Below are 55069 nucleotides of genomic sequence, written 5' to 3'. Positions count from 1 at the left end.
TGCTCGGCCACGGTCTGCGTCGCGTAGGCAAGGAAGCCCATGCTGTCGTGGTACTCGACCACGTTGACGATGCGGCCGCGCTCGATGCTCTCGCCGTAGTCGGAGGCGACGTCGTAGACCATCATCGCCACGTGGCTCAGCATGAAGCGGGCATTCGCCAGGCGCTGCGGGTCGACCGCCCGCTTGGCCCGGGCGAGCTTCGGGGCGAGCGCGGTCCAGGCCTCGCCGAAGCGTCCATCGGTGCCGGTATTGCCGCCCTCGGCCCAGGCCTCCATGACCTCCAGCTCGCGCTCGAAACCCGGCGCGCGGCGGGCAGCCAGGCGCGGCTCCAACCAGGTGTAGAGCTCGCGGATCGGGTGGCCGAAATGCGGGACCGCGAGCCGCGCCTGCCCGGCTTCCAGCAGCTTGCGGCCGATGATCAGGTGCCCTTCCAGCAGGCCCAGCTTCTCGAGGAAGTCGGCATCCGCCGCCTCGGGCGTCGAGGCGTCGCGCTGCGGCACCTCGGCGACGCGGCGCAGGCCGCCGCGGCAGATTGGGATGTCGAGGTCGAGCGGCGGGATGGCCGGTGCCGCCATGGCGCGCAGCGCGGCGCTGGCGGCGAGGCCGGCAGGCAGGGCAAGGAGCAAGCGTCGGTTCATGGGGGGCACCGCAGTTGCGAGTTACTCGCAGTTGCGTATCGCAGTCCCGCCTCTGCCGCAACGGTCGCCCATAGACGGATTACAGGGCTGACACCGGCGGCACGCGCCAGTGGACGCGTCTGCAGCCTGCCCAAGCCCCCGCCGGCTGCTGACCACCGGGATTGCAGTCGTCCGGCCGGAACAGCGACATGCAGGATGAAGCCGAATTCATCCGGCAACCAGCCGACCCAGCCTCAGACGAAGGCTGGCTTTTCCGGACTGCCCAGCAGGAAGCGCCCCACCGTCTCAAGGTGCCAGGGCGTCGCCTGCAGGTGCTGGGAAACGCTCATCGCATCGCGGAAGCGCCGCTCGAACTCGTTCGCCTCGAGGATCGCGGTGGTGCCGCCGGCGCGGTAGCAGGCGACGGAGACGTCGGTCGCCTGGCGCATGACGGTGGTGGTGGCGAGACGCAGCGCGATGCGCGTCTCCATCGCCAGCGTGCCCTGCGCCACCGCCTCGGCCCAGGCCTCCCGCACCGTGCCGAGCAGGTACATCCGGCAGCTCACGCAGCGTCGCCTCAAGCTGGGCGATCTCCGACTGCACGCAGTGGTTCTCGGCCATCGGCTGCGCCCCGGCGCGGGCGGTCTTGCCGCGGGCCAGCGCGACGTAGCGGTTCAGCAGCCCGCGGGCGACGCCGAGGGCCGTCGCCGAGAAGCCGGTGGCGTAGCAGAGATGCGAGGTGACGGCGGTGACCGGCCGGTGGTCGGTCCGCCGCTCGAAGCGGTCGCGCACGCAGGCATGGCTATCGGGGATGAACAGATCCTCGACCTCATACACGTCACTGCCGGTGCCGCGCAGGCCGAGCGGATTCCATTCCGGCGTGACCCGCGCCTGGTCGCGCGGGAAGAGCACCGTCACGTCCTCCGGCTTGCCCTCCGGCGAAAGGCGCGGCGTGCCGTCCGGATGGACCGCCGGCATATGCGCGCCCAGCAGCGTGCAGTGCCGGTTGCCGCTGGCGAAGTCCCAGACGCCGGTGACGCGGTAGCCGCCCTCGACGATCACCGCCTTGGCGCGGTTGTGCCGGGCGCCCCAGGCCAGCGCGGCGCGACGGTCGCCGAAGAGGGACTCGACCACCTCCGGCGCCATATAGGCCGAAGCGGTCATGGCCGAGACATTGCCCTGGCAGACGCCCCAGGCGGCGCTGGCATCGCCGATGGCGATCGCCTCGCAGATCTCGGCGAAGTCGGGCAGGGAGATGTCGCCGCCGCCGATCGAGCGCGGCAGCAGCAGCCTGAGGAAGCCGTTGTCGAGCAGCGCCGCGACCACTTCCGGCACCAGCTCCTTGCCCCGCTCGATGGCCGGGCCGGCGGCTTCCAGCAGCGGGATCAGGGCACGGGCGCGGGCGACCGGATCGGCGCCGGACATGGCGACCTGACGTTCCAGCTGCACGGCACCGAGTTCGGCTGCGGCCATGATACGGACCTTCCCTGGGTTTTGCCGGACGCTAGGCACGACGCCCGGCCGCGGTCAAGGCAGTCGACCGACCAAGGCGGCCTGGAGAGCGGCTTCGGCATCGGCCGGCAGCAGCAACCGTTCCGCCACCAGCCGCCCGGCGGCCTCCCGCACCGCCGCCACCCGGGCCTCGGGGGTCGGCCAGCGCGCTTCGAGGGAAGGACGAGGGTCGCCGGCGGCGCGGCGTTCGGCCTCGGTCGCGGCCAAGGGCAGGACGCTGCCCTGCAGCGGGCAGAGCAGCCCGGCGCCGAAGCGCTCCGGCCGCGGATTCCAGGCGGTCCAGGTGGCGCGCGGCGCGGCCAGCGCCGGCTGGCGGATGCCCGCCACCGCCATGCCGTCCGCATCGGCCAGCGGGGCGAAGACCGGGTAGCGGCCGATCTCCCGCGGCGGCAGCACGGCATGATCCAGCACCCCGACCGGGACGTGCATCCCCGTGAAGGGCAGGCCGGGGATCTCCGGCACCGTGCGGGCGGGCGGGACCAGGGTGCCGGCGGCCCGGGTCGGGGTGCGGCTGGCCGGCGGCGCGGTGCCGTCGCGCACCCAGGCCTCCAGCGCCAGCAGCAGGGCGCGTTCCGGCGGCCCGGCATGGGTCGGGTTCACCGGCATGGCGCAGATGTCGAGCCGCCGGACCTTGTCGCCCGGCATGGCGAAATGCGGCGCGCCGGTGATCATGTAGGCGCGCACTCCGCCGGGCAGGTCGAGGTGGTGGCCATCCGCCGGGTCGGTGACGAGCAGGGAGGCATGCGCGCCCCACCACTCGTATTCCGTGTCGGTCTGCATCACCCGCGGGCAGGTGCCGGACAGCGCGCAGCGCTTCAGCAGCCCGTCGCGGGCGCCGGTGAAGGGATCGCGGGTCTCCTGATAGGTGAAGGGGAAAGCATCGGCCGGCCAGGCCGGGTCCTGCAGGTGCCGCGGCGCCTTGTCCGGCCGGGCGAAGCGGGTGTTCATGAAGAGGCGGCGGCTGCCGGCGACATGCGGCATCAGCCCGTCGAAGACCGCGCGGCCGGCGGTATCCTCGTTGAAGCCGAGATAGAGGAAGTCGCGCAGGAAGCGGCCGCTCTGCGAGACGCCGAAGCCGAGGCTGCGCCGCAGCCGGCCGGCCAGCGGGTTCTCCGGGCCTGCCTCGTGCCGCAGGAAGGATGCCACGTCGCGCATCGCGGCGAAGCCGAGCGCCAGCACCGCCGGGTCCTTCGCCATATAGACCAGCTCGTAGAAGGCCGAGGGCCGAAGCCGGCAGGGCGGGTGATCTCGATGCCCGCCGGAGTGAAGCGGAAGCCCATGTCGGCCGGCGACTGGCGGGGGCCGTCCCAGCCCTCCCGCACCGTCAGCCGGGCGTTCGCCTGGTCGGCGGCGGCCCAGTGCAGCGGCATCACCGCCGGGCTGCGGGCATGGTCGAAGACCTGCTCCTCCCGCACCTCCCCGTTACGCCGGCCAGCCGCGGCACCGTGATGCCGAGTTGGCCATCGGCCGGCCTGAAGTCGCCCTGCCAGCCGACCCAGGCCAGGCTGAAGCCGCGCTCGTAGAGGAAGCCGTTGCCGGGATCGCCCTTCCGCTCGTCGTCCGGGGCGTCGTTGAACAGCGGCAGGGCCAGCTTGCGGCCGCGGTTCGGCACCTCGACCAGCAGGGTGCCGTTGCCGCGCGAGGCCTCGGCGGGGCGGAGGATGACGACATCCGCCGTCGCCTCCACCCGCCCCTGCGCGTTGCGCGGCGCCAGTGCGATGTCGGCGATAACCGCGTTGCGCGTGTCGGCCGGATCGACCGCGATGGTCGCCCGGCCGGTGATGCGCTCATAGCGGCCGGCGCTGCCGGATTCGCGGCCGCCGAAGGCCGGCTCGGGCGGGCCGGTCAGCTCGAAGCGGGTGACCTGCGCCTGCGCTGCCAGCGGCAGGTAAAGCGCCAGGACGAGAAGGCGCCGCATGCTCAGCGCCGCAGCCGGGCGAGGGTATCGGCCTCGGCAGCCGCCGTGATCGCCGTCGCGTCCTCCGGCAGCAGCAGGCGTTCCGCCACCAGCCGGGTCGCCGCCGCCCTCACCGCCGCGACATAGGCCGCCGGGGTGGCGTAGCGTTCCTCGAGCGAAGGCCGCGGGTCATTGGCCGCGAGGCGCTCGGCCTTGGTCGCGGCGAAGGGCAGCACCGCGCCGGTATTGTAGCAGAGCGCGCCCGCGGCAAAGCCGGCGGCGCGGGGGTTCCAGCCGGTATAGGTCGCCTTCGGCGCCTCGATCACCGGGCCGCGGACGCCGCCGATTGCATTGCCGTCGGCATCGACCCGGGGCAGCAGCACCGTGTACTCGCCCTTTACCACCGGCGGGACGACGCTGTTGTCCACCAGCTGGGCCGGGCCGAAGGTGCCGCGATAGCCGAGCGCCGGGATCGCCGGGTAGAGGCCCGCGGCCGGCAACAGGGTGCCGGCGCTGCGCATCGGGTAGCGGCTGGCGGGCGGCTCGACGCCCTCGCGCTGCCAAGCCTCCAGCGCCGCCAGCAGGGCCCGCATCGGCGCGCCGGCCTGCAGCGGGTTCACCGGCAGGGCGCAACGGTCGATCCGCTCCGCCACTGCCTGCGCCGCGGCATGGTGCGGGTGGCCGGTCATCATATAGGCGCGGACCTCGGGCGGCAGGTCGAGGTGGTTGCCCTGGGTATCGGTGACGAGCAGCGAGGCGCGGGCGCCCCAGAACTCGTATTCGCTGTCGGTCTGCATGATGCGCGGGCAGGTGTTAGTGGCGCGGCAGCGCTGCAGCAGCCCGTCCCGCTTGCCGGTCAGGTGATCCTCGGTGGTCGCATAGGTGAAGGGGAACTGGTCGGCGGGGTAGTGCCGGTCGCCATGCGGGGTCGGGTTGCGGCCGGGCTGGGCGAAGCGGGCATTGGTGAAGCTGCGCCGCGTGCCCGGGATATGCGCCAGCATCGCGCCATAGACCTGGCGGCCCCGCTCATCCTCGTTGAACCCCAGGTACAGGTAGTCCCGCACGAAGCGGCCGGACTGGGAGACGCCGGCCAGCACCGCCTGGTCTACCGTACCGCGCTGCCCGGCGGCGAGCGGGTTGGCCGGCCCCTTCTCCCAGCGCAGGAAGGCGCCGATATCGCGGAAGGCGGCGAAGGCCATGCCCTGCACCACCGGGTCCTTCGCGGTGTAGATCAGCTCGTAAAGCGCCCCGGCATCGAAGCCGGCGGGGCGGGTGATCTCGACGTGCTGCGGGTCGAGGAAGCGGAAGGACAGGCCCGGCGGGGTCTGCCGCGCGTCGCCGGCCTGGGCGCGGATGGTCAGCGTCGCGCCCTCGGTCGCCGCGGCCGGATAGGTCAGCGGCACGGTCACCGGGCTGCGGGTATGGTCGAAGAGGAACTCCTCGCGCGACGGGCCGGTCACGTTCGGCACCACCGGCGCCGCCAGCCGCATCCCCTGCCCCGGCGCGATATCGGCCTGCCAGCCGATCCAGGCGAGGGTATAGCCCTGCCGCATCAGGTGGCCGTTGCCCGGATCGGTCCCGCCCGAGAGCAGGTTCGCCCCCGGCGCGTCGTTCATCAGCTGGCCGATGATCTCCCGGCCGCGGTTCGGCACTTCCAGCAGCAGCGTGCCGTTGCCGCGGGCGGACTCGGCCGGGCGGAGGATGACGATATCCGCGGTCGCCTCGACCTTGCCTTGCGCATTGCGCGGGGCGAGCGCCAGGTCGGCGATGATCGCGTTGCGCGCATCGGCGGGGTCGAGGGCGATGGTGGCCTTCGCCACGATCCGCTCGTAGCGGCCGGCCGGGCCGAATTCCTGGCCGCCGAAGGCCGGAGCAGCGGCACCCTGCAATTCGAAACGGGTCACCTCGGCCTGGGCCGGGGCGGCGGCGAGCAACCCGGCGGCCAACAGGCCCGCGGTGCGGTAGCGCATGCGTGATTCCTCCTATTGCCCGCCAGCCCTAGCCCAGCCCGGCCGTTACGCCAGCCGGGCCCGTGGGGCAGATTCGTACCGGCGGGCGTTTCCCCCGGGGGCCGCTGCTCTAGGGTGCGGCAGCGGAGGAAAGCCGATGACCACCCCGATCAGCCTGGAGGCGATGGCCGCGAGCGTGCCCGATGGCGCCCTCATCGCCCTGCCGCCCGACAACTCCCTGCCCTCGGTCGCCCTGGCCAAGGCCCTGGTGCGCCGCGGCGCCCGCAAGCTTCGGCTGCTCGGCGTGCCGGTCGCCGGCTTCGCCGCCGACATGCTGATCGGCGCCGGCTGCGTCGCCGAGATCGAGACCAGCGCCGTCTCGCTCGGCGAGGCCGGCTTCGCCCCGCGCTTCTCGGCCGCGGTCCGGGCCGGAACCCTGGTGGTGCGGGACTGCACCTGCCCGGCCGTCCACACCATGCTGCAGGCGGCGGAGAAGGGCGTGCCCTTCATGCCGCTGCGCGGGCTGATCGGCAGCGACATCCTGGCGCACCGGCCGGACTGGAAGGTGATCCCGAACCCCTATGCCGAGCAGGGCGAGGACCCGATCGTCCTGCTGCCCGCGATCTCGCCCGATGTCGCCATCTTCCACGCCGCCATGGCGGATGCTGAGGGCAATGTCTGGCTCGGCCGCCGGCGCGAATGCGCCACCATCGCGCATGCCTCGAAGCGGGCGCTGGTGACGGTGGAGCGCGTGGTCGAGGGCAACTTCCTGGAGGATGAGCGCCTGGCCCCCGGCACCATCAACGCGACCTACGTGACCGAGATCGCCATCGCCGAGCGCGGCGCGCATCCGGTGGCGCTGCTCGACGAATACGGCACCGATGCCGCCTATGTCGCGGAGTATGCGCGCATGGCGAAGACCGAGGCGGGCTTCGCCGCCTGGCTCGAACGCGAGGTCCTCGGCCCTCGGGCGGCGGCCGCGGAATGAGCGCGATCCGCCCCGAGGAACGCCTTGCCGCCGCGCTCGCCCGGCTGATTCTCGACCCGGCTGCGCCGCCGGCCCGGCATATCGCGGTCGGCGCCGCGTCCCCCCTGCCAGCCGCGGCCTGCTGGCTGGTGAAGAAGCAGGGCCATCCGGTCCGCCTCTCGCTGCTGCACAAGCGCAGCGGCAATCCTTTCACCGAGGGCACGCGGGAAGCTCTTCGACCTGACGGGACAGGGGCGGATCGACCTCTTCTTCCTCGGCGGCGGGCAGATCGACGGGCAGGCCAACCTCAACCTGGTCGGCACCGGCGAATGGCCGGGCCGCGACGTGCGGTTTCCCGGCTCCTTCGGCTCGGCCTTCATGTACATGATGTCGCACCGGACCATCCTGTTCCGCGAGGAGCATTCGCCCCGCGTGCTGGTGGACAAAGTGGACAACATCTCCGCCAACGGCGTGAACGCGCCCGGCGTCTTCCGCCGCGGCCATGCCCAGGCGCTGGTGACGGGGAAATGCGTCTTCGCCTTCCACCCCGACCGTGCCCGCTTCTCCCTGCTCACCCTGCATCCCGGCGAGACGGTCGAGAGCATCCGCGCCGCAACCGGCTTCGATTTCGACGTGCCGGGTGACGTGCCGCCGACCCCGGACCCGACGCCGGCGGAGCTCGCGCTGCTGCGCGGCCCGGTCTGCGACGAGATGCTGGAAACCTACCCGGGATTCTGCGCCCGCGTGTTCGACAGGAAATTTGCTGCATGAGCGACGCCCCCACTGCTACCGAGGGCAAGGGCCTCGCCCGCTCCGCCGGCGCCCTCGCGGGGCTGCGCGTGATCGACCTGACCCGCGTGCTCGGCGGCCCCTATTGCACCATGGTGCTGTCCGACCACGGCGCCGAGGTGGTGAAGCTCGAGCCGCCTCAGGGCGACGAGGTGCGCGACTGGGGCCCGCCCTTCGACGAGGCTGGCGATGCAAGCTACTTCGTAGGCGTCAACCGCAACAAGCGCTCGGTCGGGCTCGATCTGTCGAAGCCGGCCGGCAAGGACGTGCTGCTGCGGCTGCTCGAGGGCGCCGACGTGCTGGTCGAGAATTTCAAGCCCGGCTCGATGGAGAAATGGGGCCTCGGCTACGAGCAGGTGCTGAAGGCGCGCTTCCCCGCCTGGTGCATTGCCGCGTCTCCGGCTTCGGCGCCACCGGCCCGCTCGGCGGCTTTCCCGGCTATGACGCCGTGCTACAGGCGATGGTCGGGCTGATGTCGATCAACGGCACCGAGACCTCCGGCCCGACCCGGCTCGGCAACCCGATCGTCGACATCGCCACCGGCCTGTTCAGCACCATCGCCATCCTGATGGCGCTGCAGGAGCGGGAGAAGAGCGGGCTCGGCCAGTATTGCGACATGACGCTGCATGATTGCGGCATGGCGCTGCTGCACCCGCATGCCGCCAACTTCTTCCTGAACGGCAAGCGGCCGAAGCCGACCGGCAACCCGCACCCGAACCTCGCGCCCTATTCCAAGTTCAGGACGAAGACCTGCGAGATCTTCGTCGCCGCCGGCAACGATCCCGCCTTCAGGAAATTCTGCGAGTTCCTCGGCTTCCCGGAGATGGCGAAGGACGAACGTTTCGCCACCAATGGCGCCCGCGTGGTCAATCGCGATGCGCTGACCGCGGTGCTGGAGACGCGCTTCGCCGAGGAGGACGGCCACGACCTGACCCGGCGCATGCTGGCGGCCGGCCTGCCGGCTGGTCCTGTCCTGCATGTGGACGAAGCGATGGCGGCGGAGCATACCGCGCATCGCGCCATGGTGACGAAGCTCGGCAGCTATCGCGGTCTCGGCACCCCCATCAAGCTGTCCCGCACACCGGGCGGCACGCGGGCAGCGCCCCCACGCTATGCCGAGCATACCGACGAGGTGCTGGCGGCACGGGGTTTTTCGGCGGAAGAACTGAAGGCGCTGCGGGCGAGTGGTGTCCTGGTGGAGCAACGACGCAAGTGAGTGACACCACGACCGAACGGCCGCCGACCATTCCGCTGCTGCGGCTGATCCCCGTCGAGATCCCGCGTCGCGGTCCGGATCCTGTTCCGCACTTGGCACGCAGCGCTGGCGACCGACCAGCGCTTCTCCTCGCTGCGGAAGGCGGCGGCCGAGGAGGTGGCGGAAGCGGCCGAGGCGGTGCGGGACGGCTTCGAATGGCGCGTGACGCTGCGCCCCGCGGGCTTGCCGGCCGGGCTCGACTTCAAGATTCGCCTGCACGACAAGTCGGCTTCCTATACGCCGCTCGACCGCAACAACCCGGCGGCCTTCGGCCGCGACCCGACCACCGGCGACACCTATGTGCTGCGCCAATGGTACGATACCAAGCGCATCGGCAGCCGGGCGCTGAACGCCGAGATCCTGGCCGCCTATGACGCGCCGCCGACCGCCGAACTGGTGCATGCGCCGTCGCAGCCCAATCCGGGCCGTGGGCGCCTTTATCTGATCGTCGCCAGGCTGACCGACGAGCCTGCCGCGATCGCTCAGCAGACCTTCGACGCACTGGCCGGCTTCCACCGGGTGGCCGCCACGGCCCGCGAGAACTTCATCTAACCTCTCCGCCGCCAGCCTGACGAGCGCCGCGGGGCCGGCCCGGCTTGCACACGCAGCCGTTTCTCGCACCGCGCCCACCGCCCCGTGCCGCATGGGTTTGGTGGCTTGCGCCGGGGGCGGCGGCCCGGTCTAATACCTCCCAGTCCAGGAACGAAAGCCGCCGGAGGCCCGTGAAGGGCCCATGACGTGGCTGAGGGAGGTTGCATGCTCCGCCCCCGCGGGCCGCTCGCGCGGCCCCTATCCCCATGCGTCCCCGCGCCCCGGCGCGGCGGTCCGGACTGAGCCGGCACCGCATGGCCCTGCTCGAAGTCCAGGACATCGTCATCCGCTTCGGCGGGGTGACGGCAGTCGCCGGCGTCTCCTTCGACGTGGAGGAACGGCAGATCTGCGGCTTGATCGGCCCGAGACGGCGCCGGCAAGACCACCACCTTCAACTGCATCAGCGGCATCTACCGACCGGATCCCGGAGCCGTGCGCTTCGCCGGCCGGGACATCACCGGCGAGCCGAAGCACCGCATGACCGGCTTCGGCATCGGCCGCACCTTCCAGAACCTGGCGCTGTTCCGCAGCATGACCGTGCGGGAGAACGTGCTCGCCGGGGCGCATTCCTCAGGACATACGGGCTTCATCGCCAGCGCCTTCGGCCTGCCGCAGGTGCGGCGCGAGGCGGCCGAGGCGGCGGGGCATGCGCGCGAGCTGCTGGCGCTGCTGAACCTGGAACGCGTCGCCGATGCGCCGGTCGCCGCCTTGCCCTTCGGCTGGCAGAAGCGCGTCGAGATGGCGCGCGCGCTGATCAGCCGGCCGAAGCTGCTGCTGCTGGACGAACCGGCCGGCGGCCTCAACCACGGCGAGGTCGACGAGCTGGCGGTGCTGCTCGGCGAGATCCGGCGGAATTTCGACCTCTCGATCCTGCTGGTCGAGCATCACATGAGCCTAGTCATGCGCGTCTCCGACAAGGTCGTCGCGCTCGACTTTGGCAAGAAGATCGCCGACGGCACGCCGCACGAGGTGCGCAGCGACCCCGAGGTTATCCGGGCCTATCTGGGTGGCGGGGACGCGCATGCCGACGCTGCTTGAGGTCAAGGGCCTGAAGGCCGGCTATGGCCATGCGCATGTGCTGCATGGCCTCGATTTCCGGGTGGACGAGGGCGGCGTCACCGCCCTGCTCGGCGCCAACGGGGCCGGCAAGACGACCACGCTGCGTGCCATCTGCGGCATGGTGCGCACCGAGGGCGACATCCAGTTCCAGGGCCAGCCGCTGAACGGCAAGGCAACCGAGGACATCGTCCGCCGCGGCATCGCGCATGTGCCGGACGGCCGCGGCACCTTCATGGAGCTGACGGTCGAGGAGAATTTCCGCCTCGGCGCCTATGTCCGGAGCGATGACAAGGTTCAGGCGGATTTCGACCGGCTCTGCGAGTGGTTCCCGCGCCTGAAGCAGCGCTGGAAGCAGCAGGCCGGCACGCTCTCGGGCGGCGAGCAGCAGATGCTGGCGATCGCCCGCGCGCTGCTGCTGCGGCCCAAGCTGCTGCTGCTGGACGAGCCGAGCTTCGGCCTCGCCCCGCTGATCGTGCAGGAGATCTTCGGCATCATGCGCCGCATCCGCGCCGAGAGCGGCGTCGGCATCCTGCTGGTCGAGCAGAACGCCAACTTGGCGCTGGAGCTCGCCGACCTCGCTTACCTGCTGGAAACCGGCAACATCGTCATGTCCGGCATCGCCGCCGAGATCCGGCAGGACGAGGCCATCCGTCGCTCGTACCTGGGGTACTGATCCAATGGACGGACTAGCGCACCAGATCGTCGCCGGCATCGCCACCGGGGGCATCTACGCCTCGGTCGCCCTGGCGATCGTCATGATCTACCAGGCGACTCACCACGTGAACTTCGCACAGGGCGAGATGGCGACGTTGTCGACCTTCATCGCCTGGTCCATGGTGCAGGCTGGCATGCCCTACTGGGTCGCTTTCTTCGGCACGGTGGTGGTGTCCTTCGGCATTGGCGTGGTGGTGGAACGGATCCTGATCCGCCCGGTTGCCAACGCGCCGATCCTGACCATGGTGGGCGTCTTCATCGGCCTGCTGCTGATCGTCGGCAACGCCACCGGCTGGATCTTCGGCTACACGACCAAGGTTTTCCCCACTCCCTTCACCAGCGACAAGCCGCTTTTCGGCGGTCTGGTTTCGGCGCATGAGCTGGGCAGCACAGTGGTGACGCTGACCGTGCTGACCCTCGTCTGGGCCTTCTTCCGCTTCACCAAGCTTGGCCTGGCGATGCGTGCCGCGGCCTACAACCCGCGCTCGGCGCGCCTCGTCGGCATCCGGGTCGGCTGGATGCTGGCGCTGGGCTGGGCCTCGCGGCGGCGATCGGCGCGGTGGCGGGGATGATGGTGGCGCCGGTCGTCTTCCTCGACCCCACCATGATGCTCGGCATCCTGCTCTATGCCTTCGCCGGCGCGCTGATGGGCGGCATCGACAACCCTGCCGGCGCGGTGCTCGGCGGCTTCTCGGTCGGCGTGCTGGAGAACCTGGCCGGCGCCTATGTGGTCGGCACCGAGCTCAAGCTGACGGTGGCGCTGGCCATCATCATCGGCGTGCTGGTCGTGCGTCCCTCCGGCCTGTTCGGCCGCGTCGTCTTCAGCCGGGTGTGAGGCCATCATGAGCGCGAGCAAGGGCCTGGAATCCGAGGTCGAACTCGGGGCGGTCGCCGCCCCGGCCGCCACCCCGCCTGGCAGCGGGCGCTGCTGGTCCTGCTGGGCCTGGTCGTCGCCATCGCGCCGATCTTCGTGCTGGAGAGCTTCCACCTCTTCCAGCTGACCATGGCGGTGATCATGGCACTGGCGGTGCTGGGGCTGAACATCGTCTCCGGCTACAACGGCCAGATCAGCCTCGGCCACGGCGCCTTCTTCGCGGTCGGCGCCTACATCACCGCGATCCTGATGTCGCATTGGGATTGGTCCTTCTGGGCGACGCTGCCCTTCTCCGCGGCGATCTGCGCCGCGATCGGCTTCGCCATCGGCTTCCCGGCGCTGCGGCTGGCCGGCCACTACCTGGCGCTGACCACCTTCTCGCTCGCGGTCGCCGTGCCGCAGATCCTCAAGCACAAATCGATCGAGGACTGGACCGGCGGTGTGCAGGGGCTGTTCCTGGTGAAGCCGGATGCGCCGGCGGGCATCGGGCTCTCGCCGGACCAGTGGATGTACGTGGTGACCGTCATCGTCGCCGGCGCCTGCTTCCTGCTGGTGTCCAACCTCATCCGCAGCCGCATCGGCCGCGCCCTGATGGCGACGCGCGACCACCCTACCGCCGCCGAGGCGATGGGCATGGATATCGCCTCGCTCAAGACCAAGGCCTTCGCGGTCAGCGCGATGATCACCGGGATTGCCGGCTCGCTCTCCGCCGTGGCGATCGAGACTCGTGGCGCCCGACAGCTTCGGCTTCGGCGTCTCCATCACGCTCTTCGTCGGGATGGTGGTGGGCGGCGTCGCCTCGATCCTGGGGTCGCTCTTTGGCGGATTGTTCGTGCTGTTCGTGCCGAACATCGCGGAAGCCATCAGCAAGGCAGCGCCGGGCGTGATCTACGGCGTCATCCTCATCCTCTTCCTCTTCCTGCTGCCGGACGGCTTCGCCGGGCTGGTGCGGCGCGTCGCCGGTCGGCTGCGCGGCCGCGGCTGACATTCGGAGTGACTGCATGACCACCACACGTCGCACTGTCCTCGGCGGGGCCGCCGCCGCGCTGGCTTTGCCCGGCATCGTCCGGGCGCAGGAGAGCCCCGGCGTCACTGCGACAGAGTTGCGTATCGGCACCACCTATGCGCTGTCCGGCCCCGCTTCCGCTTACTCGCTGATCCCGAAATGCCTGACCGCGATGTTCAAGCGGCTGAACGAGCAGGGCGGCATCACCGGGCGGCAGGTGAATTTCATCGTGCTCGATGACGCCTATAGCCCGCCGAAGACGCTGGAGCAGGCGCGCCGGCTGGTGGAGCAGGACAAGGTCGCCTTCCTCTTCAACAACCTCGGCACGCCGACCAACAGCGCCATCCACCGCTACATGAACGCGCGCAAGGTGCCGCACCTGTTCCTGGCCACTGGCGCCGACAAATGGGCCAATCCGAAGGAATATCCCTGGACCATCGGCTGGCAGCCCAGCTACCGGACCGAGGCGCAGATCTACGCCAAGTACATCCTCGAGCAGAAGCCCAACGCCAAGATCGGCCTGATCTACCAGAACGACGATTTCGGCAAGGATTACGTCAACGGCGTCAAGGACGTGCTCGGCGCCAAGTTCGACGCCATGGTCAAGCTGGTCTCGCACGAAGCCACGGACGCGACCATCGACAGCCAGATCGTCTCGCTGCAGGCGGCGGGCTGCGACGCGCTGGTCTGCGGCATCATCCCGCGCTTCGCCTCCCAGGCCATCCGCCGGGTCTTCGACCTGGGCTGGAAGCCGCTGATGTTCATGAGCAACGTCTCCGTCTCCGGCTCCGTCGTCATCGAGCCGGCGGGCAAGGAGAAGGCGATCGGCCTCATCACCTCCGACTACCGCAAGGACCAGTCCGACCCGTCCTGGGCCGATGATCCCGGCATGAAGGAATGGCGCGACTTCATGGCACGCTATATCCCGGACGGCGACATGGGCGACAACAACTACACCTATGCCTATGGCGTCGGCCTGACGCTGCTGCAGGCGCTGAAGCAGTGCGGCAACGACTTCTCGCGCGAGAACGTGCTGAAGCAGGCGACGAACATCGCGCCGCTCGAGCTGCCGACGCTGCTGCCCGGCGTGAAGGTCAGCACCAGCCCCACCAACTATCACCCGATCCGCCACATGCAGCTGCAGCGCTGGGACGGCAAGGGCTGGGTCCGCTTCGGCAACGTGATCGAGGGCGCCAACGTGTAGCGAGATGCGCGCTTCCGAAGGGAGTGGGGGACACGAGATGCTCGGCAGAAGGCATGTGTTGATCGCGGCGGGCGCACTGGTGGCGCCCGCAGTGGCGCGGGCGCAGGAGACGCCTGGCGTCACCGCGACGGAAATCCGCATCGGCAGTACCAATTCGTTGTCCGGCCCGCTCTCCTCCTATTCGGTGATCTCCCGCTGCACCGCGGCGATGTTCAAGCGGCAGAACGACGAAGGCGGCATCGCCGGCCGGAAGATCAGCTTCACCGTCTATGACGACGGCTTCCAGCCGCCGAAGACGCTGGAACAGGCCCGCCGGCTGATCGAGCAGGACAAGGTCGCCTTCCTGTTCAACACGCTGGGAACCGCGACCAACAGCGCCATCCAGCGCTACGTCAATGCCCGCAAGGTGCCGCACCTGTTCCTGGCGACCGGCGCCGACAAATGGGCCAACCCACAGGAATTCCCTGGACCATCGGCTGGCAGCCCAGCTACCGGGTCGAGGCGCAGATCTATGCCAAGCACATCCTGGAACAGAAACCGGATGCGAAGGTCGCGCTGCTCTACCAGAACGACGATTTCGGCAAGGACTTCATCAACGGCCTGAAGGATGTCCTCGGCGCCCGCTATGACTCTATGGTGCGCGGCGCCAGCTACGAGGCGACCGACCCGACCATCGACAGCCAGGTGGTCAGCCTGCAGCAGACCGGCGCCGAGGTCGCGGTGCTGGCGACCGCGCCGAAATTCGCCGCGATGGCGATCCGCAAGATCCACGACATCGGCTGGCGGCCGCTGAGCTTCGTCGCCAACATCGCCTCCTCCGCCGGCGCGGTGATGAACACCGCGGGGGCCGAGAAGGGCATCGGCGTCGTCACCTCCGACTTCCGCAAGGACCATACCGACCCCGCCTGGGCGGATGATCCCGGCATGAACGAATGGCGCGGCTTCATGCGGCAATATGTCCCGGACGGCGACCTGGCCGACAACAACTACACGCTCGCCTATGGCTTCGGCATGACCATGCTGCAGACGCTGAAGCAGTGCGGCAACGACTTCTCGCGCGAGAACGTCATGCGGCAGGCGACCAGCCTCGCGCCCTTCGAGGTGCCGACGCTGCTGCCCGGCATCATGGTCAGCACCACGCCGCGCAGCTACCGCCCAGTCCGCCAGATGCAGTTGCAGCGCTGGGACGGCCGGTCCTGGCTGCGCTTCGGCCGGGTGATCGAGGGCGCCGATGTCTAACGGGAGGAAGAGCATGCTCGGACGACGCGGACTGCTTGCGGCGGCACTGACCGCACCCGCCATCGCGCGGGCGGAGGACGCGCCCGGCGTCACCGCAACCGAGATCCGCATCGGCAACACCATGCCCTATAGCGGACCGAACAGCGCCTATGGCGTGATCGGCCGTACCGAGCAGGCCTTCATTCGCATGCTGAACGAGCAGGGCGGCTTCGCCGGGCGGAAGATCAACTTCATCACCTATGACGACGCCTTCAGTCCGCCGAAGACGGTCGAGCAGGTTCGCCGGCTGGTCGAGCAGGACAAGGTCGCCTTCCTGTTCAACACGCTCGGCACGCCGACCAACAACGCCATCCTGCGATACTGCAACCAACGCAAGGTGCCACAGCTTTTCGTCGCCACCGGCGCCGACAAATGGGGCAACTACCAGGATGCGCCCTGGACCATGGGCTGGCAGCCCAGCTACCGGACCGAGGCGCAGATCTACGCCAAGCACCTGCTGGCCGAAGGCCGCGACTTCAAACTGGCGATCGTCTTCCAGAACGACGATTTCGGGAAGGACTACATCGCCGGCATGCGCGACGTGCTCGGCGCCGCGCGCTTCGATGCAAGGGTGAAGACGGCGTCCTTCGAGATCACCGACCTCGACGCCGGACAGCCAGATCCTGTCGCTGCAGGCCACCGGCGCCGATGTGCTGATGATCGCGCTCGGCCCGAAGGCGGCGGCGCAGGCGATCCGCAAGGTGCACGACATCGGCTGGCAGGCGCAGCGCTACCTGACCAACGTCTCGCTCTCGGTCGCCGCGGTGATGCAGCCGGCGGGTGTGGAGAAGGGCGTGGGCATCATCACCTCTGGCTACCTGAAGGACCAGGGCGACGCCGCCTGGCGCGACGATCCCGGCATGAACGAGCTGCGCGCCTTCACCAAGCAATGGATGCCCGACGCCGACCTGAACGACGCCAATGTCGTATACGGCTACGCGCTCGGCCGCACCCTGCAGCAGCTGCTGACCCAGTGCGATGGCGATTTCTCACGTGAAAACGTGATGAAGCAGGCTGCCAATCTCAAGGATGTGGCGATCCCGGTGCTGCTGCCCGGCATCACCTTGAATACCGGCCCGCAGGACTACCGGCCGATCCAGAAGATGCAGCTCCAGCGTTGGGACGGCGCATCCTGGGTCCGGTTCGGCGGCCTGATCGAAGGCGCGGACGTCTGAACGACAGGGAGAGACGATGATGACACTGACCCGCCGCCATCTGCTTGCCACAGGCACCGCTTTCGTGGCGGCGCCCGCCATCGCGCGTGCCCAGGACCTGCCCGGCGTCACCGCCACCGAGATCCGCATCGGCAACACCATGCCCTATAGCGGCCCGGCCAGCGCCTATGGCAGCATCGGCCGCTCACACCAGCACTTCTTCAAAATGATCAACGACCAGGGCGGCATCGCCGGGCGCAAGATTAACTTCATCACCTACGACGACAATTACAGCCCGCCGAAGACGGTCGAGCAGGTTCGCCGACTGGTCGAGCAGGACAAGGTCGCATTCCTGTTCAACACGCTCGGCACGGCCACGAACAGCGCCATCGTTCGCTACGTAAATCAGCGCAAGGTGCCGCATCTTTTCCTGTCCACCGGCGCGGACAAGTGGGGCAACTACCAGGAGACCCCGTGGACCATGGGCTGGCAGCCAAGCTACCGGACCGAGGCCCAGATTTACACCAAGCACATGCTGGAGCAGAAGCCAGGCGCGAAGCTGGCGCTGCTCTACCAGAACGACGATTTCGGCAAGGACTACGTCGCCGGCGTCAAGGACGTGCTGGGCGCAAAATACGATAGCATCGTCCGCGCCGTCAGCCACGAGGCGACGGACCCGACCATCGACAGCCAGGTCGTCACCCTGCAGGGCAGCGGCGCCGACGTGCTGCTGACCGCAACCACACCGAAATTGCCGCCCAGACGATCAAGAAGGTCTTCGATGTCGGCTGGCGGCCGGTGCATTTCCTGACCAATGTCTCGATCTCGGTCGGCACGGTCATGGAACCGGCGGGGCCGGAGAAGGGCGTCGGCATCATCACCTCAGCCTATCTGAAGGACCCGACCGATCCGGGCTGGGCCAACGACGCCGGCATGAACGAGTGGCGCGCCTTCATGGCCAAGTACATCCCGGATGGCGACGTGAAGGACGGCAGCTTCCCCTTCGCCTATGGCATCGCCCAGACCCTGATGAAGGTGCTGGAACAGTGCAGGGGCGACTTCTCGCGCGAGAGCATCATGAAGCAGGCAGCCAGCCTGAACGACTTCATCCCGGCCACCACGCTGCCGGGCATCAAGGTCAGCACCTCCGCCACCAATTTCCACCCGATCAAGCAGATGCAGCTGCAGCGCTGGACCGGCAGCACCTGGGAACGCTTCGGCGGGGTTATCGAGGGCGCCAACGTCTGACGCCCTTACGGTGGCGGGGCTTGCGCCCCGCCCCGGGCTACCGGGCCGTATAGCCGCCGTCGACCTGCCAGCAGGACCCGGTGACGAAGCCGGCCCGGTCGGAGCACATCCAGACCACCGCCTCGGCAATTTCCTCCGGCTTGCCCATCCGCGCCATCGGCACCCGCGCCATCAACGCCTCGCCGCGGCGGCGCACCGTTTCCTCAGTCATCGGCGTTTCGATATAGCCAGGGCAGACCGCGTTGACCCGGATGTTTTCCGGCGCATGATCGATCGCCGCCGCCTTGGTGAGCCCGACCACGGCGTGCTTGCTGGCGACATAGGCCGCCGCCGCCGCTGCCGATCAGGCCGAGGATGGAAGCGGTGTTGACGATGGCGCCGCCGCCCTGCTTACGCATCTGCGCCACCTCATGCCGCAGGCATCGCCAGACACCGTGCAGGTTGACGTCGATTAGCCCGAGCCAGGAGGCTTCTTCCAGGTCTGCTGCCAGCACGCCTGCCGAGTTGAACTGGTAGGGCGCGACCCCGGCATTGTTGAAGGCGCAGTCGAGCCCGCCGAAGGCGTTCACCGCCGCCATCACCATCGCCGCCACCTGCGCGTCGTCGGTGACGTCGCAGGCGATCGCCACAGCCTCGCCGCCCACGGCCTCGATCGCGGCGACGGTCGCCTTCGCGGCTTCGATGTTGCGGTCGGCCGCGGCGACCCAGGCGCCCTCCCGCACGAAAGCCAGCGCCGCGGCGCGGCCGATGCCGGAGCCCGCGCCGGTGATCAGCGCCGACTTGCCGTCGAGCATGCCAGCCAACGGATCAGCCCCCCGCCCAGTGATGCGCCAGCGACAGCGCGGCCTGGCGCAGCGCCAGGTCGGCGGCTGGGATGAACTTGCCCATGCCGAGGAAGGCGTGCATCTGGTCCGCCATGTAGACGGAGGTCACCCGCACGCCATCGGCCTCCAGCCGCTTCGCGTATTCCAATCCTTCGTCGACCAGCGGATCGTAGCCGGCGGTCATAACGAAGGCGCTCGCCACGCCCTTCAGGCTGGGCACGCGCAACGGGCTGGCCTGCCATTCCAGGCGGCGCGCCGCATCGGGCGTGTAGTGGTCGATGAACCAGCGCATCGTCTTGTCGGTCAGCACCAGATTCTCGGTGAAGCGCTGATAGGCCGGGCGCTCTCCCGCCATGTCGGTGGCGGGATAGAGCAGCAGTTGGAAGCCGACTTTTGGCGCCGCGCCGTCGCGCGCCATGATCGCCAGCACGGCGGCGAGATTGCCGCCGGCGCTGTCGCCACCGACCGCGATGCGGTTGGCATCGATCCGCAGCCTGCCGGCGTTCTCTGCGACGAAGCGCAGCGCCGCAGCGCAGTCGTCCACCGCCGCAGGGTAGACGTGTTCCGGCGCCATCCGATAGTCCACTGCGACGACGCAGCAGCGCGCCGCATTGGCCAGCACGCGGCACATCTGGTCATGGCTGTCGAGGTCGCCGATCACCCAGCCACCGCCATGCAGGTAGAGCAAGCAGGGCAGCACCTCGCTGGCCTGCGTTCCGACCGCGCGGTAGCGCCGCAGCTTCACCGGGCCGAGCGGGCCGGGGCAGGTCAGGTCCTCCAGCTCCGCCACCGGCTCCGGCTCCGGCTGCATGACGGCGCGCGACTTCGCCGTTGCCTCCCGCGCCTCCGCCGGGCTCAGCGTGTGCAGCGGTGGCCGGCCGAGCTCCTTCATCAGGTTGAGAACGGTGACGGCACCGGGATCAAGCGGCATTGGATCATCCCACCCAGGACAGCATTGCGTCGGCCACCATATCCGGCCGGTCGAGTTCGGCCAGGTGGCCGGCGCCGGGAATGGTGCGAGATCTCGTGCGGGCCGCCGAGCGCCGCAGCGATGCGCGCGGCATAGCTGCGCGGCATGACCCGGTCCTGCTCGCCCCAGAGCAACAGGGTCGGCGCCTTGACCAGCGGCAGGCGTTTCTCCAGCCGCGTATTGCCGAGCGGCCAGAAGATACGGGCGGAGGCCTCGACCGCGCGGGTCTGCTCGATCGGCCATTCGACGCTGTTGGCGCCCTCCGGCACCGCCTTCAGGGCCTTCCAGGTCTCCGGGTCGGCGCACATCAGCCCGGCCACCTGGTCGGCCCGCTGCGCCCAGGGATCGAGCGGCGGCTCGGCCTCATCGTACAGGCCGAAGGGCGCGATCAGCGCCAGGCGCCTGACGCTCTCGGGCCAGAGCGCCGCCATCTCGGCCGCCATCGACGCGCCGACCGAGCTGCCCGCGAGGTCGGCGCCCTGCAGCCCGGCGGCCTGGATGACCTGCCGCACCGCCAGCAGCCAGTCGAGATGCGTGTCCAGCACGCTGTGGCCGCGGTCGCCGCCGGGGAAGCCGGGCAGCGAGGGCACGATCACCGTCCGCCGCTCGGCCAGCCGGTCGAGGAATGGCACCCAGCGCGGCAGCCCGCCGAAGCCGGCGAGGAAACCGAGCGGCGCGCCGCTCCCCTTGCGCCAGATGCGGGTCGGGAAGCCGTTGATGTCGACGGTCGAGACGTCGGGTTCGCTCACCGTGGCGCTCCTACTCGGCCGCCAGCTTCGGCGCGAAGCCGGGCAGCTCGGCGCGCTCGGTCGGCTGCATCGGCTTCGGCCACCAGCGATCCTCCCATTCGGAGAAGCGGGTCTTCAGCCGCGGCATCACCTTCTCGGCGAAGATCCGCGTGTTGTACTGGGTCAGCTGCTTGCCCATGTTGCCGAACTGCATCAGCAGCATGAGGTGGCCGACATTCAGGTCGTCGGCCAGCGCGTTGAGCTGCTCCACCACCTCGTCCGGCGAGCCGATGACGACATAGCCGCGGTCGACGAAGTCGGCCATGGTCATGCCGCGGTTGGTCTTGTCGCCCATGATGAGCGACTGCGCATTCGCCGCCTTCTTCACCATGCTCTCGAGGCCGGCGCGCTGCGTCGCCTCCGTGCTGTAGCCGGCGGGCGCGGCGAAGCGCGGGTCGACATGCAGGCAGCGGTTGAAGAAATACTCGGCCGGCTGGGTGTAGAGCTCGATCGCCTGCTCGCGGCTCTCGGCCACCGCGACCACCTGGGCGAAGCCGGCGCGGTAGGGGTTCCGGTCCTTGCCGAGCCGGTCCATCTCGGCCCAGAAGCCGTCCATGGTCGCCTTGCCGGCCTTGTAGCCGTAATAGGACAGGTAGCAGTAGACGTAGTCCATCTCGGCGCACCACTGCCAAGTCTCGACCGACCCGCCGCCGGGAATCCAGATCGGCGGGTGCGGCTGCTTGCACCGGGCGTGGCCAGATGTTGACGTAGCGCTGCTGGTTGAAGCGGCCGTTGAAGGCGAAGGTGTCCTTCTCGGTCCAGGCCTTGATCACCAGGTCATGCGCTTCCAGGTAGCGCTCGCGCAGCTGGCTCGGGTTCTGGCCATAAGCGAAGCAGGTGTCCATTGGCGTGCCGACGGGGAAGCCGGCGATCAGCCTGCCGCCGCTGATGACATCCAGCATGGCGAATTCCTCGGCCACGCGGGTCGGCGGGTTGTACAGGGCAAGCGAATTGCCCATGACGCAGATCGGCACCTGCGTCGTCCGCCGCGACAGCGCCGAGGCGATCAGGTTCGGGCTCGGCATCAGGCCGTAGCCGTTCGAGTGGTGCTCGTTGACGCAGATGGCGTCGTAGCCGCAGTCGGCGGCGTACTCCAACTCGTCCATGAAGTCGTTGTACATCAGGTGCGCGCGCTTCGGATCGAAGAGCGAGCTGTGGATGTCCACCCAGACCGAAGGATGCTTCTCCCGGAAGTCGTCCGGGAGCTCGGTATAGGGCATCAGGTGGAACCACATCATCTTCATGGCCGACCCTCCGGGATCACGGGCGGGCCTGCCATGCGGGATGGCGGCCGCCTTCTGCCGGAAAGCCTAGCCTGCTATTGGTTCCGCCTGGAAGGGCCGACCGCGACCGGCCCGCTCACCCGTTCGCGCGGCCGTCCTGCCCATTGGCCGCGTCGGGCTCCAGCATCGCCTCGGCCTCCCGCTTCAGCCGGCCGTAGCTGCGGACCGAAAAGAACAGCATCCCGGCATAGAGCAGGCTCGCCACCGCCAGGGCCGCCCAGGGCTCGGTCAGCAGAACCGCGACATAGGCGCCGACGCCGAGAAGCAGGGGCAGCACGTATTCCGCCGGCACCTTGAAATTCTTGAAGCTCCAGGCCGGCAGGGTCGAGACCATCAGCCCGCCGACCACCACCAGCAGCACGCCGGAAACGGCCGGGTGCCGCGCGGCGGCGGCCAGCCCAGGCAAGTTCCATTCGGTGAAGGTCAGCGCGGCGAAAAGCGGGAACAAGGCGAGCCCCGCCCCAGCCGGGGCCGGCACGCCGGTGAAGAAGTTTTGCGCATAGGCTGGCTTCGGCGGCGGGCCGGTCAGCGCCAGGGCGGGCGCCTCCTCAAGCGAGGCATTGAAGCGCGCCAGCCGCAGCGCGGAACAGACGGCGAAGAGCAGGCAGGGCGCGAAGCCGATGCCGCGCGCGTCGTGCAGCGTCCACATGTACAGCACCAGCCCCGGCGCCACGCCGAAGCAGAGGAAGTCCGACAGGCTGTCGAACTCGGCGCCGAAGCGGCTGGTCGCCTTCAGCAGGCGGGCGATGCGGCCGTCGAGCCCGTCGATCGCCGCGGCGACGACGATCAGCACCGCCGCCTTCTCCCATTCGGCGTCGAGCGCCACGCGGATGGCGGTCAACCCGGCGCAGAGGCCGAGCATGGTCAGGATGTTGGGCACCAGCCGGTTGAAGGAGGGGCCATGGTAGCGGGGCCGCGTGCGCGGCCGGAAGCGGCGCAGCCGCCCGCGCAGCCCGGCGCTCCGCGGTCCCGCGCCGCTCACGGCAGCACCCGCGGCGGCGCCAGGTCGGCGATCACCGTCTCGCCGCCGATCATGGTCTGGCCTTCCACCACCAGCGGGCGCAGCCCCACCGGCAGGTAGACATCGGTGCGGCTGCCGAAGCGGATGATGCCGAAGCGCTCGCCGGCGATCACCGTGTCGCCTTCCTTGATGTCGCAGAGGATGCGGCGGGCAATCAGCCCGGCGATCTGCACGACCGCCATGTCGCGGCCATCCGGCAGCTTCAGCGCGATGGCGTTGCGCTCGTTGTCGACGCTGGCCTTATCCAGTGAGGCGTTGAGGTACTTGCCGTGGCGATAGGCGATTCGGGTCACCGTGCCGTCGGCCGGCACCCGGTTCACGTGCACATCGAGCACGCTGAGGAAAATCGCCACCCGCCAGCGCGGCGCCGGGCCGAGGCCGAGTTCCTCCGGCGGCACCGCCGGCATGACGCTGACGATATGGCCATCCGCCGGGGCGAGGACGAGTTGCTCCCGCTCCGGCCGGATCCGCTTCGGGTCGCGGAAGAAGTAGAGGCAAAGAGGGTGAAGATCGTGCCGAGCCAGAAGAGCCAGGCGCCGAGGAGAACCCCGCCGACCAGCGCCACCGCGACGCCACCGATGATGAAGGGCCGACCCGCCGGATGGGGCGGGGACAGCACGAGCCGCAGGCTGCGTCCGAGAGACATGGGCGCGGTTTATGGTGTGTTCACCCCCATCGGGCAAGCTGGGCGGGTGATGCAGCCCCTGATCGTCGGTCCCTTCGCCGTCACCCGGGACGGTGCCCTGCAGCCCAGGGAGGCCTCGCCCCCCTGCCCTGCGCTTTTCCTGGCGCGGCCGGTGCTGCGAAGCCGCGGTGGCGGCAGATGGCCTGCATATCGCGGCCATCGCCGGCCGCATCCCCTCGACCGCCGAGCCGGGCGCCGACCGACCCACCGCCTTCGAGACGGTGGCGACGCTGCCCGGACCCTGCCGCCGGGCTGGCGGGTGCAGCTGCTGCCGGACCACCGCATTCGGCTGGAAGCGGCGACGGACCGGGCGGAGCCCCAGACCGCGACCAGTGTGATCGCCGCGATGGTCCGCTTCGCCCTCGTGCTCGACCCCTATCTGGACCGGCTGGACTCCGCTTCGGCCGGGCCGTCGGGCAAGCTGAACAGCTGCCCGGGATAGATCCGGTTCGGGTCGCGGATCTGTTCCCGGTTCGCCTGGTAGATGACCGTGTAGCGGGTGCCGCGGCCATAGACCCTGCGGGCGATCCGCCAGAGATTGGCGCCGGGCTGCACCACCAACCGGCCATTGGCCAGCAATTCCTCCTGCACCCGGTCGCGCTGGAAGGGCAGTTCGATGCGCGCGGCGACGCTGCCGGCGGCGGCCAGCTGATCGACCCTGAGGGTGTGGCGACCGAAGCTCGGTTGGCCGGCGGGGGTCAGCGTCCAGCGGCCTGCCGGGCCGGCCACCGCGTCCCCGGCATGCTCGCGCCCGACACAGACCCGCACGGTCGATCCCGGCGGAGCGCTGCCGGCGAAGCGCATGCCGCCGGCCTCGTCGTAATCCACCACGTCGAGGCCGAGGCGCTGGCGGCCCGCCGCGGCCTCCGCCGGCAGCTGCAGCGGCCGCGGCGCGGCGCCGGCGGCGGTGGTCGCGGGCAGCAGCATGGCCATGGCGCCGGCGGCCTCCGGGCGGGCCAGCGGCATGCCGGCGGCCGGCTGCGGCGGCGCCTGGGCCACCTGCGACTCCGGCACCACCAGCAGCAGGGTCTCGCGTGAGCGGACCGGGTCGCCGCCGGGGCTGCGGGCGAGCAGCGACAACTCCTTCGGCCCGGGCGGCAGCGGATCGCCGGGCAGGATCACCCATTCGCCGCGGGAATCGGCCCGGGCACGGCCGAGCTCCCGCCCGCCCTCCAGCAACTGCACTTCCATGCCCGATGCCGCGCTGCCGGCGGTGACTAGCATGCCCCGGGCGCTGACCCGGGCGACGTGGAAGCGTGGCACCTCAGCCTGGGCATTCGGCGGGGCGGGTTCGGCGGCAGGCGGGGCGGCCTGCGGCGGCGCGGCCTGGGATGCGGCTGCGGGCAAGGGTTCCGTGCCTGGCCGGGGCCCGAAGCGCGGAAAGGCGTCGGGCACCATCAGCCAGGCCGTCCCGATCGCCGCGACCACGATCAGTCCGGCGAGACCGATCTGCCCAAGCTTGGTCGCTTCCATCATGATTCGTTAACTAAACGTGGGTGCCGCCCGGCAGCGAGGGCAGGGTACCGCGGGCCTCGGCCGCGCCAAGTGAACAGGTGCGCGCGCGGCCTGCTCGGCCGGCGGGTGGATCGTGCCCCTGCATCCCGGCGTCGGCCGCGGCTATGCTGCGGCACGGCACAGGCGGGGGCGGCGGAGTCATGGACGACCAGACATTGGTCCGGGTGAGGGTCTGGGATGGCTGGGTTCGCCTGGTCCACTGGTCCATCGTGGCTCTGATCGGCCTGTCCTGGTGGAGCATCGAGACCGGCCGCATGCGGATCCATTACCTGTCCGGCTATGCGGTGCTGACCCTAGTGCTGTTCCGCATTGGCTGGGGCTTTGTCGGCTCGGACACCGCGCGGTTCGGCCGGTTTCTGCGCTCGCCGGCAGCGGCGCTGCGGCACCTCTGGCATTTCCGCCGGCCGGAGCCGGACCAGGAGATCGGGCACAATGCCGCAGGCGGGTGGATGGTGCTTGTGCTGCTGGCGCTGCTCCTGGCGCAGCCGCTGACCGGGCTGTTCTCCGATAGCGGCTATGGCGATTACGGGCCGCTGGCCAAGACGGTGGCGGCCGAGACCAGCGACCGCCTGACCGGCCTGCACCACCGCATCTTCAACCTGATCCTGCTGACGGCCGGGCTGCATGTCCTCGCGGTGCTGGCCTATCGCTTCATCAAGCAGCACGATCTGCTGCGGCCGATGCTGACCGGCTGGAAGCTGCTGCCGGTCGGCATGCCCGCGCCGCGGCTCGGCTCGCCGATCCTGGCGGCCGCGCTGCTCGGGGCGGCGGCGCTGACGGTCTATGGCGTGTCGCGGCTGGGCTGAAGATCCAGCTGCGCCGGCCGGTCAGCGGGCCCGGAAGGGCCGGTGACAGCTGCCGCAGAATTTCGGCCCGGTCTCGGCATAGGCGGCGGCGAAGGCCGCCGTGTCGCCGGCGCCGGCGGCCGCCTTCAGCGTGGCAAGCTGGCCGAGCAGGGCGGTGTTGACCTCCTGAAACTTGCCGAAATCGGTCCAGATCGCCGGCAGCGCCTTGGTGTCACCGGTGCCCGAGCCGGGCGGGAACAGCGCCGGCAGGCCACGGTACCAGGCGATCATGTCGTCGATGCGGGGCTCCAGCGCGCGAACGTCGCCCCTGGCCTCGACCACCGGCTTGATGGCCTCCATATGGGCACCCATCCGCTTCAGCCCGGCACGCCGCTCGGTGATCACGTCGGTTTGGGCCAGGGCGCCTCCCGCCAGGGCCATCAATCCAGAGTCGCCAATACGGCCTTCATGCGCATCATTCAGAAATCCCCGGTCCGCTTCGGTATGTGGTTTCATACCGGATACGATGATGTTCCGGGGAATTCGGCCGGCTGGCAAGGGAAGCGCGACCGGCACGCTCATTCCGCGCCGCGATGATCGCGCGGCCGCGTCTCCGGCCCCTGCCCGATCCGTGCCAGGATGCGGCATCCTTCGGAGAGACCAATGCCCCAGCATATCCGTTCGGTCGCAGTCTTCTGCGGCACCCGTGCCGGCACCGACCCCGCGCACCTCGCCGCCGCCCGCGCGCTCGGCGCCGGCCTCGCCGCGGCGGGGATGACCTGATCTATGGCGGCGGCGGGGTCCGGGCTGATGGGCGCGGTGGCGGCCGGGACGATCGGCGGCGGCGGGCGGGTGCATGGAGTGATCCCGGATTCCTCACCCGGGTCGAACGCCCGCATCCCGACCTCGCCGAACTCGAGGTCACCACCAGCATGCATACCCGCAAGACCCGGATGTTTGAGCTGGCGGACGCCTTCGTCACCCTCTCGGGCGGGCTCGGCACGCTGGACGAGACGGTCGAGATCATCACCTGGCGGCAACTCGGCCTGCACGACAAGCCGGTCATCATCCTCGACATCAATGGCTGGGCGCAGCCGCTTCCCAGCGGTGGTCGAGGACATGATCGCGCAGGGCTTCGTCGATCCCAGCAACCGCCGGCTCTATGCGGTGGCAGCGGACGTGCCGGCCGCGCTCGGCCTGTTGCAGGCGGCACCGCCGCCGGACACCGCTGCACCGCCGGAACGTCTCTGACCCCGCTTGCCCTGCCGCGCGTCGGGGGTTATATGCCCGCTCCCGCAAGGCACCCACCGCTGCGGGGTGGCAGCCCGACCGACGGAGCGTAGCTCAGCCTGGTAGAGCACTGTGTTCGGGACGCAGGGGCCGGAGGTTCAGATCCTCTCGCTCCGACCACGTCGGGCAAGGCCGGAAAGCCCCGCCAGCATCGCTGGCGGGGCTTTCTTGGTTGGTGCTCAGCGCTGGCCGGCGGCCCAGAACATCAGCCATTTCGCCGGAAAGGCCCAGGCGATGCCGGCGATGACGAAGAAGGGCACCTGCAGCAGCCAGTGCCACTGAAGCACGTGGTCCGCCGCCATCAGCACCAGGCCGACATAGACGAAGAAGGCGAGGAGCCCGGCGGGGAGGGCGATGGCGATGCGCGACATGCGGGGCAGATGCACCCGCCATGCCGCGGCGCCAAGCCCCCGCCGCAGCGGCACGGTTGCCGCCGCCGGCCCCGGATGCTTTTAGTGGCCCGCCCGTCGTGCCGCAGGCCGGTCCGGGTGCCCGAAGATTTCAGCAGGACCGGCCATGACCGAGACGCACGCCGACCTCGACCTCCGCGACCATATCCGCGGCATCCCGGATTTCCCGAAGCCGGGCATCCTGTTCTACGACATCTCCACGCTGCTCCGGCACGGCCCGGCCTGGCGTGCGGCGATGGAACGCCTTGCCGCCATCATCCGCCCCTACAAGCCGGACATGCTGGCCGGGATCGAGAGCCGCGGCTTCCTGGTTGCCGCGCCGCTCGCGCTGGAACTGGGCCTCGGCTTCGTCATGCTGCGCAAGCCGCGCAAGCTGCCGGGCGCGACCGTTGGGCTCGACTATGCGCTGGAATACGGCACCGACCGGATCGAGATGCAGGCCGATGCGGTGGCGCCCGGCCAGCGCGTGGTGGTGCTGGACGACCTGCTGGCCACCGGCGGCACCATGGCGGCCGGCATCGGCCTGCTCCGCCAGGCCGGTGCCGAGGTGCCACTGGTCGCGGCGCTGATCGAGCTGACCTTCCTCGGCGGCCGGCAGAAGCTGGACGTGCCCTTCGAGGCGCTGCTGCAGTACCAGGACTGAGGCCATACGGCTCCGGCCGTGCCAGAGCGATCAAGGGCTAGCCAGCGGTCGTCCGGCATGGCGACATGCCGGGGGTCGCAGGCCCGAATGGGCTGGGCCTGGAATTCCAGGCGTGCACCAGCATGGCATCCCCCGGGCCGGCCCCCGCCGTCCCGAACGCTGCCATGCGAAGCCGGGGAGGACATCGCGATGCAGGCTCGCCCGATCCTGTCCCGCCGCGAGGGATTGCTGACCGGCCTTGGCGCCATTGCCGCCACGGGCTGGCCGGGCGCCGCCCGGGCGATCCTGCCGGCGGTCGCCACCCTGCTGGTCCCGGGGCCAGAAGACGGCGCCTTCGCCCGCTTCGCCGGCCGCCTTGCCACCTCGCTCGGCCGCGGCGCCGCCACCGCGATCTCGCTCCGCAGCAACGTGCTCGGCGGGCCGGACGGCGTCACCGCCGCCAACCGCTTCGCCACCGAAGGCGCCCCGGATGGCCGCACCCTGCTGGTCCTGCCCGGCCTCGCCGCGCTCGCCCGCATCATCGGCGACCCGCGCGCCCGGTTCGATGCCGCCGGCTGGCTGCCGGTCTGTGCCGCGCAGGGCTCGGCCGTGGTGGTGGGGCGGGACGCCATGCCGGCCGCCGGCGCCGCGCCACGCTTCGGCCTGGCGGGGCCGGACATGCCGGGCGCGGCGGCGCTGCTCGGTTGCGACCTGCTCGGTTTCGCCACCAGCCCGGTCATGGGCGCCGTGCCGCTGCGGCTGGAAGCGGCGCTGGGCCAGGGCATGGTGGACGCCACGCTGCTGACCGGGGCCGACCTGCCGGCCCGCATCGCCACCATCGGCGCCAAGCCCTGGTTCACGTTGGAGCCGGCCGGGCTGCGCGATCCGCTGCTGCCGGAGGTGCCCTCGCTGTTCGACCTGGCGCTCGGCGGGGCGGCCGAGCTGCGGGCGGCGGCCATCGCCGCGGCGGGCTGCGCCCGGCTGCAGGCGGCGGTGGTGCTGCCGGCGCTGACCTCGGCCAACCTAGTCGCGGCATGGCGCAGCGCGGCCCAGCGCTGGCTGGACGAGGAGACGCGGCTGGGCTGGGCGCCGGGGTCCGGCCATTGCCGGGGGCCGATGCCGCCCCGCTGCTCGCGGCGCTCAGCCCCGCCCCCGCGGTCTCGCTGGCCTATCGGGAGTGGCTGCTGCGCCGGCTCAACTGGCGCGCCGACTGATGCTCAGCCGCCCGGCGTCTCCGCCGCGCGCCAGGCCTGCAGCTTGCGGTAGATCGTCGACGGATTGATCTCGAGGAGCGAGGCGGCGCGCGGCACGTCCTGCCCAGTCTGCTCCAGCGCCGCCAGGATCAGCCGCCTCTCCATCTTCCAGAGCGGCTGGATTTCGATCGCGGCTTGCGGCGGCTCCGGTGGCGGGGGCGCCCAGGCAGGCGGCGGCGGCTCCGGCTCCGTCAGGATGGACGGCGGGGCGGGTGCCGCCAGGGTGGCCTCGGGCGGCGCGACGGCGACCGGCAGGGCGGCGGGCGGCATCGGCGAGGCTGCCCGCGGCAGGGCACGCAGCAGCATGGCCGGCAGCATCGCCGCCTCGAGCCGCTCCCCGTCATGCATCACCACCGCGTTGCGGATGGCATTCTGCAACTGCCGCACGTTGCCCGGCCAGGCATAGTTGCGGATCGCCGCCTCGGCCTCCGGCGCAAAGCCGCGGAAGCGCTTTCGCTCCTCCCGGGCAAAGGCCTGCAGGAAGGTGCGGGCGATCAGCACGGGGTCGCCGTCGCGCGCCCGCAGCGGCGGCGAGCTCGATCGGCACGACGTACAGGCGGTAGTAGAGGTCCTCGCGGAACCGCCCTGCCTCCACCTCGGCCAGCGGGTCGCGGTTGGTGGCGCAGACGAAGCGGACATCCACCTTCTCCGGCTTCGAGGCGCCGACCGGCTGGAAGGTCCCGGTCTGCACGAAGCGCAGCAGCTTCACCTGCATCTCGAGCGGCATCTCGCCGATCTCGTCGAGGAACAGCGTGCCGCCATCCGCCTGGCGGGCGGCACCGATGCGGTTGTCGGTGGCACCGGTAAAGGCGCCCTTCACATGGCCGAAGATCTCGCTCTCGAGCAGGTCGCGCGGGATGGCGCCGCAGTTCAGCGCGACGAAGCCGCCGTGCCGCTCGCTCACCTTGTGCACCGCCTCGGCGGCCAGCTCCTTGCCGGTGCCGCTCTCCCCGGTGATGAAGATGTTGGCGCGGCTCTTCGCCACGCTCTCGATGGTGCGGTAGACCGCCTGCATGGCGGCGGAGGCGCCGATGAAGCCCTGGAAGCGGTCGCGCGCGGCGCCCGACCGGGCCGCCTTCAGCTCGGTCTCCAGCGCCCGGTTCTCGATCACCAGCCGCCGCTGCTCCATCGCGTTCTGCAGCGTGAAGACCAGCTTGGCCTTGGGATAGGGCTTGGGCAGGAAGTCGGTCGCCCCCCACTTCATCACCTCGACCGCAGTGTTCATCGAGGCATTGGCGGTGATGACGATGATCGCCGCCTCGAAGCCCTCCCGCCGCAGGGTCTTCAGCACGTCGAGCCCGGAGCCGTCCGGCAATTCGAGGTCGAGCAGGATCGCGTCTGGGTCCCAGGCGCGGGCATGGTCCAGCGCGGCGGCGGCGGTTTCGGCCACGCGGACGGCGTGGTTCAGGTCCCGCAGATGCGCCTTGGCCACCTCGGCCTGGGTCGGGGTATCCTCGACCAGCAGGATGCGGCCGCCAGGGGTGGTCATGTGGCCGTCATGCGCCGGCGGAGTCGTCGCCCGCCCGGGCGGCGAGCACCGCCAGTTCCTGCAGCGCAGCGGCCGCCTGGGCGCGGATGATCGGCACCATCTGCGCCGGCGGCATGCCTGAGCGCGGGTCCATGGCCACCCGGGCGGTGCGTTCCAGCATCACCGCGCCCACTGCGGCCGCGGCCCCGGCCAGGCTGTGCGCGGCGCGGCGATAGGCGTCGAGGCTGCCGGCCAGGCCGGCCTGCTCGAGCTCTCCCGCCAGGCGACCGAGGTCGTCTTCGAAGGTTTCGACGATGCGCCGGAAGTCGTCCGGCGGCAGGTCCTGTGCCAGTTGCTCGGCTATGGTGGGATCGAGTGCGGTCACCCCCATTGCGTCGCATCTGGCGCGGCGATGGTCAATCGCAACGTGGCGCCTGCGCCTACTAGCGTTGTGCCCAGGGCGTGCGCTGCCACAACCCACGGTAATCAGCCTCTTGCGCCCGCAACCGGGCGAACCAGGCTTCCCCGTCTCCCAGGCCGGTTCGGTGAAGCGGTCTTCCAGCTGCTTCACGAATTCCGGGTCGCGGGCGATGTCCCCGGTCGCCTCGCGCAGCCGGGCGAGGATCGCGGGCGGCGTGCCGGCCGGGGCCACGACCCCGCGCTCCGACGCCATCTCGACCGGGAAGCCCAGCTCCTTCAGCGTCGGCACGTCCTGGCGGAAGCGGCTGCGGACCGCGCCGCCCTGCGACAGGATCCGGAAGCCGTCCGGCACCTGCATGACGGCGCCAAGGTTGAGCCCCATGCAATCCACCTGCTTGCCGAGGATTGCGGTGCGCAGCTGCGGGTCGCCCTGGAAGACCACATGGGTCATGCGGATGCCGGTCGCCGCCTGCAGCAGGACCAGCTGCAGATGATCGTCAGTGCCGACGCCGGGGGAGGCGTAGGTGAGCTGGTCCGGCTTGGCCCGCGCCGCATCCAGCAGGTCCTTGAGGCTGGCATATGGGCTGGAGGCGAGAACGGTGATGGCGCTCGGATCCTTCACCAGATTGCCGAGCGGGGCGAAGTCATCCAGCCTGAACTGCGCCTGCCGCTCGATCGGGATGGTGATCAGGCTGGGGTAGTTGGTGGTGCCGAGCGTATCGGCCGTCCGGCTTCGCGCGCGCCACGCTGGACAAGGCGAGCTCCCCGCCCGCGCCGGGGCGGTTGGTGACCACGACGGTGCCGCCGAGCCGCTTCTCCAGCGCCCGCGCATAGCTGCGGGCGTCGAGGTCGGTGCCGCCGCCAGCGACGAAGCCGACGACGATCTCGATCGGCCGGTCCGGCCAGCGCGGCTGGCCGAGCGCCGGGGCGGCGAGCAGCGCGCCGCCTGTCGCCAAGACCGTCCGGCGGGTCATCTCCGACTGGCGCGGCCGATCTGGGGCTCCTATGGCGCCCGGCCGATCGGACGTGCTCATGCTGCCTTGCCCTCGTTCGAGTCGCGCCAGGCGATCAGCCGGCGGAGGCCTTCCTTCATGTCCACCTCGGGCTTCCAGCCGATGGCGGCGTAAGCCGCCTCGTGCGCGATGCGGAAGGCGCCGCCGCTGGTCAGTCGGACTTTGCCGGGCTCATTGCCGACGAACTTCGGCGCCGGGCCGCCACCGGCCAGCTCCGTCACCAGCTGCACGAGTTCCAGCGTCGTCACCGGCGCGGGGCCGGAGGTGTTCACCGCGACATCGGTCGCCGGGCTCTCGAAGGCCATCCGGTTGGCCCGGGCCAGGTCACCGACATAGACGAAATGCTTGGTCTCGGAGCCGTCGCCGAAGACCTCTGGCGGCTCGCCGCGGCGGACCTTCTCCAGCGTCTCGATGATGTAGAGCGCATTGGCGGCGCGGTAGTGCTGGCGTTCGCCATACACGGTCGAATAGCGCAGGACGACGTAGTCTTGGCCCCACTTCCGGTACGCGTCGCGGCAGAGCTGCTCGCCGATGATCTTGCTGGCGCCGTACAGGATGGCGGCCGGCGGGGCGCCCTGGCTGTGGAAGGGCGTGCTTTCCACCAGCTCGCCGGCGACGCCCGGCCCGTAGCCGTAGGTGGCGTTCGACGAGGCGAAGACCACCTTGCCCACCTTGTTGGCGCGGCAGGCCTCAAGCGCGTTCTGCACGCCGCGGATGTTCACATCCAGGCCGGACCAGGGGTCGCGATCCATCGACAGGGTCATGTAGGCAGCCAGCTGCAGCACGCCGGCCATGCCCTCGGTCGCCCGCAGCAGGTCGGCGATGCGCATGACGTCGCCGCGCACCAGCTTCAGCCGCGGGTGGTCCTTCAGGTGGGCGACGGCGGCATCCGAGCCGAAGGCGGAATTGTCGAACAGCACCACCTCGGCCGCGCCGTGGTCCAGCAAGCTCCCCGCCGTGGCCGAGCCCACCAGGCTCGCCCCGCCGACGATGCAAAAGCGGTTGCCGGCGATCGGCACGGCTGGGTTTCCTGGCATGTCTCACTCCCGCGGGCTTGCTTGGCCGGCATCCAAGCGCGCCCGGCGGCGGAGGGAAGGGCGCCTCATGCCGGCGGTCGATGGCATCGACCACCGGCATGATCGTTTCCTGCCCTCGATCGCCGGGCGCAAACCTCCGGTTCGCTGGGCTTCGCGCCACTGGGCGCTGGGACCGGTCAAGCGACCGGTCCGCCGGGATCAGCCGCCCGCCGGGGGCATGGCAGCGCCGCTCCGTCCCTCACGCTCAGCGAGCCGTCGCTTCGGCGGCAGGGGCGGCCGCGGCGGCAGGGGCAGCGGCGCCTCCGCCGCGCAGCCGAGGCAGAGGCCGAATCGCCGCAGCGCCGCCCGCGGGTCGGGTGGCTCGGCGAGCGTGCTCCAGGCGGCGACCAGGATGACGGCCACGACCAGCGGCTCGAAGGGCGAGCCGGTGCGGCAGAAGGGCAGCGCCCAGGTGCCGCGGATCGGCCAGAGCAGGCGCAGGCCCTGCGGTGTCAGCAGGTCGCCCAGCAGGTGGCTGAGATAGCCGGCGACCAGCGGCTCCGCCCAGCGCGCCGGCAGGATGCCCTGGCGCAGCAGCCAGCCGCAGCCGAGCACCGCAAGCAGCGAATGGGTGATGCCGCGATGGCCGAAGATGCCGGCGACCAGGTCCGAGACCGGCCGCAGCCGCCGCCCGACCCAGCTCTTCGGGTGATCGACATCCGGCAGCAGCCCGCCGAACACCGCCAGCGCAAGCGCCTCGGGGTCCAGTGGCGGTCGGCCGAGATGGGGGCGGCGGCAATCCAGGCCGCGGCGCCGAGGGCGACATGGGAGCCCGCCAGCATGGCGGTGGAGACCTTTCGCCCCTATGGGCGCAGATTTGGCCTGAACTCCCTGCTAACGCACGGAATGTCCAATCTTTTCCGCAGGTCGTCACGCTCAGACGGTCTGGCGCACCGGGGCGATGCATTCGAAGGCCAGCATCTTCGCGACGAAAGCCTCGGGCAGCGCCATCGGCCGATGCGCGCCGAGGCTCACATTCACATAGGCCAGCCGGCCCTCGACGAGCAGCGCATCGTCGCGGAAGCAGGCCATGCGGAAGCCGAGGCTGGTACGGCCGATGCGAGCGACGCGGGCGGCAACCAGCAACTCGTCGTCGTAGCGCGCGGAGGCGCGGAAATCGAGGTTGGCATTGGCCAGGACGATGTCGCAGCCATGCTTCGCCAGCCCGTCCGGCGCCTTGAAGCCGATGGCGCGCATGTATTCGGACAGGGCGACGTCGAAATAGGTCAGGTAGTGCGCGTTGAAGACGATGCGCTGCGGGTCGAGCTCCGCCCAGCGCACCCGCAGGCGGTGGGCGAAGGCGAAGTCGGTCAGGGCGGAGGGGGCTCGATCATCCCGGCAGGATAGGCTCAACCTGGCGAGAGGCGTTTGAGCGATATCAGGAAGCGCTCGGCGGCCAGCTCGGGCGGCCAGGGCCGCCAGGGTTCCGAGTCGTAGAGCGCCGCCAGCGGGTCGGCCGCCAGCACCGCGGCGCGGATGCCGAGCGTCCCGCGCACCTCCTCCCGCGTCCAGCCGGCGACATGCACCGCCTCCGCCGCAGCGAGGGCGATGTCGCAGGATTTGTGGACACGCTTGGCCTCGGGCGTCCAGGCCGGCAGGGCGTAGCGGAGCGCGACGGCGGCCGAGAGCCGGTCCTGCAGCGCGGCGAAGCCGGTGCCGAGGAAAGGCTTCAGCGGCGAGATGCAGTCGAAGCCGAGCAGCCCTTCCTCGGCATCGTGCAGCAGCTCACGCCGCGCCTCTGCCTGCGCCAGCCCGCCCCTGGCCTTCGCCCGGCGGAGCGCCAGCACGGCCAGCGAATGCTGCGCGACCGAGAGCGGCGCGCCCGGCCAGGTCGAATGCCCGCCCCAGCGGAAGGTGCGGGACAGGCCGATCGCCAGGTCCTCGTCCGTCCAGTCGAAGGGGCGTCGGCGCCAGCAGGTCGAGGCGGCGGCCGGAGGGCAGCCGGACCCAGGCACGGGCGGCAGTGGATAAATCCATTCAGAAGCGGGGCGCGGTGATGTCGAACTCGTCCATGACCGCTAGGTCCTCATTGAACCAGGCGGCGATGCCGGCGCGGCGCTGGCCGATATACTCCGGGCGGCATTGGGCATCGAGCCGCATGGTCAGGTCGTGGCCGGGGATCAGCAGCGTGCCCGGCACCTGCCGCCAGAGCGTCCAGATGCGGTCGAGGCTGGCACGGCTGGCGCCGGCATCCATGGTCATGTCGGTCGCCATCGACAGCAGCTCGGCGCGGTTCTTCGCGGCATCGCCGGAAAAGACCACCGGATGCTCGTTGCCTTCCAGCCGGTAGACCAGGCAGCCCGGGGTATGGCCGGGGCAGAGATGCGCGGTGAAGCCGTCGAGGAAGCGCTCGCCATCCGCCAGCAGGTGCAGCCGCGGATGCCGCGCCAGGTCCTGGACGTAGAGCTCCGGCAGCGGGTTGAAGCCGGCGGGGACGGCAGTGGCCCAGTCCATCTCCACCTTGCCGATCCAGACATCGGCATTCGGGAAGAGCGTGTAGTTCACCGAGTGGTCCCAATGCGCATGGGTCAGCACGACGTCGGTGACGCTGGCCGGGTCGCTGATTCGCGGCCTTCAACTGGCGGCCGGATTCCGGGCGGACGGCGAAGGCGCCGACATCGATCAGGATGGTCCGGCCATGGCCGCGCAGCAGCGCGATGGTGCTCCAGCCGAGCCCGCCATGGCAGAGCGACTTGCCGGGATAGCCCTGGATCAGCACGTCGATCGAATACATGGCGCCTTCCTTCCCCTTGGTCCGGCAGAGGTCGCGGCGGCGCGGCGCCGCGTCAATCCGGCGGCAATCCCTTTGCTGCAACGCAGCGGCAGCCTAAGGGACCCGCGATGACCCTCTCCCGCCCACTGGTCGGCCTCGGGCTCATGCTCGCCTCGACCATGGCCTTCGCCGGCATGGGCGCCTGCTTCCGCCTGGCGATCCAGGACGGGCTGCCGCTGCCGCTGGTTCCCTTCGCCCGTGGCGCCTTCACCCTGCTGATCCTCGCGCCCTGGCTGCTGCGGCAGGGCGCGGCGGGGCTGGCGACGCGGCATCCGCGCGGCCATGCGCTGCGCTGCGCCGCCGGGATCGCCAGCTTCATGCTCTACATCCTGGCCATCGCCTGGATGAAGCTGGCCGATGCGGTGGCCATCATGCAGGCCAAGCCGCTCTGGGCGCTGCCGCTGGCGGTGCTGCTGCTGGGCGAGCGGCTGCGGCGGGACCGGGTGCTGGCGGCGCTGCTGGGCTTCCTCGGCGTGCTGGTCATCGCCCGGCCGGATGGCGCGCTGTCCTGGGGCGCCTTGGCCGCGGTCGGCAGCGGCATCAGCGGGGCGCTGGTGATGGTCGCCCTGAAGCGGATCTCGGGGACCGAGCCGCCGCCGCGGGTGGTCGCCTGGTACGGCCTCGCCTCGGTCCTGGTCTGGGGGCCGGTTTCGGCCTGGGTCTGGGACGCGCCCTCGGGCCTCGCGCTGGCCTGGCTGCTCGGCGGCTCGGCGCTGGCGGTGACGGGCGACATGCTGCTGCAACCGGCCTCCCGCCGGGCGGAGATCGGGCTGCTGGCGCCTATCGAATATGTCGGCATCCCGGTCAGCGCCGCCATCGGCCTGCTGCTCTTCGGCGAGCAGCCGGGCTGGGGCCTGGCCGCCGGCACGGCGCTGATGCTGGCGGCGACGCTCTGGCTGGTGCGAGGCGCGCGGCGCGGCTGAGCCGCCCAGCCCGACGAGGCTTGCCCCGACTCTGGCCCCACGCGCATGGTCGTCGCCTCATGCGCATGCTGCACACCGCCGACTGGCACCTGGGCCGGACCCTCAATGGCGCGTCCTTCCTCGAGGACCAGGCGCATATGCTGCGCGGCCAGTTCCTCGACATCCTGCGGGACCGCCGGCCCGACGTGCTGCTGATCGCCGGCGACATCTTCGACCGCGCCGTGCCGCCGATCGAGGCGATCGAGCTGCTGGACGAGATCCTGCGCAAGGCGATCCTCGACCTCGGCATCCCGGTGGTCCTGATCCCCGGCAACCACGACGCCACCGAACGGCTCTCCTTCGCCGCCACCCTGCTGCGCGGTTCGGGCCTGCATATCGCCGATTCGGCGCTCGGCCGGCCGATCCCGATGCGCGACCGGCATGGCGAGGTGTGGATCCTCCCTTCCGGCTATGCCTCGCACCTTCTGCTGGCGCGGCTTTTCGTCGGCGAGCCGATCGCCGACCACGATGCCGGCTTCGGCTATGTCTGCCGCCACCTGATGCAGCAATGCCCGGCCCGCGCCCGCATGGTGATGGTGGCGCATGCCTTCGTCGCCGGCGGCGAGGAATGCGAGAGCGAGCGGCTGCTGGCCGTCGGCGGCGCCAAGGCGGTCTCCCCGGCGCGGTTCGAGGGCTTCCACTACGTCGCGCTCGGCCACCTGCACCGGCCGCAGGACCTGGCCGCGGGGCGGATCCGCTACAGCGGCTCGCCGCTGGCCTACTCGTTCAGCGAGGCGGGCCAGGCCAAATCGGTGACGCTGGTCGAGCTGGACGCCGCCGGCGGGGTGACGACCGAGGCGATCCAGTTGGCGCCGAAGCGGGCGCTGCGCCGCCTGTCCGGCGAGATCGCCGGGCTGCTGCGGGACGCCCCGGCGGCGGGGCGGGAAGACTGGCTGCACGTGACGCTCACCGACCGCGACCGGGTCTGGGACGCCATGGCGCGGCTGCGCGAGGTCTATCCCAACGTGCTGGAGCTCGCCTTCGCCCGCGATGCGGCGATCGCCGCGGCGGATGGCCCGGTCGGCCGCGCCAAGGGCGGCGAGCCGCTCGACCTGCTCGGCGCCTTCTATGCCGAGATGAAGGGCGAGGCGCTGCCCGAGGCCGCCCGCCCCGTTGCCATCGCCGCGATCGAGGCGGCGGAGGCCTGAGATGCGGCCGCTGCGCCTGACCTTGCAGGGATTCTGCGCCTATGCCGGGCGGCAGGAGATCGACTTCGCCGGGCTCGCCGGCAACCGGCTGTTCCTGATTGCCGGCCCGACCGGTGCCGGCAAGACCAGCCTGCTGGACGCGCTCTGCTTCGCGCTGTTCGGCGAGAGCAGCGGCGAGGAGCGCGGGCCGCAACATCTGCGCAGCCACCATGCTGACCCGGCGCTGCCGACCGAGGTGACGCTCGACTTCGCCCTCGGCAACGCCACTTGGCGCATCCGCCGGCGGCCGCAATGGGACAAGCCGAAGCGCGGCGGCGGCACCACGCGGGTCGGCGGCGAGGTCGAGCTCTGCGAGCTGCACGGCGAGGAAACGGGCAAGCCGCTCGACCGCGATGCCGAGGTGCGAGCGAAGGTCGAGGAACTGCTGGGCTACCGCGCCGCGGAATTCCGCCAGGTGGTCCTGCTGCCGCAGGGCCGCTTCCGCGAGTTGCTGGTGGCCAAGCCGGGTGACCGGCAGGACATCCTGACCCGGCTGTTCCAGACCGCGCTCTACCGCCGGATCGAGCAGCGGCTGGCGGAGGAGGCCAAGGCCGCGGCGCAGGACTGCCAGCGCCTGGGCGATCGGCGGAAGGTCCTGCTGGACCAGGCCGGCGCTGCCGACCACGCCGCGGCGGCCGCGGCGCTCGAGGCACGGGCGGCGGCGCTGGCCGCGGCCGAGGCCGCGGAGGCGGCGGCCGCTGTCGCGGAGGCCGCGGCGCGCGGCGCGGCCGAGGCGGGGCGCGACGCGGCCCGCCGGCTGGAGGAGGCGCGGGAAGCGGTCGCCGCGCGCGACGCCTTGCAGGCGAAGCAGCCCGCGGTGCGGGAGGCGGAGGCAAGACTGGAGGCCGCCCGCCGCGCCGACCGGCTGCGCGGCGCGGAGGTGGGGTTCGAGGCCGCCGCCGCCCGGGCGGCCGAGGCAATGGCGGCGGCTGCGGCCGCCGAGGCCGCCGAGGCCATGGCGCGAGCGCGCCTCGCGCTAGCCGAGGCCGCCCTGGCCGATGCGGCGCCGCGCGAGGCCGAGGCCGCGGCGCAGCAGGCGGAAGCGACGCGCCTCTCCGGCCTGCTCGACCGGGCGGAGAAGGCGGCCGCGGCGACCCGCAATGCGGCCCAAGCCGCCGAAGCAGCGCGGCAGGCGGCGGACCGGCAGGCCGCGGCCGAGGCCGCCGCGGCCGAGCGCGCCGCCGAGATTGCGACCGCGTCCGAAGCGCTGGCGGCGCGCGAGGCGGTGGCGGCGCAGGGCGAGCGGCACCGCCTCGCGCGCGACGCCGCGGCGGCGGTGGCGCGCGACCTGGCCGCGCTGGACGCCGCAGGTGTGCGGTGGCGCCAGGCGGAGGGCGCGGTGGAGACGCAGCGCAACGGCCTTGCCGCGGCGATGCGCCAGGCCGAGGCGGCGCGGGCCGCCCGGCAGGCCGGGGCCGCCGCCCTCGCCGCCGATCACGCCGCGCGACTGGCGGCGGCGCTGCGGGAGGGCGAGCCCTGCCCGGTCTGTGGCGGCACGCACCACCCCGCCCCCGCCCGCCCGGCCGACGAGGCGCTGCCCGAGATGCCGCGGCTGGAGGCGGCTGAGCTCCAGGCCGTTTCGGCGCTGGAGTTGGCCCGGTCCAAGGCGGCCGAGGCGGAGGCGGGGTTGCGCCTCGCGGCGCAGGCGCGGGACGACCTGCTGCTGCGGCTGGGCGAGGCCGCGTCCCGCCCAGCCGAGGCGGCCGCAGCCGAGCTGCGCGCGATCAGCGCCGCGCTGGCCGAAGCCGAGGCCGCGGCGACGGCCCTGCCGATGCTGCGGGCGACGGCCGAGACCGCGCGCGGCGCGGCGGAGGTGGCGGCGCGCCAGGCGAAGCAGTCCGCCGAGGCGGCGCAGGCCGCCGCGACCGAGGCCGCGGCCGCCGCCGCCATGCGCGATGCCGTGCTGGACGCGTTGCCCGCCGGCCTCGCCGCGCCCGAGGCGCTGCGCCGGGCAGCCGCGGCCGCCGCGAGCCGCAGCCGCAGCCTGGCCGAGGCACTGCAGCGCGACCGCGAGGCACGCGCCGCTGCCGAAGCAGCGGCGAGCGCCGCCGCGGCCGAGGCCGGGCGCGCCGGCGCTGCGGCGCGGCTGGCCGAAGCGGCGCGGGCGGCGCAGGAGGCATCGCTCCTCGGCCAATGCAGCGCGGCCGGGTTCGAGGGGATCGCCGGCTTCCGCGCCGCGCTGATGGCGGAGGATGCCCAGGCGAAGCTGAAGATCCGGATCGACGTGTTCCGCGACAGCCTGGCCGCCGCCGAGTCCCGCGCCGCCGCCGCCGAGGCCGCCTCCCAGGGACTGGAGCCGCCGGACCTCGCCGCTTTGGCCCTGGCGCTGCAGGTGGCCGGCGCCACGCATCGCGCGGCGATCGACGCCGCCGCCGCGCAGCGCGAACGGCTGGCCGCCGGCCGCCGGCTGCTGGGCGAGATCGAGGCGGCGGAGCGCGGCATGGCCGTGGCCGAGGCGGCCTACGCGGTGCGGCAGGACCTGGCCGAACTCGCCTCCGGCCGGAACCGGAAGAAGCTCTCGCTAGAGGGCTTCGTGCTGCGCAGCCTGCTGGACGAGGCGCTGGCCTCGGCCAACCGGCGGCTGCGCGGCATGCTGAAGGGCCGCTACACCATCCGCCGGGTGGAGGAGCCGGAACGCGCCAATCGCGCCGTTGGGCTGGATATCGAGGTGCTGGACGAGTGGAGCGGCGCGGCGCGGCCGGCCGGCACGCTCTCGGGCGGCGAGGGCTTCTGCGCCTCGCTCGCGCTGGCGCTCGGCCTGGCCGACACGGTGCAGGCGCATGCCGGGGCGCGGCGGATCGATGCGCTGTTTGTCGACGAGGGCTTCGGCACACTGGATGCCGAGGCGCTGGAGACGGCGATGGAGGTACTCTCGGCCCTGCAGGACCAGGACCGGATCGTCGGCGTCATCAGCCATGTCGCAGAGCTGCGCGACTGGATCCCGGCGAAGCTGGAAGTCACGCCCGGACGCCGCGGCAGCACCGCGGCGTTCCGGGTCGGCTGAGGGGCATCAGTAGCTGGCGAAGATCCGGGCGATCTCCGCCGGATCCTGCGTCACCGTCAGGGCCAGCGCCAGCAGGATGCGGGCCTTCTGCGGGTTGAGATTGTCGGCCGGGATGAAGCCCGCCTCGGCCAGCTTCGTCGTCGGGAAGACCCGGCCGCTGCCGGCGCGGGTCGACTGCATGACAACGACGCCCTGCTCGCGCGCTTCCCGCAGCGCCGCCGCATCACCGGGCGTCACGAAGCCCGGGGCGAAGCCGGCGGCAACGATCCCCTTGGCGCCGGCGGCGACGAAGGCGCGCACCGCCGTACCGTCGGCATCGGCGTGGCTGTAAGCGATGTCGACCCGCGGCAGCGCCGCCAGCCTGCGGATGTCGAACTCCGTCTCCGGCGCGAGCCTGCGCAACGGGCGGCGGTACCAGGCCAAGCCATCGCCATCGGCATGGCCGAGCACGCCGAAGTCCGGGCTGCGGAAGGTCTGCATCCGGCCGGTGGAGGTCTTGGTCACCTCCCGCGCCGCCTGGATCTCGTCGTTCAGCAGCACCAGCGCGCCAAGGCCGCGCGCCTCCGCGCTGGCAGCGACCCGCACCGCGTTGACCAGGTTCAGCCCGGCATCGGTCGAGAGCGAGGAGGCCGGGCGCTGCGCGCCGACGACGACCACGGGCACCGGCACCTTCAGGGTGAGGGAGAGGAAATAGGCCGTCTCCTCCAGCGAGGCGGTGCCATGGCCGATGACGATGCCGGCGAGGTCTGGCGTCTCCGCCACCAGCTTGTCGCAGAGCAGGACCAGTTCCCGCCATTGCTGCCAGCCGATCTGCGGCGAGGGGACGTTGCGGTAGGGCACCGCAAAGACCTCGGCGACCTGCTGGACATTCGGGAAGCGGTCGAGGATGCCGCCGGCCTGCAGCATGACGCCATTGGCGCCGTAGTTGACGTAATCCAACGGGCCCTTGCCGATCGAGGCGATCGTCCCGCCGGTGCCGATGAACGCTACCTTCTTCACGCCGCTGCCCTTTCCTCGCCGGCAAGGCCGGCGATGCAATCGTCGACCGTCAGCACGTCGCCGAATTGCAGGTAGAAACCAATCAGCGCGGCGGCATGCTCCGCATCCGTCACCGCCGCGCAGCCGTCGCTGACCATGACGGTGCGGAAGTTCAGCATCATGGCATCGCGGGCACTGCTCTCGCAGCAGACGCCGGTGACCGTGCCGGTGATCAGCACCGTGTCGAAGCCGCGCGCCCTGAGTCGCGCCGGCAGCTTCGGAGCTGCCCTGAATGAAGGCGCTGTAGCGGTACTTGCGCACCATCTCGTCGGCCGGCTGCACGTCGAGCGCCGGCCAGAGCGCGTGGCCCACCGTCCCCTCGCTCATCGCCGCGGCGCGGCGGGCGCGGGCGGCGGGCGTCGCCATGCCCTGCATGACGGACCATTCGGTCTCGCAGCGCGCATCGAAGGTGTTCTGGATCCAGAAGATGCCGCCACCGGCCTGGCGCAGCGCCCCGGCGAGGCGGTTCACCGCGGGCACCACATGCTCGGCCATCGGGCACCAGGCATGCGCCACGTCCTCCCGCATGAAGCCGTTCTGCAGGTCGACCACCACCAGCGCGGTGCGCTGCGGGTCGAGCCGGGCGAAGGGGTGCGGCGTGCCGCAGCGCGGCGACGCGGGCCTGGATGCTTTCGGGCAGCGTGAAGGGGTGCATGCGGGGCCCTCTCGGCGGGAATGCGGGCCGGAACTGCGATCCTCGGCCGGCTCTGGCGGCCGGTGCGGCAGGGTAGCCCGCGATCGCCCCGGCTGGAAAGCCGCGGCGTCGGCCGAGGCCCGCCGGCAGGCCGAGACGTTCCGCCGCTTGGCCGCATCCGCCACGGATCGGCCGCGTTCGCACCTCGACAGCACGGGGAAGCCGACGGATGCCCAACGCGAGCGAGATCGTCATCGACACGCTGCAGGACTGGGGCGTGGACGTCATCTTCGGCCTGGCCGGGGACGGCATCAACGGCGTGGTGGAGGCGCTGCGCACCCGGCAGGGGCAAATCCGCTTCGTCCCGGTCCGGCATGAGGAAAGCGCCGCCTTCATGGCCGCCGCCTATGCCAAGTGGACCGGCAGGCTCGGCTGCTGCTTCGCCACCACCGGCCCAGGCGGGCTGCACCTGCTGAACGGGCTCTACGACGCCAAGATGGACCTGGCGCCGGTGGTCGCCCTGACCGGCCTGCCCTACCACGACCTCGCGGAAACCTTCACCCAGCAGGACGTACCGCTCGACCGAGTCTTCGCCGATGTCGCGGTCTACAATGCCCGCATCATGGGCGCGCAGCATGCGGAGACGGTGACCAGCCTCGCCTGCCGCAGCGCCCTCGCCCGCCGCGGCGTCGCCCACCTTGCGCTGGCGACCGATCTGCAGGAGGAAGACGCGAAGGAGGACAAGCCCTCCCCGCGGCAAGGCGCAGACGACCTCGCCGCACTGGCAGGACGGCCTGCTGCTGCCCGAAGCCGATGCGGTGCGCCGCGCGGCGGAAATCCTGAACGGCGCCAGCCGCGTCGCCATCCTGGCCGGCCGCGGCGCGCTGGGGGCGCGGGCGGAACTGGAGCAGGCCGCCCAATTGCTGGGCGCGCCGGTGGCCAAGGCGCTGCTCGGCAAGGCGGTGCTGCCGGACGACCACCCCTATACGACGGGCGGCATCGGCTATTACGGCACCTTCGGCACCCATGCCGCGATGGCGCAATGCGACGCGCTGCTGATCGTCGGCTCCACCTTCCCCTATGTCGAATACTACCCGAAGCCCGGCCAGGCGCGGATCGTGCAGATCGACCGCGACCCGCAGCGCATCGGCCTGCGCCAGCCGGTCGAGGCCGGGCTGGTCGGCGATGCCCGCGCGGCGCTCGAGATGCTGAACGCGCAGTTGCGCCGGAAACAGGACCGGTCCTTCCTCGAGATGGCGCAGGCTGAGACGCGCCGCTGGTACGCCACGATCCGCGCCGCCGAGGTGAGCGAGCGGCAGCCGATGAACCCCTCGGTCCCGGTCGCGGCGCTCGGCGCCCGGCTGCCGCCGGATGCGGTGCTGGTGGCCGATAGCGGCCACCATACCGGCCTCGTCGCGCGCCATATCCGGCTGCAGCCCGGGCATGACTTCGGCGTCTCCGGCCTGCTCGCCTCGATGGCCTGCGCCATCCCCTATGCGGTCGCCGCTGGCTGCGCCTTCCCCGGCCGGCCGATCTTCGGCGTCATCGGCGATGGCGGGCTGGCGATGCAGCTCGGCGAGTTCTCCACCGCCGTCGCCATGGGCCTGCCGCTGAAGCTACTGGTGCTGCGCAACGGCACGCTCGGCCAGATCAAGTGGGAACAGCTCCTCTTCCTCGGCAACCCGGATTTCGGCGTGGCGGTGCCGGGGATCGACTTCGCCAGGGCCGCCGAGGCGATGGGCGCCCGCGGCTATACGATCGAGCGGCCGGAGCAGGTCGGGCCGGTGCTGGACGCGGCGCTGGCGGCGCCGGGCCCGGCCATCATCCAGGCGATCGTCGACCCGCACGAGCCGCTGCTGCCCGCCGTTGTCTCCGACGCCTATGCCGAGCACCTGCGCAAGGCGCTGGCCAAAGGGGCGACCGATGCGCCGGCGATCTGGGCGGCGCTGGGGCGGGAGCCGGCGCGGTCGATGATGGGGAAGCACCGCGTGTAACGGGTCCTTGCGCCGCCGCGCCATCCATGGAATGCATGGGGCGCGCGGCGCGGCCCGGTTCCTGCTTGGCCCCGCAGCGCCCCCTGCCCGGAGCCCAGCCCACCATGCCCGCCTTCGTCCCGCCCGGCGTCATCGGCCACAACCGCAGCCTGTTTGCCCGCAACTACGCCATCCTGCCGCCGGGCGGCATGTTCCCCAGCCTGCTGCCCGGGCTGCGCGACGCCCAGGTCTACTACCAGGCGACGCCGCTGATGGGCGCCCGCTTCGCGCAAGGGACGCTGGAGGTCCTGCCCGGCGGCGGCACCACGGCGCCGCGCGACGACGGCTACGAGCATTTCCTCTACCTCCTGTCCGGCACGCTCGAGGTCGCCGCCGGCCGGGATCTCGGCCAGCCTGGAGCCGGGCGGCTTCGCCTACATCCCGGCCGGCACCGCCCTGTCCTTCGTCAACAAGGGCGGGGCTGCGTCGCGCAGCGTCTGGATCAAGCGCCGCTACGTCCCCGCCCCCGGCCAGGACGCCCCCGCCCCGCGCTTCGGCAGCCGCGACACCACGCCGCGCACCACGGTCGACGACAGCGGCCGCTGGCGGCAATACCTGCTCGGCACCGCCGATATGACCATGGATTTCGAGATGAACGTGATGGGCTTCGCGCCCGGTACGCATTTCCACTGCGTCGAGACTCATATCTTCGAGCACGGGCTGGTCATGCTGGAAGGCCAGGGCCTTCAGCTTGCTGGACCGCGACTGGCACGAGCTCTGGACCGGGGATTTCGTCTGGATGGGCAGCTTCGTCCCGCAGCAATTCTACTGCACGGGTTGGGGAAGGCGCCGCCTACCTGCTCTACAAGGACGTCAACCGCGACGTGGAGGTCTGAGCCATGCAGGCCCCCTCCGCCGCCGAGATGAAGGGCTTTGCCGCGCGCTCCGACGCCGCGGGCTGGCGCCAGCTGGCGATCCACCTGGCGCTGCTGCTGGCGACCGGCACGCTGGTGGCGCTGGCGCCGGGCTGGTGGGTGCTGCCGGCGATGCTGCTGCTGGGCGTGGTGCAGGTGGCGCTGTTCGCGCCCTTTCACGAGACCTCGCACTACACCGCCTTCGCCAACCGCCGGGTCAATGCCGTGGTCGGCTGGCTGTCTGGCGCGCCGGCCCTCTACAACTGGCACTTCTACCAGCTCTATCACACCGCGCATCACCGCTTCACCCAGGACCCGGAGCGTGACCCGGAGTTGGCCACGCCGCCGCCGACGACGCTGGACGGCTACCTGCTGCGGGTAATGTCGGTACCCTACTGGCGCTTTCGCATGATCATCCTGTGGGACGGGCTGCGCGGCGATCTCTCGGCCTATCCCTATATCGGCGAGGCCGGGGCACCACGCGTCATCCGCAGCATCCGCGCCGAGGTCGCCTTCTTGGCCAGCGCCGCCCTGCTCTCGGCCCTGGCCTTCGGGTGGGCGACGCCCCTCCTGTTCTGGCTGGGCCCGCAGCTGATGGCGCAGCCGCTGCTGCGGCTGTATCTGCTGGCCGAGCACACCGGCTGCGCCACCGACCGCAACGGGCTGACCAATACCCGCACCGTGCTGACCTCGCCCGCGTTGCGGCTATTGATGTGGAACATGCCCTACCATGCCGAGCACCACCTCTACCCCTTCATTCCCTTCCATCGGCTGGCCGATGCGCATGGCGTGCTGCGGGAGAAGCTGGCCTATCTGCAGCCCGGCTACGCCCGCTTCCACGCCGATTTCGTGAAAGGGCTGCGGGCATGACCTGGCCGACCGCGGAGGGCACCTTCAAGCTCGGCGACATGCCGCTGCACAAGGGTGGCGTGCTGCCGGATGCGACGCTGGTCTGGAAGACGCATGGCACGCTGAACGCGGCGCGCGACAACGTCGTGCTCTACCCCACCAGCTACGGGGCGCAGCACCCCGACCTCGAATGGCTGATCGGGCCGGACGGCATCCTCGACCCGACGCGCTGGTTCATCGTCATCCCCAACATGTTCACCAACGGGCTCTCCTCTTCGCCGTCCAACTGCGCACCCTGGCCGGCCCTGGTCACCGCCTGGGACAATGTCGCGGCGCAGCGGCGACTGCTGCGGGAGGTCTGGGGGATCGAACGGCTGCATTGCGTCTATGGCTGGTCGATGGGCGCGCAGCAGGCCTATCACTGGGCCGCGGCGCATCCGGCCGAGGTGGCGCGCATCGTGGTGGATCGCGGCAGCGCCCGCACGGCCGTGCACAACCAGGTCTTCCTGCGGACCCAGATGGCCATCCTGGAAGCGGCGCCCGAATATGACGGCACGGCGCTGTTCTCGGCGCAGCCCGCCCGCGCGCTGCGCGCCTTCGGCCGCAGCTACGCCGCCTGGGCGCTGAGCCAGGATTTCTACCGCGCGGGCTTGCACCTGACCGCGCTCGGTGCCCCGGACCTCGAGATCTTCCTGGTGCGGGACTGGGAGCAGCGCTTCGCCCGCCGCCCCGCCGCCGACCTGCTGGCGCAGCTGCGCATCTGGGATGCCGGCGACATCGGCGACCATCCGAACTACGGCGGCGACCTGGCGAAGGCGCTGGCGGCGATCGAGGCGCGGGTGCTGCTGATGCCGGGCGAGACCGACCTCTATTTCCGCGTCGCCGACAATGCGGCGGAGCTGCCGCATCTGAAGCACGGCAGGTTGCTGCCGATCCCGAGCATCTGGGGTCATCGCGCCGGCAACCCGCAGCCGAACCCGCCGGATGCGGCCTTCATCAAGGCGGCGGTGCGGGAGCTGTTGGACACGTAAGGAAGGCCGGGGGAGAAGGTATTCTCCCCCGGACCCCCTCATCTATTTTTGTGAGTCGGCTGCCGCTGCGCGGCGAGTGCCGGACCCACAAAAAGCAAAGGAGGGGTTTTGGGAGGAAATGCTTTTTCCTCCCCAAGCTTGCTGATCAGTGCGCCAGCCGCTCCAGCGGCACGTCCAGCCGCAGCGTCAGCCCGGCCTCGGCCCAGTCATGCGCGATGCTGCCGCCGAGCTGGGTGATCGCGCCGCGCTCCGCCAGCACCGTGCCGAAGCCGCGCCGCTGCGGCGGGCCCTCCACCGGCGGGCCGCCGCGTTCCTGCCAGGTCAGCGTCAGCCGGTCGTCATGCCGTTCGCCGGTGATGGTGACGCAGCCTTCCGGGCCGACCAGCGCGCCGTATTTCGCCGCATTGGTCGCCAGCTCGTGCAGAATCAGCGCCAGCGAGGTCGCCGCCTTCACCCCGATCGGCGCGTCGTCGCCCAGCACCCGCACCCGTTCGCCGCCTAGCTCCGCATAAGGCGCCAGCAACTTGCCGAGCAGCCCGTGCAGCGTCGTCTCCAGCTCCGCCGGGCGCGACTCGGGGCTATGCGGCCGGACATATTCATGCGCCGCCGCCAGCGCGTTCAGCCGCCGCCGCAGCACGCCGGCGAAATTCCGCGTCTCGCCGGCGGCATTCATGGCGGAGAGCGAAACCATGCCGCCGACCACGGTGAAGATGTTCTTGATGCGGTGCGAAAGCTCCCGCGCCAGCAGCTCCTTTGCCTCCTCCGCGTGGCGGCGTTCGGTCACGTCGACCACCACGCCAGGGAAGCGGGTCGGCTGCCCGGCCCGATCGTGTTCGCACCGGCCGCGTGCGGCGACCCAGCGGGTGTCGCCATCCTTCAGCAGCACGCGGTACTCGGCCTCGAAGGCGCCGTCCTGCGCGCCGGCCAACGCGGCGTTGATCGCCGCCTCGGTCGCGGCCAGGTCCTCGGGGTGGATCGACGGCAGCAAGGTCTCGATCGGCAGGCCGGCCGCCACCGCCTCCGGCGTCACGGAAAACAGCCGCGCATAGCCCGGATCGGCGGTGATCCGGTTGGCCTGGACGTCCCAGACCCAGGTGCCCACCATCTCGGCCGCGCTGAGCGCCAGCCGCAGCCGCTCCTCGCTGAGGCGCAGCCGCTCCTCGGTCTGCTTCTGCTCCTCGATATCGGTGCAGGTGCCGAACCAGCGGATGATGCGGCCCTGCTGGTCGCGCACCGCCAGGGCGCGGCCGAGCGTCCAGCGATAGACGCCATCGGCCCGGCGCAGCCGGTACTCGATCTCGTAGGGCTCGCCAGTTTCCAGCGAATTGCGCCAGCGCGCCCAGGCCCGCACCTGGTCATCGGGGTGGAACATGCCGTTCCAGGCGACGCCGTCGGTCGAGCCGGCTGGCATGCCGGTGAACTCGTACCAGCGCTGGTTATAATAGTCGTGGAAGCCGTCCGGCTGGGTCGCCCAGACCATCTGCGGCATGCTGTCCGCCAGGATGCGGAATTGCCGTTCGGATTCGGCGATCGCGGCGGCATCCGTCTCGCGCGCCTTCAACGTCCGCCGCAACTCCAACTGCGACATCACCTGCCGCGCGAGCACCTGCAGGGCGAATCCCTGCTGTTCGGTCAGCCCGTCCGGCCGCGGCTCCCGGTCCAGCACGCAGAGCGTGCCGAGGGGCAGCCCATCCTCCGTCTCCAGCAGGGCCCCCGCGTAGAAGCGCAGATGCGGCGCGCCGGTGACCAGCGGGTTGCCGGCGAAGCGCGCATCCCGGGTGGTGTCCGGCACAACGAAAAGGCCGGGCCGCAGGAGCGCATGGGCGCAGATCGAGACGTCGAGCGGCGTCTCGCGCACCCCCAGCCCTATCTCCGCCTTGAAGAACTGCCGCTCCTCCGCCACCAGGTTCACCACGGCGAAGGGTGCGTCGCAGATCTGTGCCGCCAGCCGCACCACTTCGTCGAAGGCGCGTTCCGGCGGCGTATCCAGGATGGAATAGCTGTCCAGCGCCGCGAGCCGCGCACGTTCGTCCCAGACGGTCGGCGCGGTTGCGGCTTGGCCTGGCTCGAATCCGGCCGGCATCATGATGGTATCTTTCCTTCCGGCCCTTGCGCCGGATGCTCCAGGCGAGTCCAACTCCCCTGCCCGGATTCCATCCGCAATCTCAACCCTGATGCGCCAGCCTAGCCAGGAACGTTCGCTCGATATCCTGGGGGTCGTAGGGTTTTGGCAGGAAGGGCACCTGCCGCAGCGGCGGCGGCACTTCATCTGGCCGGGCGCCCGAGACGAAGGCGAAGGGCGTCCCGCGTTCGGCCAGCAGATGCGCCACCGCAAAGGTCTTACCGTCGAGCACGTCGATATCCAGCAAGGCCGCGTCGAAGGCCGCCTCGCGCAGCACGCGGCTGGCCTCCTTCACCGAGATCTCGCCACTGCGACATCGGCATCCGTCGCTCCCAGGACGATCGCCTCGAGGTCGAGCGCCACCATGGGGTCGTCCTCAACGATCAGTACACGCCGTCTCCGCATCGCTCGCCTTGTTTCGCATTCAGTCGGGTTTCCAGCCCCTCTATACGCCAGGAAAGCGGCCGCGTTCGCTGCCGCAGCAGAACGTGAAGGCGGATCCTGCGGAACCGTGCGGGGTTCGTCCAGGCATCCGAGAGGTTCCGGAGCCCGCCTGTTTTTAGGGTCGCCCATCGGCCAAGGCCATCGGTCCGGGGCGATTCTTGACGCAGGCGTCACCTTCGGTGTGTCATCCCTGGCAATCAGGAGGGACACCGACCGCGTGAGCCAGGATCCGCCGCGCATCGTCATCGCCGGGGCTGGGCATGCCGGCGGCTCGGCCGCAGCCTTCCTGCGCCAATACGGCTGGAAGGGTAGCATCGTGCTGGTGGGCGAGGAGCCCGACGCCCCCTACCAGCGCCCACCCTTGTCCAAAGCCTGGCTGAAGGGCGAGGCGACGGCCGAGAGCCTGGCTTTGCGACCGGCACGCTTCTACGCGCAGCAGGCGATCGAGATGCGGCTCGGCACGCGGGTCGCCGCGGTGGATCGCGCAGCACGGCAGGTGACCCTCTCGGACGGTGCGGTGCTGGGCTATGACCGGCTGATCCTGGCCTTGGGCGCACGGCCGCGGTCGCTGCCCCTTCCGGGCGCCCGGCTTGCCGGCGTGATGGCGCTGCGCGGCGCCGCGGATGCGGATGCGCTGCAGGCGGCGCTCGGCCCGGGGAAGCGGCTGGCGGTCATCGGCGGCGGCTATATCGGGCTGGAGGTCGCGGCCTCGGCCCGCGCGCTGGGTGCCGAGGCGGTGGTGATCGAACGCGAGACGCGCGTGCTGGCCCGCGTCGCCGGCCATGCGCTCTCGGCCTTCCTCGAAGCGCAGCACCGGATCCGCGGCGTCGGGATTCTGACCGGCGTCGAGGTCGCGGCGATTGAGGGTGACGCCGGCGCGGCGCAATCGGTGCGGCTGGCGGATGGCAGGCAGGTTCCCTGCGACACGGTGCTGGTCGGCATCGGCGCGGTGCCGAACACGGAAGTGGCGCAGGACGCCGGGCTGGACTGCGCCGCCGGCATCGTGGTCGACCTTGCGGCGCGCAGCAGCGACCCCGCCATCTACGCGATCGGCGATTGCACGCAGCGGCCGCTGCCGCTCTACGGCCGCAGCGGACGACTCGAAAGCGTCCCGAACGCGATCGAACAGGCGAAGCAGGCGGCCGCCGATATCTGCGGCCGCGCCCCGCCACCGCCGGAGGTGCCGTGGTTCTGGTCCGACCAGTTCGATCTGCGGCTGCAGATGGCAGGACTTGCCTTCGACGTGCATGAGGCGGTGATGCGCGGCGACGGGAGCGAGCCCGGCTTTACCGTGTTCCATCTGGATGCCGCGCATCGCGTGCTGGCGGTGGAAGCCGTCAATGCTCCGGCCGACTTCATGGCGGGCCGCCTGCTGGTGGCGAAGCAGGCACGCGTGGCTCCAGAGATCCTGCGCGACCCGGCGCAGCCGCTGCGCGGCCTCACCGCATCATAGCCGATTACAGGGAAGACGCCCATGCCGCAGGTCACCTATATCGAGCACAACGGCACCGCCCATCAGGTCGAGTTGGAGGAGGGGCTGTCCGTCATGCGCGGCGCGGTCGACAACGGCGTGCCGGGGATCGATGCCGATTGCGGCGGCGAATGCGCCTGCGCCACCTGCCACGTCTTTGTCGAGGAGCCCTGGCTGGATAAGACCGGCGCGCCGAGCGAGCAGGAGGCGAGCATGCTGAGCTTCGCGGCGACGGCGCAGCCGAATTCCCGCCTGTCCTGCCAGATCACCATGAGCCAAGCATTGGACGGCATGGTCGTCCGCCTGCCGGAAGCGCAACACTGAGGGAGAGAGCGCCATGAACGCCCCCGTCAGCCACGATCCGCATGCCGATGCCTGGGCCACGCCGCTCGACCAGCTGGACCCGGGCAATCCGGCGCGCTTCCAGGACGACACGATGTGGCCCGTCTTTGCGCGGCTGCGGCGCGACGCGCCGGTGCATTACAGCACCACCAGCCCGATGTTCGGCCCCTACTGGTCGGTGACCAGGTACAAGGACATCATGGCGGTCGAGGTGAACCACAAGGCGTTCAGCTCGGACAGCGGCTTCGGCGGGATCTCCATCCGCGACCGGCCGAAGGAGCTGCAGCTGCCGATGTTCATCGCCATGGACCCGCCGCGACACGACGACCAACGCAAGGTGGTGCAGCCGATCGTCGCCCCCGCCAACCTGGCGAAGCTGGAAGGCATCATCCGCGACCGGGTCTGCACGATCCTGGAAGGCCTGCCGCGCAACGAGACCTTCAACTGGGTGGAGCATGTCTCGATTGAGCTGACGGTGACCATGCTCGCGACGCTGTTCGACTTCCCCTACGAGGACCGCCGCAAGCTGAGCTTCTGGTCGGATTGCGCGACGGCTGCGCCGGAGGCCGGCGGCTACATCGACTCCGAAGCGAAGCGCGAGGAAGTCTTCGCCGAATGCCTTGCCTACTTCACCAGTCTCTGGAACGAACGGGTGAATGTCGAGCCGCGGCCAGACCTCGTCTCAATGCTGGCGCATGGCGAGGCGACGCGGAACATGACGCCGCGCGAGTACCTGGGAAACCTGATCCTGCTGATCGTCGGCGGCAACGACACCACCCGCAACTCGATCAGCGGCGGCGTTCTGTTCCTGCACCAGAATCCCGGGGAGTTCGCCAAGCTGCGGGCCAATCCCGGGCTGATTGAGACCATGGTGCCGGAGATCATCCGCTACCAGACACCGATGGCGCATATGCGCCGCACCTGCGTGCAGGACACCGAGCTCAGCGGACAGCGGATCAAGGCCGGCGACAAGGTGGTAATGTGGTACATCTCCGGCAATCGCGACCCGGAGGCGATCGAGGAGCCGGAGCGCTTCATCATCGACCGCAAGCGGCCTCGCCAGCACCTGTCCTTCGGCTTCGGCATCCATCGCTGCGTCGGCAACCGGCTGGCCGAGCTGCAACTGAAAATCTTGTGGGAGGAGATCCTGAAGCGCTTCGAGCGGATCGAGGTGGTCGGCGAGCCGAAGCGCGTCTTTTCCTCCTTCGTCCACGGCATCACCGACCTGCCGGTGCGCATCCCCGCCTGATCAGGCGTCCCGTGCCGCCGCCGGCAGGCCGTGCAGGATCAGCCGCACCGCGAAGCGCGCGGCGCCGTCCGGATCGGGCGGCGCACGTCGCAGCATCTGCTCCCCGACATAGCGAGCGATGCCGATGGCCCCAGCCGTCAGGTAGGCGGTGTCGGCCCCGGGTGCCAACTGGTCGCCGAGGATGCCGGTGAGGGAGTCGCGGATCTCCCCGAAGACTGCGCGCTGCGCCGGCGTCGCGTCGATCTCGGACATGCGGCGGGCCGGCGGCGGCGCCGCCATATTCCTCGACCAGAAATCGGAAATAGGCCCGGAGCGCACCTCCCAGCCAAGCTTCGAGGTCCGGCGCCTTTTCGCGCTCCGCCCGCAGCAGCGGTTGCAGCCGCTGCGCCGCATCGGCCGCCAGCGCCCGGGCGATCTCCTCCTTCGAGCGGAAGTAGTTGTAGAATGTGCCGGAGGCGAGGTCGGTGCGGCGGATGATGTCGCGCACGCTGGCCGCCTCGTAGCCCTGCTCGGCGAAGACGCGACGCGCGGCGGCCAGGATGGCTTCGCGGTTGCGCGTCTTGGTCAGGGCGCGCCGCCCGGCCTCGGTGGTGCTCGACATGGAGCCCAGGGAAAACCCTGCGCCGCGGCAGGGCAAGGGGCTTCGGCGTCCGGCACAACTTCGGCTAGCATTCGCGGCAAGGGTCAAGGGGAATGCGGCATGAAGGATATCGGCATCGGCGCGCCGGTCAGGCGGGTGGAGGACCTGCGCTTCCTGCGCGGCGCCGGCCACTTCGTCGATGACATCGCCGCACCCGGCGCGGTGTACCTGCATGTGCTCCGTTCCCCGCATGCCGCCGCCCGCATCGCCGCCATCGACGCCGCGGCGGCGCGCGCAATGCCGGGCGTGCTGCTGGTGCTGACCGCGGCCGATCTCGACATCCCGGCGCGGCTGCGCTGCGTCACGCCGCGCCACCGGCGGGACGGCTCGCCGCTGGTGCAGCCACCCTGGCGGGTGCTGCCCGCGGAGGCCGTGCGGCATGTCGGGGATGCGGTCGCCGCCGTGGTCGCGGCGACGCCGGCTGCAGCGCAGGACGCCGCCGAGCGGATCGAGGTCGGCTACGAGCCGTTGCCCGCCGTCACCGACCTGGCCGAGGCGGCGCGGCCCGGCGCCCCCGCGGTCTGGCCCGACTTCGCGCCGGATAACGAGTGCTTCCATTTCTCCTTAGGCGACGTCGCCGCGGTGGAGGCCGCCTTCGCCCGCGCGGCGCATTTGGTCGCGCTCGACTACCGGATCAGCCGCGTCTCGGCCAACCCGATGGAGCCGCGCAATGCGCTGGCGATGCACGACCCGATCGAGGATCGCTACACGCTCTATACCGGCACGCAGCTCCCGCATGTGATGCGGAACGAGATCGCCGAATTCGCGCTCGGCATTCCCTCCAACCGGCTGCGGATCGTCTCCCCCGATGTCGGCGGCGGCTTCGGGATGAAGGAGAGTCCCTTCCCCGAGCATGTGCTCTGCCTGCTGGCGGCGCGGCGGCTCGGCCGGCCGGTGCG

General features: G+C 70.9%; 58 protein-coding genes, 1 tRNA gene and 7 pseudogenes (2 of these 66 only partly in view). 36 read left to right on the top strand and 30 right to left on the bottom strand.

Annotation, left to right across the window (positions count from 1 at the left end; translation table 11 throughout):
- The 6 genes and pseudogenes from ACQ86J_RS25855 to ACQ86J_RS25830 all read right to left on the bottom strand — a co-directional run.
- Positions 1 to 638, bottom strand: partial view of a hypothetical protein gene (locus ACQ86J_RS25855; protein WP_431267788.1) — the 5' portion only. It extends 175 nt beyond the left edge of the window; only the first 638 of its 813 coding nucleotides appear in the window; the start codon lies at positions 636 to 638; its stop codon lies off the left edge, out of view.
- Between the two features lie 233 nt (positions 639 to 871).
- Positions 872 to 1171, bottom strand: coding sequence for a hypothetical protein (locus ACQ86J_RS25850; RefSeq protein ID WP_431267787.1), 300 nt, complete (start codon positions 1169 to 1171; stop codon positions 872 to 874).
- 73 nt (positions 1172 to 1244) lie between these two features.
- A pseudogene (locus tag ACQ86J_RS25845) lies at positions 1245 to 1595 on the bottom strand (hypothetical protein); the annotation flags it as partial.
- Positions 1596 to 2144: 549 nt separating this feature from the next.
- The gene (locus ACQ86J_RS25840) at positions 2145 to 3326 is read right to left on the bottom strand and encodes an alpha/beta hydrolase domain-containing protein (protein WP_431267786.1); all 1182 of its coding nucleotides are present in this window, start codon (positions 3324 to 3326) and stop codon (positions 2145 to 2147) included.
- A 172-nt stretch (positions 3327 to 3498) separates the two neighbouring features.
- Positions 3499 to 4047, bottom strand: a complete 549-nt coding sequence (locus ACQ86J_RS25835; protein WP_431267785.1) for a hypothetical protein — start codon at positions 4045 to 4047, stop codon at positions 3499 to 3501.
- A 2-nt stretch (positions 4048 to 4049) separates the two neighbouring features.
- Entirely contained in the window at positions 4050 to 5996 is a 1947-nt protein-coding gene (locus ACQ86J_RS25830) for an alpha/beta hydrolase domain-containing protein (RefSeq protein WP_431267784.1), read from the bottom strand.
- 136 nt (positions 5997 to 6132) lie between these two features.
- Here ACQ86J_RS25830 and ACQ86J_RS25825 point away from each other — a divergent pair, with 136 nt between their 5' ends.
- The 17 genes and pseudogenes from ACQ86J_RS25825 (at position 6133) to ACQ86J_RS25745 (ending at position 18114) form a co-directional block, all read left to right on the top strand.
- On the top strand, positions 6133 to 6963 hold the full coding sequence (locus ACQ86J_RS25825) for a CoA transferase subunit A (RefSeq protein WP_431267783.1): 831 nt from the start codon (positions 6133 to 6135) through the stop codon (positions 6961 to 6963).
- A gap of 144 nt (positions 6964 to 7107) precedes the next feature.
- Positions 7108 to 7713 (top strand): CoA-transferase, encoded by a 606-nt coding sequence (locus ACQ86J_RS25820; RefSeq protein WP_431272535.1) that lies wholly within the window; start codon positions 7108 to 7110, stop codon positions 7711 to 7713.
- Entirely contained in the window at positions 7710 to 8204 is a 495-nt protein-coding gene (locus ACQ86J_RS25815; RefSeq protein WP_431267782.1) for a CoA transferase, read from the top strand. Before ACQ86J_RS25820 ends, ACQ86J_RS25815 begins: the two co-directional genes overlap by 4 nt.
- On the top strand, positions 8114 to 8947 hold the full coding sequence (locus ACQ86J_RS25810) for a CaiB/BaiF CoA transferase family protein (RefSeq protein ID WP_431267781.1): 834 nt from the start codon (positions 8114 to 8116) through the stop codon (positions 8945 to 8947). The genes ACQ86J_RS25815 and ACQ86J_RS25810 overlap by 91 nt, the downstream gene beginning before the upstream one ends.
- A 156-nt stretch (positions 8948 to 9103) precedes the next feature.
- Positions 9104 to 9538: a hypothetical protein gene (locus ACQ86J_RS25805; RefSeq protein ID WP_431267780.1), complete on the top strand. Its 435-nt coding sequence runs from the start codon at positions 9104 to 9106 to the stop codon at positions 9536 to 9538.
- Between the two features lie 438 nt (positions 9539 to 9976).
- Entirely contained in the window at positions 9977 to 10615 is a 639-nt protein-coding gene (locus ACQ86J_RS25800) for an ABC transporter ATP-binding protein (protein ID WP_431272534.1), read from the top strand.
- Positions 10599 to 11309 (top strand): ABC transporter ATP-binding protein, encoded by a 711-nt coding sequence (locus ACQ86J_RS25795; protein WP_431267779.1) that lies wholly within the window; start codon positions 10599 to 10601, stop codon positions 11307 to 11309. The genes ACQ86J_RS25800 and ACQ86J_RS25795 overlap by 17 nt, the downstream gene beginning before the upstream one ends.
- A gap of 4 nt (positions 11310 to 11313) precedes the next feature.
- A complete protein-coding gene (locus ACQ86J_RS25790) occupies positions 11314 to 11922 on the top strand; it encodes a branched-chain amino acid ABC transporter permease (protein WP_431267778.1) in 609 nt (202 codons plus the stop codon).
- A complete protein-coding gene (locus tag ACQ86J_RS25785) occupies positions 11910 to 12185 on the top strand; it encodes a hypothetical protein (protein ID WP_431267777.1) in 276 nt (91 codons plus the stop codon). Before ACQ86J_RS25790 ends, ACQ86J_RS25785 begins: the two co-directional genes overlap by 13 nt.
- A 135-nt stretch (positions 12186 to 12320) precedes the next feature.
- Positions 12321 to 13229: a branched-chain amino acid ABC transporter permease gene (locus ACQ86J_RS25780; protein ID WP_431267776.1), complete on the top strand. Its 909-nt coding sequence runs from the start codon at positions 12321 to 12323 to the stop codon at positions 13227 to 13229.
- On the top strand, positions 13226 to 14434 hold the full coding sequence (locus tag ACQ86J_RS25775) for an ABC transporter substrate-binding protein (protein WP_431267775.1): 1209 nt from the start codon (positions 13226 to 13228) through the stop codon (positions 14432 to 14434). The genes ACQ86J_RS25780 and ACQ86J_RS25775 overlap by 4 nt, the downstream gene beginning before the upstream one ends.
- Before the next feature lie 37 nt (positions 14435 to 14471).
- Complete coding sequence (locus tag ACQ86J_RS25770; protein WP_431267774.1) at positions 14472 to 15038, top strand: ABC transporter substrate-binding protein; 567 nt, start codon at positions 14472 to 14474, stop codon at positions 15036 to 15038.
- Complete coding sequence (locus ACQ86J_RS25765) at positions 14942 to 15673, top strand: ABC transporter substrate-binding protein (RefSeq protein WP_431272533.1); 732 nt, start codon at positions 14942 to 14944, stop codon at positions 15671 to 15673. Before ACQ86J_RS25770 ends, ACQ86J_RS25765 begins: the two co-directional genes overlap by 97 nt.
- Positions 15666 to 16256: pseudogene (locus tag ACQ86J_RS25760) on the top strand (ABC transporter substrate-binding protein); the annotation flags it as partial. The gene ACQ86J_RS25765 and the pseudogene ACQ86J_RS25760, both read left to right, overlap by 8 nt.
- Positions 16257 to 16368: 112 nt before the next feature.
- Positions 16369 to 16887 (top strand): hypothetical protein, encoded by a 519-nt coding sequence (locus tag ACQ86J_RS25755; RefSeq protein WP_431267773.1) that lies wholly within the window; start codon positions 16369 to 16371, stop codon positions 16885 to 16887.
- Positions 16888 to 16903: 16 nt separating this feature from the next.
- The gene (locus ACQ86J_RS25750; RefSeq protein ID WP_431267772.1) at positions 16904 to 17677 is read left to right on the top strand and encodes an ABC transporter substrate-binding protein; all 774 of its coding nucleotides are present in this window, start codon (positions 16904 to 16906) and stop codon (positions 17675 to 17677) included.
- Positions 17665 to 18114, top strand: coding sequence for a hypothetical protein (locus ACQ86J_RS25745; protein ID WP_431267771.1), 450 nt, complete (start codon positions 17665 to 17667; stop codon positions 18112 to 18114). Before ACQ86J_RS25750 ends, ACQ86J_RS25745 begins: the two co-directional genes overlap by 13 nt.
- A gap of 37 nt (positions 18115 to 18151) precedes the next feature.
- Here the strand turns inward: ACQ86J_RS25745 and ACQ86J_RS25740 are convergent.
- From ACQ86J_RS25740 to ACQ86J_RS25710, 7 genes and pseudogenes are all read right to left on the bottom strand, one after another.
- Positions 18152 to 18908 (bottom strand): annotated as a pseudogene (locus ACQ86J_RS25740) (glucose 1-dehydrogenase).
- A gap of 13 nt (positions 18909 to 18921) precedes the next feature.
- Positions 18922 to 19869: an alpha/beta hydrolase gene (locus ACQ86J_RS25735; protein WP_431267770.1), complete on the bottom strand. Its 948-nt coding sequence runs from the start codon at positions 19867 to 19869 to the stop codon at positions 18922 to 18924.
- Positions 19830 to 20657 (bottom strand): alpha/beta fold hydrolase, encoded by an 828-nt coding sequence (locus tag ACQ86J_RS25730; protein ID WP_431267769.1) that lies wholly within the window; start codon positions 20655 to 20657, stop codon positions 19830 to 19832. Before ACQ86J_RS25730 ends, ACQ86J_RS25735 begins: the two co-directional genes overlap by 40 nt.
- A 10-nt stretch (positions 20658 to 20667) precedes the next feature.
- Positions 20668 to 21354, bottom strand: coding sequence for an LLM class flavin-dependent oxidoreductase (locus tag ACQ86J_RS25725; protein WP_431272532.1), 687 nt, complete (start codon positions 21352 to 21354; stop codon positions 20668 to 20670).
- Positions 21355 to 21457: 103 nt separating this feature from the next.
- Positions 21458 to 21802, bottom strand: a pseudogene (locus tag ACQ86J_RS25720) (LLM class flavin-dependent oxidoreductase); the annotation flags it as partial.
- 253 nt (positions 21803 to 22055) lie between these two features.
- Entirely contained in the window at positions 22056 to 22961 is a 906-nt protein-coding gene (locus tag ACQ86J_RS25715; RefSeq protein ID WP_431267768.1) for a CDP-alcohol phosphatidyltransferase family protein, read from the bottom strand.
- A pseudogene (locus ACQ86J_RS25710) lies at positions 22958 to 23619 on the bottom strand (phosphatidylserine decarboxylase). Before ACQ86J_RS25710 ends, ACQ86J_RS25715 begins: the two are co-directional and overlap by 4 nt.
- On the opposite strand from ACQ86J_RS25710, the gene ACQ86J_RS25705 reads away from it, so the two are divergent.
- Positions 23513 to 24127, top strand: a complete 615-nt coding sequence (locus ACQ86J_RS25705; protein WP_431272746.1) for a hypothetical protein — start codon at positions 23513 to 23515, stop codon at positions 24125 to 24127. The pseudogene ACQ86J_RS25710 and the gene ACQ86J_RS25705 sit on opposite strands and share 107 nt — an antisense overlap.
- Here the strand turns inward: ACQ86J_RS25705 and ACQ86J_RS25700 are convergent.
- Complete coding sequence (locus ACQ86J_RS25700; RefSeq protein WP_431267767.1) at positions 24061 to 25161, bottom strand: LysM peptidoglycan-binding domain-containing protein; 1101 nt, start codon at positions 25159 to 25161, stop codon at positions 24061 to 24063. The genes ACQ86J_RS25705 and ACQ86J_RS25700 overlap by 67 nt on opposite strands.
- A 248-nt stretch (positions 25162 to 25409) precedes the next feature.
- Between ACQ86J_RS25700 and ACQ86J_RS25695 the strand changes: the two genes are divergently transcribed.
- A complete protein-coding gene (locus tag ACQ86J_RS25695; protein WP_431267766.1) occupies positions 25410 to 26006 on the top strand; it encodes a cytochrome b/b6 domain-containing protein in 597 nt (198 codons plus the stop codon).
- 21 nt (positions 26007 to 26027) lie between these two features.
- Here ACQ86J_RS25695 and ACQ86J_RS25690 read toward each other — a convergent pair whose 3' ends face one another.
- Positions 26028 to 26426, bottom strand: a complete 399-nt coding sequence (locus ACQ86J_RS25690) for a c-type cytochrome (protein ID WP_431267765.1) — start codon at positions 26424 to 26426, stop codon at positions 26028 to 26030.
- A gap of 338 nt (positions 26427 to 26764) precedes the next feature.
- Here ACQ86J_RS25690 and ACQ86J_RS25685 point away from each other — a divergent pair, with 338 nt between their 5' ends.
- Both ACQ86J_RS25685 and ACQ86J_RS25680 read left to right on the top strand, forming a co-directional pair.
- Complete coding sequence (locus tag ACQ86J_RS25685) at positions 26765 to 27328, top strand: LOG family protein (protein ID WP_431272531.1); 564 nt, start codon at positions 26765 to 26767, stop codon at positions 27326 to 27328.
- A tRNA-Pro gene (locus tag ACQ86J_RS25680) sits at positions 27319 to 27395 on the top strand. Before ACQ86J_RS25685 ends, ACQ86J_RS25680 begins: the two co-directional genes overlap by 10 nt.
- A 59-nt stretch (positions 27396 to 27454) precedes the next feature.
- Here the strand turns inward: ACQ86J_RS25680 and ACQ86J_RS25675 are convergent.
- Positions 27455 to 27700, bottom strand: coding sequence for a DUF2842 domain-containing protein (locus ACQ86J_RS25675; protein WP_431267764.1), 246 nt, complete (start codon positions 27698 to 27700; stop codon positions 27455 to 27457).
- A 91-nt stretch (positions 27701 to 27791) separates the two neighbouring features.
- On the opposite strand from ACQ86J_RS25675, the gene ACQ86J_RS25670 reads away from it, so the two are divergent.
- Both ACQ86J_RS25670 and ACQ86J_RS25665 read left to right on the top strand, forming a co-directional pair.
- Positions 27792 to 28328, top strand: coding sequence for an adenine phosphoribosyltransferase (locus tag ACQ86J_RS25670; protein ID WP_431267763.1), 537 nt, complete (start codon positions 27792 to 27794; stop codon positions 28326 to 28328).
- Between the two features lie 189 nt (positions 28329 to 28517).
- Positions 28518 to 29573, top strand: coding sequence for a hypothetical protein (locus tag ACQ86J_RS25665; protein ID WP_431267762.1), 1056 nt, complete (start codon positions 28518 to 28520; stop codon positions 29571 to 29573).
- On the opposite strand, the gene ACQ86J_RS25660 is transcribed toward ACQ86J_RS25665, so the two are convergent.
- The 9 genes from ACQ86J_RS25660 to ACQ86J_RS25620 form a co-directional block, all read right to left on the bottom strand.
- Positions 29525 to 29947, bottom strand: coding sequence for a helix-turn-helix domain-containing protein (locus ACQ86J_RS25660; protein ID WP_431267761.1), 423 nt, complete (start codon positions 29945 to 29947; stop codon positions 29525 to 29527). The genes ACQ86J_RS25665 and ACQ86J_RS25660 overlap by 49 nt on opposite strands.
- Entirely contained in the window at positions 29901 to 31049 is a 1149-nt protein-coding gene (locus ACQ86J_RS25655) for a sigma-54-dependent transcriptional regulator (RefSeq protein WP_431267760.1), read from the bottom strand. The genes ACQ86J_RS25660 and ACQ86J_RS25655 overlap by 47 nt, the downstream gene beginning before the upstream one ends.
- A gap of 7 nt (positions 31050 to 31056) precedes the next feature.
- Positions 31057 to 32070 carry a tripartite tricarboxylate transporter substrate binding protein gene (locus tag ACQ86J_RS25650; RefSeq protein WP_431267759.1) on the bottom strand — a complete coding sequence of 338 codons (1014 nt, stop codon included), beginning with the start codon at positions 32068 to 32070 and terminating at the stop codon, positions 31057 to 31059.
- Positions 32071 to 32092: 22 nt separating this feature from the next.
- Positions 32093 to 32422: a Bug family tripartite tricarboxylate transporter substrate binding protein gene (locus tag ACQ86J_RS25645; RefSeq protein ID WP_431267758.1), complete on the bottom strand. Its 330-nt coding sequence runs from the start codon at positions 32420 to 32422 to the stop codon at positions 32093 to 32095.
- Between the two features lie 56 nt (positions 32423 to 32478).
- A complete protein-coding gene (locus ACQ86J_RS25640) occupies positions 32479 to 33480 on the bottom strand; it encodes an NAD-dependent epimerase/dehydratase family protein (protein ID WP_431267757.1) in 1002 nt (333 codons plus the stop codon).
- A 216-nt stretch (positions 33481 to 33696) separates the two neighbouring features.
- The gene (locus tag ACQ86J_RS25635) at positions 33697 to 34218 is read right to left on the bottom strand and encodes a metal-dependent hydrolase (RefSeq protein WP_431267756.1); all 522 of its coding nucleotides are present in this window, start codon (positions 34216 to 34218) and stop codon (positions 33697 to 33699) included.
- Between the two features lie 195 nt (positions 34219 to 34413).
- Positions 34414 to 34890, bottom strand: coding sequence for an acyl-CoA thioesterase (locus ACQ86J_RS25630; RefSeq protein WP_431267755.1), 477 nt, complete (start codon positions 34888 to 34890; stop codon positions 34414 to 34416).
- Positions 34887 to 35492 carry a hypothetical protein gene (locus ACQ86J_RS25625; RefSeq protein ID WP_431267754.1) on the bottom strand — a complete coding sequence of 202 codons (606 nt, stop codon included), beginning with the start codon at positions 35490 to 35492 and terminating at the stop codon, positions 34887 to 34889. The genes ACQ86J_RS25630 and ACQ86J_RS25625 overlap by 4 nt, the downstream gene beginning before the upstream one ends.
- Before the next feature lie 22 nt (positions 35493 to 35514).
- A complete protein-coding gene (locus ACQ86J_RS25620; protein ID WP_431267753.1) occupies positions 35515 to 36072 on the bottom strand; it encodes an MBL fold metallo-hydrolase in 558 nt (185 codons plus the stop codon).
- A 7-nt stretch (positions 36073 to 36079) separates the two neighbouring features.
- Between ACQ86J_RS25620 and ACQ86J_RS25615 the strand changes: the two genes are divergently transcribed.
- The 4 genes from ACQ86J_RS25615 (at position 36080) to ACQ86J_RS25600 (ending at position 41463) form a co-directional block, all read left to right on the top strand.
- Positions 36080 to 36382 carry a hypothetical protein gene (locus tag ACQ86J_RS25615; RefSeq protein WP_431267752.1) on the top strand — a complete coding sequence of 101 codons (303 nt, stop codon included), beginning with the start codon at positions 36080 to 36082 and terminating at the stop codon, positions 36380 to 36382.
- Positions 36379 to 37233: a DMT family transporter gene (locus ACQ86J_RS25610; RefSeq protein WP_431267751.1), complete on the top strand. Its 855-nt coding sequence runs from the start codon at positions 36379 to 36381 to the stop codon at positions 37231 to 37233. Before ACQ86J_RS25615 ends, ACQ86J_RS25610 begins: the two co-directional genes overlap by 4 nt.
- A gap of 65 nt (positions 37234 to 37298) precedes the next feature.
- The gene (locus ACQ86J_RS25605; protein WP_431267750.1) at positions 37299 to 38420 is read left to right on the top strand and encodes an exonuclease SbcCD subunit D; all 1122 of its coding nucleotides are present in this window, start codon (positions 37299 to 37301) and stop codon (positions 38418 to 38420) included.
- Between the two features lies 1 nt (position 38421).
- On the top strand, positions 38422 to 41463 hold the full coding sequence (locus ACQ86J_RS25600; RefSeq protein WP_431267749.1) for an AAA family ATPase: 3042 nt from the start codon (positions 38422 to 38424) through the stop codon (positions 41461 to 41463).
- Positions 41464 to 41469: 6 nt separating this feature from the next.
- On the opposite strand, the gene ACQ86J_RS25595 is transcribed toward ACQ86J_RS25600, so the two are convergent.
- Entirely contained in the window at positions 41470 to 43320 is a 1851-nt protein-coding gene (locus ACQ86J_RS25595) for an isochorismatase family protein (protein WP_431267748.1), read from the bottom strand.
- A 44-nt stretch (positions 43321 to 43364) separates the two neighbouring features.
- Between ACQ86J_RS25595 and ACQ86J_RS25590 the strand changes: the two are divergent.
- The 5 genes and pseudogenes from ACQ86J_RS25590 to ACQ86J_RS25570 all read left to right on the top strand — a co-directional run.
- A pseudogene (locus tag ACQ86J_RS25590) lies at positions 43365 to 43631 on the top strand (thiamine pyrophosphate-binding protein); the annotation flags it as partial.
- Between the two features lie 202 nt (positions 43632 to 43833).
- Positions 43834 to 45129, top strand: a complete 1296-nt coding sequence (locus tag ACQ86J_RS25585) for a thiamine pyrophosphate-dependent enzyme (protein WP_431267747.1) — start codon at positions 43834 to 43836, stop codon at positions 45127 to 45129.
- Between the two features lie 104 nt (positions 45130 to 45233).
- A complete protein-coding gene (locus tag ACQ86J_RS25580; RefSeq protein WP_431267746.1) occupies positions 45234 to 46004 on the top strand; it encodes a hypothetical protein in 771 nt (256 codons plus the stop codon).
- Positions 46005 to 46007: 3 nt separating this feature from the next.
- The gene (locus ACQ86J_RS25575) at positions 46008 to 46892 is read left to right on the top strand and encodes a fatty acid desaturase (protein WP_431267745.1); all 885 of its coding nucleotides are present in this window, start codon (positions 46008 to 46010) and stop codon (positions 46890 to 46892) included.
- The gene (locus tag ACQ86J_RS25570; RefSeq protein WP_431267744.1) at positions 46889 to 47902 is read left to right on the top strand and encodes an alpha/beta fold hydrolase; all 1014 of its coding nucleotides are present in this window, start codon (positions 46889 to 46891) and stop codon (positions 47900 to 47902) included. Before ACQ86J_RS25575 ends, ACQ86J_RS25570 begins: the two co-directional genes overlap by 4 nt.
- A gap of 145 nt (positions 47903 to 48047) precedes the next feature.
- On the opposite strand, the gene ACQ86J_RS25565 is transcribed toward ACQ86J_RS25570, so the two are convergent.
- Entirely contained in the window at positions 48048 to 49988 is a 1941-nt protein-coding gene (locus ACQ86J_RS25565; protein WP_431267743.1) for a PAS domain-containing protein, read from the bottom strand.
- 79 nt (positions 49989 to 50067) lie between these two features.
- The gene (locus tag ACQ86J_RS25560) at positions 50068 to 50319 is read right to left on the bottom strand and encodes a hypothetical protein (RefSeq protein ID WP_431267742.1); all 252 of its coding nucleotides are present in this window, start codon (positions 50317 to 50319) and stop codon (positions 50068 to 50070) included.
- A gap of 366 nt (positions 50320 to 50685) precedes the next feature.
- On the opposite strand from ACQ86J_RS25560, the gene ACQ86J_RS25555 reads away from it, so the two are divergent.
- The 3 genes from ACQ86J_RS25555 to ACQ86J_RS25545 are packed head-to-tail and all read left to right on the top strand — an operon-like array spanning position 50686 to position 53530.
- Positions 50686 to 51921, top strand: coding sequence for an NAD(P)/FAD-dependent oxidoreductase (locus ACQ86J_RS25555; RefSeq protein WP_431267741.1), 1236 nt, complete (start codon positions 50686 to 50688; stop codon positions 51919 to 51921).
- A gap of 21 nt (positions 51922 to 51942) precedes the next feature.
- Positions 51943 to 52263, top strand: coding sequence for a 2Fe-2S iron-sulfur cluster-binding protein (locus ACQ86J_RS25550; protein WP_431267740.1), 321 nt, complete (start codon positions 51943 to 51945; stop codon positions 52261 to 52263).
- A 13-nt stretch (positions 52264 to 52276) separates the two neighbouring features.
- On the top strand, positions 52277 to 53530 hold the full coding sequence (locus ACQ86J_RS25545) for a cytochrome P450 (RefSeq protein WP_431267739.1): 1254 nt from the start codon (positions 52277 to 52279) through the stop codon (positions 53528 to 53530).
- Here ACQ86J_RS25545 and ACQ86J_RS25540 read toward each other — a convergent pair whose 3' ends face one another.
- Both ACQ86J_RS25540 and ACQ86J_RS25535 read right to left on the bottom strand, forming a co-directional pair.
- Positions 53531 to 53782: a hypothetical protein gene (locus ACQ86J_RS25540; protein ID WP_431272745.1), complete on the bottom strand. Its 252-nt coding sequence runs from the start codon at positions 53780 to 53782 to the stop codon at positions 53531 to 53533.
- A 208-nt stretch (positions 53783 to 53990) separates the two neighbouring features.
- Positions 53991 to 54131, bottom strand: a pseudogene (locus tag ACQ86J_RS25535) (TetR family transcriptional regulator); the annotation flags it as partial.
- Between the two features lie 99 nt (positions 54132 to 54230).
- Here ACQ86J_RS25535 and ACQ86J_RS25530 point away from each other — a divergent pair.
- Positions 54231 to 55069, top strand: the 5' end (the start) of a protein-coding gene (locus ACQ86J_RS25530) for a xanthine dehydrogenase family protein molybdopterin-binding subunit (protein ID WP_431267738.1). It continues 1489 nt past the right edge of the window; the window shows 839 of its 2328 coding nt (coding positions 1-839); it begins with the start codon at positions 54231 to 54233; the stop codon falls past the right edge of the window.

The sequence above is a fragment of the Dankookia sp. P2 genome, assembly GCF_050632255.1.
GTDB lineage: Bacteria > Pseudomonadota > Alphaproteobacteria > Acetobacterales > Acetobacteraceae > Paracraurococcus.
Note: the sequence above shows the minus strand (reverse complement) of the source record. Positions and strands in the feature narration are given on the sequence as shown.

Bases quoted from the DNA above. Each gene is read 5' to 3' on its own strand.
- ACQ86J_RS25825 (WP_431267783.1), top strand. From the start codon at position 6,133: ATGACCACCCCGATCAGCCTGGAGGCGATGGCCGCGAGCGTGCCCGAT.
- ACQ86J_RS25690 (WP_431267765.1), bottom strand. From the start codon at position 26,426: ATGGCCCTGGCGGGAGGCGCCCTGGCCCAAACCGACGTGATCACCGAG.
- ACQ86J_RS25770 (WP_431267774.1), top strand. From the start codon at position 14,472: ATGCTCGGCAGAAGGCATGTGTTGATCGCGGCGGGCGCACTGGTGGCG.
- ACQ86J_RS25665 (WP_431267762.1), top strand. From the start codon at position 28,518: ATGCAGGCTCGCCCGATCCTGTCCCGCCGCGAGGGATTGCTGACCGGC.
- ACQ86J_RS25575 (WP_431267745.1), top strand. From the start codon at position 46,008: ATGCAGGCCCCCTCCGCCGCCGAGATGAAGGGCTTTGCCGCGCGCTCC.
- ACQ86J_RS25605 (WP_431267750.1), top strand. From the start codon at position 37,299: ATGCTGCACACCGCCGACTGGCACCTGGGCCGGACCCTCAATGGCGCG.
- ACQ86J_RS25775 (WP_431267775.1), top strand. From the start codon at position 13,226: ATGACCACCACACGTCGCACTGTCCTCGGCGGGGCCGCCGCCGCGCTG.
- ACQ86J_RS25580 (WP_431267746.1), top strand. From the start codon at position 45,234: ATGCCCGCCTTCGTCCCGCCCGGCGTCATCGGCCACAACCGCAGCCTG.
- ACQ86J_RS25570 (WP_431267744.1), top strand. From the start codon at position 46,889: ATGACCTGGCCGACCGCGGAGGGCACCTTCAAGCTCGGCGACATGCCG.
- ACQ86J_RS25655 (WP_431267760.1), bottom strand. From the start codon at position 31,049: ATGACCACCCCTGGCGGCCGCATCCTGCTGGTCGAGGATACCCCGACC.
- ACQ86J_RS25545 (WP_431267739.1), top strand. From the start codon at position 52,277: ATGAACGCCCCCGTCAGCCACGATCCGCATGCCGATGCCTGGGCCACG.
- ACQ86J_RS25645 (WP_431267758.1), bottom strand. From the start codon at position 32,422: ATGACCCGCCGGACGGTCTTGGCGACAGGCGGCGCGCTGCTCGCCGCC.
- ACQ86J_RS25670 (WP_431267763.1), top strand. From the start codon at position 27,792: ATGACCGAGACGCACGCCGACCTCGACCTCCGCGACCATATCCGCGGC.
- ACQ86J_RS25750 (WP_431267772.1), top strand. From the start codon at position 16,904: ATGATGACACTGACCCGCCGCCATCTGCTTGCCACAGGCACCGCTTTC.
- ACQ86J_RS25815 (WP_431267782.1), top strand. From the start codon at position 7,710: ATGAGCGACGCCCCCACTGCTACCGAGGGCAAGGGCCTCGCCCGCTCC.
- ACQ86J_RS25840 (WP_431267786.1), bottom strand. From the start codon at position 3,326: ATGGCGAAGGACCCGGCGGTGCTGGCGCTCGGCTTCGCCGCGATGCGC.
- ACQ86J_RS25790 (WP_431267778.1), top strand. From the start codon at position 11,314: ATGGACGGACTAGCGCACCAGATCGTCGCCGGCATCGCCACCGGGGGC.
- ACQ86J_RS25755 (WP_431267773.1), top strand. From the start codon at position 16,369: ATGATCGCGCTCGGCCCGAAGGCGGCGGCGCAGGCGATCCGCAAGGTG.
- ACQ86J_RS25795 (WP_431267779.1), top strand. From the start codon at position 10,599: ATGCCGACGCTGCTTGAGGTCAAGGGCCTGAAGGCCGGCTATGGCCAT.
- ACQ86J_RS25830 (WP_431267784.1), bottom strand. From the start codon at position 5,996: ATGCGCTACCGCACCGCGGGCCTGTTGGCCGCCGGGTTGCTCGCCGCC.
- ACQ86J_RS25700 (WP_431267767.1), bottom strand. From the start codon at position 25,161: ATGATGGAAGCGACCAAGCTTGGGCAGATCGGTCTCGCCGGACTGATC.
- ACQ86J_RS25835 (WP_431267785.1), bottom strand. From the start codon at position 4,047: ATGCGGCGCCTTCTCGTCCTGGCGCTTTACCTGCCGCTGGCAGCGCAG.
- ACQ86J_RS25610 (WP_431267751.1), top strand. From the start codon at position 36,379: ATGACCCTCTCCCGCCCACTGGTCGGCCTCGGGCTCATGCTCGCCTCG.
- ACQ86J_RS25565 (WP_431267743.1), bottom strand. From the start codon at position 49,988: ATGATGCCGGCCGGATTCGAGCCAGGCCAAGCCGCAACCGCGCCGACC.
- ACQ86J_RS25850 (WP_431267787.1), bottom strand. From the start codon at position 1,171: ATGTACCTGCTCGGCACGGTGCGGGAGGCCTGGGCCGAGGCGGTGGCG.
- ACQ86J_RS25600 (WP_431267749.1), top strand. From the start codon at position 38,422: ATGCGGCCGCTGCGCCTGACCTTGCAGGGATTCTGCGCCTATGCCGGG.
- ACQ86J_RS25735 (WP_431267770.1), bottom strand. From the start codon at position 19,869: ATGCCGCTTGATCCCGGTGCCGTCACCGTTCTCAACCTGATGAAGGAG.
- ACQ86J_RS25550 (WP_431267740.1), top strand. From the start codon at position 51,943: ATGCCGCAGGTCACCTATATCGAGCACAACGGCACCGCCCATCAGGTC.
- ACQ86J_RS25540 (WP_431272745.1), bottom strand. From the start codon at position 53,782: ATGTCCGAGATCGACGCGACGCCGGCGCAGCGCGCAGTCTTCGGGGAG.